Below are 55602 nucleotides of genomic sequence, written 5' to 3' on the forward strand. Positions count from 1 at the left end.
GACGGAAGGCCCTACTTCTGCCCTTTCCACAGTGCGGGCGACCTGCGGACTTCGCCTCCCGTATGAGCGCTCCCGTTCACTTCTGCGCCACCCCAACACGAGCCCACCCCCGCGAAGGGCGGCGTATGCCCAACGTCTACAGTGGTCTGGTTCGCGCAAGTCTTTACCGGGTCTTCATGCCCGGAGCTTGCTGGGATTTCTCTGTCAGGGGTGTGCGTGACGGCCGTCGAGTCCCGACCCGCAGGGGTCGCCTTGACTCCGAGCCCGGCGGGCCAGCGCCCGTTCGGCGCCCGCATCAAGGCATTTGTGGCTCTTACCAAGCCGCGCATCATCGAGCTGCTGCTGATCACCACCGTTCCGGTGATGTTCCTGGCCGCTCAGGGCGTGCCCGATCTTTGGCTCGTGGTCACCACCACCATCGGCGGATATCTCTCCGCGGGCGGTGCCAATGCGCTCAACATGTATATCGACCGTGACATCGACGCGCTGATGGACCGCACGTCGCAGCGGCCTCTCGTCACCGGCATGGTGAGCCCGCGTGAGTGCCTGGCCTTCGGAATCGCGCTCGGGGTGATTTCCACGGTCTGGTTCGGGCTGCTCGTCAACTGGCTCTCCGCGGCGCTCGCGCTGGGCGCACTTCTGTTCTACGTCGTCATCTACACGATGCTGCTGAAGCGCCGCACCTCGCAGAACATCGTCTGGGGCGGAATCGCCGGCTGTATGCCCGTACTCATCGGCTGGTCCGCCGTGACCAATTCGATGAGCTGGGCCGCGGTCATTCTTTTCGCCGTCATCTTCTTCTGGACGCCGCCGCACTACTGGCCTCTGTCGATGAAGGTCAAGGAGGACTACGCCCGGGTCGGCGTCCCGATGCTCCCGGTCGTGGCCTCCAATCGGGTGGTGGCCCGCCAGATCGTGATCTACAGCTGGGTGATGGTCGCGGTCTCGCTCCTGCTGACCCCGCTGGGCTACACCGGCTGGTTCTACACGCTGGTGGCGCTGCTGACCGGTGGCTTCTGGCTCTGGGAGGCGCACGGCCTCCAGAACCGGGCGAAGGCCGGGGTCACCGGCGCCAAGCTCAAGGAGATGCGGCTGTTCCACTGGTCGATCACCTACGTGTCGCTCCTCTTCGTCGCCGTCGCGGTGGACCCCTTCCTGAGGTAGTCCGCACGCACCGGAGCTCCGCCGACGGGCGGGGGACGTGGCCCACGCCACGTCCCCCGCCCGTCGCCCGTTGTTCTACCCGTCGGTAGCATCCTGTCCATGGCAGAGACGGCAGAGGCTCAGACCCAGCAGACGGACGACAGCAGGCACGCGGCCCGCGCGGAGCGCAGGGCGGCGAAGCTCGCCAAGCAGATCGGCGCCTTCGCCGCCGCGCACGGCGGTGCCGAGGGGCAGCTCGCCTACATCGGTCAGACGGGCACCCGCATCGTGCTGGTCGGCGAGGACGGCGGCTGGGGCGATCTGGTGGCGCCCTCCTACGCCGTCGCCGAGAGCGCCGTGCGGAAGGCCGGCATCACGATGCACGAGGACTTCGACGGGGAGTTCGCGGCCAAGGTCCGCACCGGCCCGTACGAGTGGTCCCGGATGGCCGGGATCCAGGTCGGCGGCCCCTCCAACGGCTGAGCCCGCGCACAGGCGCGCGACGGCCTCGGCCCCCCACCCGTCCGGGTGGGGGGCCGAGGCCGTCGCGCGTGCCGGATCAGACCGCCGGAGCGTGCTCCTGCTGCTGCCCGGAGGCCGGGGCGGGCACGGGGGCCCCGGCGGCCGGACGCTCGCGCAGCGACAGCAGCAGGCGCAGCACCGCGATCCACATCAGGGAGGAGCCGAGCATGTGCAGGCCCACCAGGATCTCCGGCACGTCGTTGAAGTACTGGACGTAGCCGATCCCGCCCTGCGCCACGAGCACGAACAGCAGGTCCCGGGCGCGCGCCCGGGTGTCGACGGGGGCGTCGACGACGCGCAGGGCGAACCACATCGCGAGGGCCAGGGCGCAGACGACCCAGGCGGCGACCGCGTGCACGTGCGCCGCGGCGCTCCAGTCCCACGGCATGCGCGGTACGTCGCTGCTGTCCCCGGCGTGCTTGCCGGAACCGGTCACGGTGGTGCCGAGGGCGATCAGGACGACCGTGGTGGCGACGAGGGCCCAGGCCAGCCGGCGTACGGGAAGAGGGGCGCGCGGGCGCGGAGCTCCGTCGCCCTCGCCGATCCGCACCCAGGTGAGGACGGCCACGGTGAGCAGGCCGTTGGCGAGCATGAAGTGCCCGGCGACCGACCACGGGTTGAGGCCCGCCCAGACCGTGATCCCGCCGATGACGGCGTTCCCCATCACGATCCAGAACTGGAGCCAGGCGATCCGCGTGAGGCCGCGCCGCCGGGGCTTCAGGGAACGCGCCGCGATGATCGCCCAGCCGACCGCGGCCGACAGCACATACGTCAGCATCCGGTTGCCGAACTCGATGGCCCCGTGCAGGCCCTGCTCGGGGGTGGCGAAGAGGCTGTCGTCGGTGCACTTGGGCCAGGTGTCGCAGCCCAGACCGGAACCGGTCAGCCGGACCGCGCCGCCGGTGACGATGATGAAAACGCTCATCACGACCGCGGAGAGCGCGGCTCGCTTGGCCGTCCTCATCGACGGTGTCCAGCGCTTGGCGATGTAGGAGAGGGGGGTTTCCACGCGCACCATCGTAGGCAACGGCTTGTGCATGTTTTCACGAGGGGTGGCCATTCCCGGATGAGCTGGGACATCGGCGATGCACCGCCGCGCCCGCTCGGCGGGGAGGGGGCGCCCTGTCCGCCCGCGCCCGCGCACGCCTGCTCAGCGGAGACGCGGCCGCCCGCGACCGCTCACTCCCAGCGGAAGAACTTCGCCGCGGCTCCCAGCCCCAGCACCGCCCAGACCGTGAGGATCGCCACGTCGCCCCAGGGCATCGCGGCGCCGTGCTGGAGGACGTCCCTGAGCCCGTCGGAGAGGGCCGCGATCGGAAGCAGGCCCAGGACGGACTGTGCCGCGTCCGGGAACTTGTCCAGCGGCACGACGACCCCTCCGCCGACCAGCAGCAGCAGGAAGACGAGGTTGGCCGCCGCCAGGGTGGCCTCGGCCTTCAGCGTGCCCGCCATCAGCAGCCCGAGCCCGGAGAAGGCCACGGTGCCCAGCACGAGGAGCAGCAGCACGGCGAACGGACTGCCCTCGGGCGACCAGCCCAGCGCGAAGGCGATCACCGTCAGCAGGACGATCTGCAGCACCTCGGTGACCAGGACCGAGAGTGTCTTCGCGGCCATCAGGCCCCAGCGGGGCAGCGGCGAGGCGCCCAGCCGCTTGAGCACCCCGTAGCGCCGCTCGAAGCCGGTGGCGATCGCCTGGCCCGTGAAAGCCGTGGACATCACGGCGAGCGCGAGGATGCCGGGCGTCAGGAAGTCGACCGGCTCACCCGCGCCCGTGTCCACGATGTCGACCGCGCTGAACAGCACGAGCAGCAGCGTCGGGATGACCACCGTCAGCAGCAGCTGTTCGCCGTTGCGCAGGAGCATCCGCGTCTCCAGCGCGGCCTGTGCGGCGATCATGCGGGGCAGCGGGGCGGCGCCCGGCCGGGGGGTGTACGTACCGGCGCTCATGCGCGCAGCTCCTTGCCGGTCAGCTCGAGGAAGACGTCCTCGAGGGTGTGGCGTTCCACCGAGATCCCGTCGGGCATCACGCCGTGCTGGGCGCACCAGGAGGTGACCGTCGCCAGCAGTTCCGGGTCGATCTGCCCCGTGATCCGGTACGCGCCGCTGGTGAGCTCTGCCGCCTCGCTGCCGTCGGGCAGCGCCTTCAGCAGCGAACCGAGGTCCAGGCCCGGGCGGCCGGTGAAGCGCAGGGTGTTCTCGGCGCCGCCCCGGCACAACTGCTCGGGGCTGCCCTGGGCGATGACCCGGCCGGCGTCGATGACGGCCACGTCGTCGGCGAGCTGCTCGGCCTCGTCCATGAAGTGGGTGGTGAGCACGACCGACACGCCGTCGGCCCGCAGCTCACGGACCAGGTCCCAGGTGGAGCGCCGGGCCTGCGGGTCGAGGCCCGCCGTCGGCTCGTCGAGGAAGACCAGCTCGGGGCGGCCGACGACGGCCATGGCCAGGGCCAGGCGCTGCTGCTGCCCGCCGGAGAGCCTGCGGTAGGTGGTCCGGCCGCAGCCGCCGAGCCCGAGGCGCTCGATGAGCGCCCCGACGTCCAGCGGCCGGGCGTGCAGCTTCGCCATGTGGCGCAGCATCTCCTCGGCGCGGGCGCCGGAGTACACACCGCCGGACTGGAGCATGACGCCGATGCGCGGGCGGAGCCGCGCGGCGTCGGTGACGGGGTCCAGGCCGAGGACCCGTACGGTGCCCTCGTCGGGACGGCGGTAGCCCTCGAAGGTCTCGATCGTGGTGGTCTTGCCGGCTCCGTTGGGGCCGAGGACCGCGGTCACCGCGCCCGCCGCGACCTTCAGATCGAGGCCGCTCACCGCCGTCTTGTTGCCGTACCGCTTGACAAGGCCCCTGGCCTGTACGACGGGCTCGCTGCTCATGGCGGGCAAGTCTAGGCGGGGGAGCGCGACCGCCCCGCAGGAGGGCACCCTCACGGAGCGCGGGACGGGGGCGCGCGGCGCCATGGCTCGAGGCGCGGCACGCGGGCGCGGGAGCGGGGATCCGGCCAATCCCGCCGTGCCCGCCTGGCGGACGGCACCCACGGGATCGAGCTGGGCTTCGCGGAGCGGAGGGCAGGACGCTCGTGAACGCGATCAGGGTCACCGGGCGACCCGGCCTCGCGGCCGACCGTGGCCCGCGGCGCGCCCACGGCCGGCCCCCGGTGGATGTCCTCCCGGGGCCGGCCCCGTCGCGCGCGGGGGCGGCGGCGCCCGCGCCCGCCGGGGGCCCTTGACCTGCGGGGGCACCGCGGTGATCGACATTTCCGCAGGTCAACTTAGGTTCACCTAAGTGATGCAGCGCACCGTGGCGGGACCGGAGGCGGGTTGTCACGCCCGAAGGAATTACGCAACAATGGCGTTGTGAAATACGTTGGCGAGGCTCCTCAGGAGGAACTCGCGACCGGTGAGCGCTCGACGCGCAACCGGGTCGCGCGCTCCATCCTGGACCACGGCCCCTCCACCGTCGCCGATCTGGCCAAGCGGGTCGGCCTGACCCAGGCGGCCGTCCGGCGGCACCTGGACGCCCTCGTCTCCGACGACGTGGTCGAGGCCCGTGAGCAGCGGGTCTACGGGGCACGGACCCGTGGCCGCCCGGCCAAGGTGTTCGCCCTCACCGACTGCGGCCGGGACGCCTTCGACCAGTCCTACGACAAGCTCGCCGCCGACGCGCTGCGCTGGATCGCCGAGACGGCGGGGGACGAGGCGCTCGTCGCCTTCGCCCGCGCCAGGATGGCCGCCCAGTCCGAGTCCTACCGCGCTGTGGTCGAGGCGGCGGCCCCCGAGGGGCGTACCGAGGCACTGGCCAAGGCCTTGTCCGCCGACGGGTACGCTGCTACGGCGCGCAGCGCGCCGGCCCCTCAGCAGGGCGAGCAGCTGTGTCAGCACCACTGCCCGGTGGCCCACGTCGCCGAGCAGTTCCCGCAGCTGTGCGAGGCGGAGACGGAATTCTTCTCCAGCCTGCTCGGGACCCATGTGCAGCGTCTCGCCACCCTCGCCCACGGTGACGGTGTGTGCACGACGTTCGTTCCGCGCAGCAGCCCCGCAGCGCCACAGGCTTCACAGACCACCCATTCAGCATCTGCAAGCACGGCCGGGAGGAACCCCGCATGACGCTCCCCACGGAGACTGCCCACCCTGAGCTCGAGGGTCTGGGTACGTACGAATTCGGCTGGGCCGACTCCGACGCGGCAGGCGCGGCGGCGAAGCGCGGCCTGTCCGAAGCTGTCGTCCGCGACATCTCGGAGAAGAAGAACGAACCGGAGTGGATGCTGAAGCTCCGGCTCAAGGGCCTGAAGCTGTTCGACAAGAAGCCCATGCCGAACTGGGGCTCCGACCTGTCGGGCATCGACTTCGACAACATCAAGTACTTCGTGCGGTCCACGGAGAAGCAGGCGGAGTCCTGGGAGGACCTGCCCGAGGACATCAAGAACACGTACGACAAGCTCGGCATCCCGGAGGCGGAGAAGCAGCGCCTGGTCGCCGGTGTCGCCGCGCAGTACGAGTCCGAGGTGGTCTACCACCAGATCAACGAGGAGCTCGAGGCGCAGGGTGTCATCTTCATGGACACCGACACCGCGCTGAAGGAGCACCCCGAGCTCTTCAAGGAGTACTTCGGCACCGTCATCCCCGTCGGTGACAACAAGTTCGCCTCGCTGAACTCCGCCGTGTGGTCCGGTGGCTCCTTCATCTACGTGCCGAAGGGTGTGCACGTCGAGATCCCGCTCCAGGCCTACTTCCGTATCAACACGGAGAACATGGGCCAGTTCGAGCGGACGCTGATCATCGTCGACGAGGACGCCTACGTCCACTACGTCGAGGGCTGCACCGCGCCGATCTACTCGTCGGACTCGCTGCACTCCGCGGTCGTCGAGATCATCGTGAAGAAGGGCGGCCGCTGCCGCTACACGACCATCCAGAACTGGTCGAACAACGTCTACAACCTGGTCACCAAGCGCGCCGTGGCGTACGAGGGCGCGACCATGGAGTGGGTCGACGGCAACATCGGCTCCAAGGTCACCATGAAGTACCCGGCCGTCTACCTGATGGGCGAGCACGCCAAGGGCGAGACCCTGTCCATCGCCTTCGCGGGCGAGGGCCAGCACCAGGACGCCGGCGCCAAGATGGTCCACATGGCTCCGAACACCTCCTCCAACATCGTCTCCAAGTCGGTGGCGCGAGGCGGTGGCCGCACCTCCTACCGCGGTCTCATCGAGATCGGCGAGGGTGCGCCGGGTGCCAAGTCCAACGTGCTGTGCGACGCGCTGCTCGTGGACACCATCTCCCGCTCGGACACCTACCCGTACGTCGACGTCCGCGAGGACGACGTGTCGATGGGTCACGAGGCGACCGTCTCCAAGGTCTCCGAGGACCAGCTCTTCTACCTGATGAGCCGCGGCATGACCGAGTTCGAGGCCATGGCGATGATCGTGCGCGGCTTCGTCGAGCCGATCGCCAAGGAGCTGCCCATGGAGTACGCCCTGGAGCTCAACCGGCTGATCGAGCTGCAGATGGAGGGTTCGGTCGGCTAGTACGCCCGCCGACCGCGTCCCGAAGAGTTCTTGACTGAGAAAGCGAGCACTACGACAGCCATGGCTGAGGCTCAGAACATCCCGGCCGGTTCGACGACCGCCGGTTCCATCGCGGTGGCGGCCGAGTCCACCGTCGCCACGCGCATGAGCGCGCCCCCGTCCTTCGACGTCGCGGACTTCCCGGTCCCGCACGGCCGCGAGGAGGAGTGGCGGTTCACGCCGCTGGAGCGGCTGCGCGGCCTGCACGACGGCACCGCCGTCGCCACCGGTGACGGTGTCAAGGTCGTCGTAGAGGCGCCCGCGGGCGTCACGGTCGAGACCGTCGGCCGCGACGACGCGCGGCTCGGCAAGGCCGGGAAGCCGGTGGACCGGGTCGCCGCCCAGGCGTACTCGTCCTTCCAGCAGGCCTCGGTCGTCACGGTCGCCAAGGAGGCCGTGCTCAGCGAGCCGGTCCGGATCACCGTGCACGGCGAGGGCGGCGTGGCCTACGGCCACCAGGTCATCGAGCTGGGCGCCTTCGCCGAGGCAGTCGTCGTCATCGACCACACCGGTGACGCCGTGCTCGCGGCCAACGTCGAATACGTCCTGGGCGACGGTGCCAAGCTGACCGTCGTCTCCGTCCAGGACTGGGACGACACGGCGGTCCACGTCGGCCAGCACAACGCGCTGGTCGGCCGCGACGCCTCCTTCAAGTCCATCATCGTGACGTTCGGCGGGGACCTCGTCCGTCTCCACCCTCGCGTCGCGTACGCGGCCCCCGGCGGCGAGGCCGAGCTCTTCGGCCTGTACTTCACCGACAAGGGCCAGCACCAGGAGCACCGTCTCCTGGTCGACCACAACACGCCGCACTGCAAGTCCAACGCCGTGTACAAGGGCGCGCTCCAGGGCGACGACGCCCACGCCGTCTGGATCGGTGACGTGCTCATCCAGGCCGCGGCCGAGGGCACCGACACCTACGAGATGAACCGCAACCTGGTTCTCACCGACGGCGCCCGGGTCGACTCCGTACCGAACCTGGAGATCGAGACCGGCGAGATCGTCGGCGCCGGCCACGCCTCGGCGACCGGCCGCTTCGACGACGAGCAGCTGTTCTACCTGCAGTCCCGCGGTATCCCGGCCGAGGAGGCCCGCCGACTCGTCGTGCGCGGCTTCTTCGCCGAGCTGGTCCAGCAGATCGGTCTGCCCGACGTCGAAGCCCGTCTCCTCGACAAGATCGAGACCGAGCTGAAGGCGTCGGTTTGATGGCCTTCGTCAAAGCCTGTGCGCTGAGCGAGCTGGAGGACGACACCCCCAAGAGGGTGGAGCTCGACGGCACGCCGGTCTCCGTCGTCCGCACCGAGGGCGAGGTGTTCGCGATCAACGACATCTGCTCGCACGCGAACGTCTCGCTGTCGGAGGGCGAGGTGGAGGACTGCTCGATCGAGTGCTGGCTGCACGGATCGAGCTTCGACCTCCGCACCGGCAAGCCGTCCGGTCTTCCCGCGACGCGCCCCGTCCCCGTATACCCCGTCAAGATCGAAGGGGACGATGTGCTCGTCTCCGTCACCCAGGAGTCCTGAGTCACCCATGGCAACGCTTGAAATCCGCGACCTGCACGTCTCCGTCGAGGCCGACAACGCCACGAAGGAGATCCTCAAGGGCGTCGACCTGACCGTGAAGCAGGGCGAGACGCACGCCATCATGGGCCCCAACGGGTCCGGCAAGTCCACCCTCGCGTACTCGCTCGCGGGTCACCCCAAGTACACGATCACGAGTGGCACGGTGACCCTGGACGGCGAGGACGTCCTGGAGATGTCCGTCGACGAGCGCGCCCGCGCGGGCCTGTTCCTCGCCATGCAGTACCCGGTCGAGATCCCCGGCGTCTCGGTCTCCAACTTCCTGCGCACCTCCGCCACCGCCGTCCGCGGCGAGGCCCCCAAGCTGCGGACGTGGGTGAAGGAGGTCAAGGAGACGATGGCCGAGCTCCAGATGGACCCGTCCTTCGCCGAGCGCAACGTCAACGAGGGCTTCTCCGGCGGTGAGAAGAAGCGCCACGAGATCCTCCAGCTGGAGCTCCTCAAGCCGAAGGTCGCCATCCTCGACGAGACCGACTCCGGTCTCGACGTCGACGCCCTGCGCGTCGTATCCGAGGGCGTCAACCGGGTCCGTGAGAGCGGTGAGGTCGGCACCCTGCTGATCACGCACTACACGCGCATCCTCCGCTACATCAAGCCCGACTTCGTGCACGTCTTCGCCAACGGCCGCATCGCCGAGTCCGGCGGCGCCGAGCTCGCCGACAAGCTGGAGAACGAGGGCTACGAGGCATACGTGAAGGGTGGCCCCGTGAGCGGAGCGAACTCAGGAGGTACGGTCGCGTGACTGACGCCCGACAGGGGCTCTCCGGCCTCCTCGACACCGAGGCGATCCGCAAGGACTTCCCGATCCTGGACCGCACGGTCCACGACGGCAAGAAGATCGTGTACCTGGACAGCGCTGCGACCTCGCAGAAGCCGCGCCAGGTCCTCGACGCGCTCAACCAGTACTACGAGCGGCACAACGCCAACGTCCACCGCGGTGTCTACACGATCGCGGAGGAGGCGACCGCGCTGTACGAAGGCGCTCGCGACAAGGTCGCGGCCTTCATCAACGCACCCAGCCGCAACGAGGTGATCTTCACCAAGAACGCCTCGGAGTCGCTCAACCTCGTCGCGAACATGCTCGGCTGGGCGGACGAGCCCTACCGGGTCGACAGTGACACCGAGATCGTCACCACCGAGATGGAGCACCACTCCAACATCGTGCCGTGGCAGCTGCTCTCGCAGCGCACCGGCGCGAAGCTGAAGTGGTTCGGCATCACGGACGACGGCCGCCTGGACCTGTCCAACATCGACGAGATCATCACGGAGAAGACGAAGATCGTCTCCTTCACGCTGGTCTCCAACATCATGGGCACGATCAACCCGGTCGAGAAGATCATCCGCCGTGCCCAGCAGGTCGGCGCGCTGGTCTGCATCGACGCCTCGCAGGCGGCCCCGCACATGGTGCTCGACGTGCAGGCGCTGCAGGCCGACTTCGTGGCCTTCACCGGCCACAAGATGGTCGGCCCGACGGGCATCGGCGTGCTCTGGGGACGGCAGGAACTCCTCGAGGACCTGCCGCCGTTCCTCGGCGGCGGCGAGATGATCGAGACCGTGTCGATGCACTCGTCGACGTACGCGCCGGCCCCGCACAAGTTCGAGGCGGGTACGCCTCCGATCGCCCAGGCGGTCGGCCTCGGCGCCGCGGTGGACTACCTCACCTCGATCGGCATGGAGAACATCCACCGCCACGAGGAGGCCATCACCCGGTACGCGGTACAGCGGCTCCTGGAGGTCCCCGACCTGCGGATCATCGGTCCGTCCACGGCCGAGGACCGCGGGGCGACGATCTCCTTCACGCTCGGCGACATCCACCCCCACGACGTGGGCCAGGTACTCGACGAGCTGGGCATCGCCGTCCGGGTCGGACACCACTGCGCACGGCCGGTCTGCCTGCGCTACGGAATTCCCGCGACCACGCGAGCGTCGTTCTATCTGTACTCCACGCCCGCCGAGGTCGACGCCCTGGTGGACGGCCTGGAGCACGTGCGGAACTTTTTCGGTTAGATGGCAGAGCGGCTGAGGGTTGACTGGTGAAGCTTGAATCCATGTACCAGGAAGTGATCCTGGACCACTACAAGCACCCCCACGGGCGTGGCCTGCGGGACGGCGACGCCGAGGTGCACCACGTCAACCCGACGTGCGGCGACGAGATCACGCTCCGCGTGAAGTACGACGGCGAGACGATCGCCGACGTCAGTTACGAGGGCCAGGGCTGCTCCATCAGCCAGGCGAGCGCCTCGGTGCTCAACGAGCTGCTCGTCGGCAAGGAACTAGGGGACGCGCAGAAGATCCAGGAGACCTTCCTGGAGCTGATGCAGTCCAAGGGCCAGCTGGAGCCGGACGACGCGATGGAGGAGGTGCTGGAGGACGCCGTCGCGTTCGCCGGCGTCTCCAAGTACCCGGCCCGGGTCAAGTGCGCGCTGCTGAGCTGGATGGCGTGGAAGGACGCGACGGCGAAGGCGCTGTCCGAAGGGAAGACGGCATGAGCGACAACGAGACTCTGACCACCAAGCCGGCCTCCGAGGAGGAGGTCCGCGAGGCGCTGTACGACGTGGTCGACCCCGAGCTGGGGATCGACGTCGTCAACCTGGGCCTGATCTACGGCATCCACATCGACGACGCCAACATCGCCACCCTCGACATGACGCTGACGTCCGCGGCCTGCCCGCTGACCGACGTGATCGAGGACCAGGCGAAGTCCGCGACCGACGGCATCGTCAACGAGCTGCGGATCAACTGGGTCTGGATGCCGCCGTGGGGCCCGGACAAGATCACCGACGACGGCCGTGAGCAGCTTCGCGCCCTCGGTTTCAACGTCTGACCCCTGATGTCCAGGACGGCCCCCGGCACACGCCGGGGGCCGTCCTGCGTATCCGCCCCGTGTGCCGGACGTCGGCCCGGGGTGCCGGACCGTGTCCCTCGCATCGCTCCACCGCGCCCCGGCGGCCGACGGGTTCCCAGGGTCACGGCCCCGCCGCGAGTGACAACGGCGGCGCCCGCCGGGCAGACTGGCGGGCATGGCCGTTCGTATGTATCAACTCACCGTGGACACCCACGACCTGCCCTCGCTCGCCCGCTTCTGGTGTGCGGTGCTGGACTGGAAGGTGCTGTTCGAGGACGAGGAGGAAATCGTCATCGGGGCCGACGCGTCCGCGCTGCCCGGCATGTGCTTCGTCCCCGTGCCGGATGCGAAGACCGTCAAGACCCGGCTCCACATCGACCTGGCGCCCGACGACCAGGACGCCGAGGTGGAGCGGATCCTGGGGCTCGGGGCGCGGCGCGTCGACATCGGGCAGGGCGAGACCACCTGGGTCGTGCTGGCCGACCCCGAGGGGAACGAGTTCTGCGTGCTCAGCCCGAAGAACTCGCTGGTGGACTGAGCTCCTGACGCCCCGTGAGCCCCGGACCTCGCGCGGGACCCACGGGAGGACGGTCAGAGGTGGGCGCCGCCGGACGGCGGCGGGCTCTGCGGCGGCGGGCCGGCTGCCTCGGCCAGTACCGGCCCCAGGTTCTCCGTCCGTATCCGCCGGTCCACGTACAGCAGCCCCACCACCAGCTGCGGGAACGTCGTCGAGATGATCTGGCTCACGAGCTGCCCGAGCAGCGTCGCCACCAGGTAGCCGCTGACGGCGACCAGCACGGCGGCGGTGCTCGGGTCGTCGCCCATCGACGACGTCCCGATCACGCCGGGGAACATCCCGAGGATGGAGAACGGCATCTGGATGACGTAACCCGCCGCTGCCGCCATCGCACCGGCGAGCAGGGTGATGCCGAAGATCCGCCACCAGTCGCCCCGCACCAGCTGGGACGAACGCCGCAGCGCCGCCAGGGGCCCCTGCCCCTCGAAGACCACGACCGCCGGTGCCAGGCAGAACTTGATCCAGAGCCAGACCGCCAGCGGCCCGGTCAGCAGCGCGCCGAGCACGCCGAGCCCGATCGCGGTGGCGGCGCCGGCACCCCCGCTCTCCATGGTGAGGAGGCTGACCATCACCGCGATGAAGGCGACCATCAGCAGGATCACGGGGACGACCGCGATCAGCGCGGTGAGCAGCACGGTGCCGATCACCGGGGTGACCCGGGACCAGGCCCTGCGCCACACCGTGCCGAAGGAGACGGGCCTGCCCAGGACCGCCTCCTGGAGCACGGCCGGCACCGCCGCGTACATAAGCCCGGAGACGAGCGCCATGACGGCGATGCCGAGCAGCAGCAGGACGGCGCCCGAGACCACGAGCGGCACGATGTCGGAGGACGCCGCCTCCTCCTCGTAGTTGAGCGAGACAACCCGCTCCAGGTGGTCGGCGACGGCGGAGTAGGCGACCGCGACCGCCGCCACCATCAGCAGCGCGGCGCCGCCGTAGAGGACGGCGGCCATGCCGAACAGCTGTTTCCAGTACCGGCCCATCGTCGAGAAGGCCCCGCCCAGCAGGTCTCCCAGCTTCAGCGGGGCGAGCGGTATCACCCCTGGCTTCGGCGGCGGCACCCAGCCGCCCCATCCCGGCGGCACCCCGTAAGGACTGCCCCCGTACGGTGCGCCCCCGTAGGCGCCCCCGCCCCACCCTGCGTCCTGCGCCACTACCACTCCGTTGTTCGTATCGTCCGGTCATCGGTCCAGCCGGTCCGGACACCGTAGCGTCCCCGGACGGACCCGAACCCTGCCCCTGCTGGTCCGAGGGCGGGGCGGGCCTTGTGTACGGGTGTACGCAACGATGCGTACACCCGTACGCGTGCGATACGAACTGCCGGCCGGGGGCGCGGCCGGGTCCGGCAGCTGAACCGTCAGTCGGCGCCCCGGCGTACGGCTGCCAGGGCGGCCCCCACGCCCGCGTCGATGTCCGTGATCGGGTACAGCGCCTCGACGACGGTCCGGTCCCGGTCCACCACCAGTGTCAGCCGCTTCAGCCGGCTGACACCGGCCGCGCGGAACGTGGCCGGCCGGTCGCGATAGGTGCACGACTCGAGGGTGCAGCCGCTCGCACCCGGGATCGCGGCCCACCCCGGCGGATAGGAGTCCCGCCGCGCGTAGGCGCCGGGGAAGCAGTACTGGCGGCGCGGCCGGTGCGGAGACCCTCCCGGACGCTGAGACCGGTTCGCCCGCGCGGGGCCCGGGCGGTTAGGTTTTGGTCATGACCGACACGACTTCCCAGGGTTCCGCCCGCACCACCGGCGCCGTCGCCGCCGGCCTCGCCACCATCGCCGGTGACGGCACCGTCCTCGACACCTGGTTCCCCGCCCCCGAGCTCGCCGCCGAGCCCGGCCCGGCCGGGACCCAGCGCCTCAGCCCCGAGGAGGCGGTGAACCGTCTCGGCGAGGGCGCGGCCAGGGCCATCGGTGTGGACGCGCGCCGCGGGGTGGAGATCGTCGCCGTGTCCACGGTCATCTCCTCCCTCGACGACAAGCCGCTCGACGCGCACGACACCTACCTGCGCCTGCACCTGCTCTCGCACCGGCTCGTCCAGCCCCACGGCCAGAACCTCGACGGCATCTTCGGCTTCCTCGCCAACGTCGCCTGGACCTCGCTGGGGCCGGTGGCCGTCGACGACCTGGAGAAGGTCCGGCTCAACGCCCGTGCCGAGGGCCTGCACCTCCAGGTCACCTCCGTGGACAAGTTCCCCCGGATGACGGACTACGTCGCGCCCAAGGGTGTGCGCATCGCCGACGCCGACCGGGTCCGGCTCGGGGCGCACCTGGCCTCGGGCACGACCGTGATGCACGAGGGCTTCGTGAACTTCAACGCGGGCACCCTCGGTACCTCCATGGTCGAGGGCCGCATCTCCGCGGGTGTCGTCGTCGGCGACGGCTCCGACATCGGCGGCGGCGCGTCCACGATGGGCACGCTGTCCGGCGGAGGCAAGGAGCGCATCGTCATCGGTCAGCGCTGCCTGATCGGCGCCGAGGCCGGTATCGGGATCGCGCTGGGCGACGAGTGCGTGGTCGAGGCCGGGCTTTACGTCACGGCCGGCACCCGCGTCACGATGCCCGACGGGCAGGTGGTCAAGGCCCGCGAACTCTCCGGAGCCTCGAACATCCTCTTCCGCCGCAACTCGGTCACCGGTGCCGTCGAGGCCCGCCCGAACAACGCGGTCTGGGACGGGCTCAACGACATCCTGCACAGTCACAACTAAGCGGTGGCCGCGAGGAGTTCCTCGTAGATCCCGCGCAGCCCGCCGACCGTCTCCCGGTCGGCGGGCTGTAGCGGTTCGCGGACCGGGCCCGCGTCGAGCAGCGCCTTCGCGGTGACCGTGCCGGGCAGGCCCGATGACATCATCGCCTCGACCAGGGCCGCGGTGAGCCCGTTCAGGCGGGCGGCCTCCGTGGTGTCACCGGCGTCGAACGCGTCCAGGACGGCCCGCATGCGGCGCGGGACCACGTTGGCGACCGTACTGACGTAACCCGACCCGCCCAGCGCGTACAGCGGCAGGTTCAGCTCCTCGCAGCCCGAGTAGTAGGCCAGTGAGGTCCGCGCCATCACCTTCGTCGCCGCGAGCAGGTCGTACGAGCAGTCCTTGACCGCGACGACGCGCGGGTGCTCCGCGAGGCGCAGCAGGGTGTCCGGTTCGATCCGTGTGCCGGTGCGGCCGGGGATGTCGTAGAGCATCAGCGGGACGCCCGTGGCCTCCGCGATCCGCAGGAAGTGGGCCTCCACGGCTGCCTGCGGGGGGCGGCTGTAGTACGGCGTCACCACGAGGAGCCCGTCGGCGCCCGCCTCCTCGGCCTCCCGTGCCAGCCGCACCGTGTGGCGGGTGTCGGAACTGCCGACGCCGGCGAGGAGCGGGACCGAGCCGCCGACCGCCTCACGGACCGCCCGGAGCAGTGCGGTCTTCTCCTCGTCCGTCGTGGTCGGGGACTCACCCGTGGTGCCGCTGAGCACGAGGCCGTCGCAGCCGTCCGCGACGAGCCCGGAGGCGTGCAGGCGGGCGGCGTCCAGATCCAGCTCACCCGCGGCGGTGAACGGCGTGATCATGGCGCAGAGGGCGCGGCCGAAGGGCTTGGCCGTGTGGGATGTCATCTCCGCAGTCTCGGCGCCCGGTCCGTGCGGGTCCACTTAGATCTGCTCGGGGTGACGGCCAAGAGATGCTGAACTGTCGTACCGGACGGCCGCGTCTGACATGATCGAACTGATGGGCGACGGGCCGTTCCAGGGGTGGGGCACACGGTATGCGCGTACGGAAGACGATCCCGGCCGCCGTGCTCACGGTGACCGCACTGAGCCTCTCCGGCTGCGCCGGCTTCCTGGTGCCCGCGGGGGAGGGGGAACCGGGCCCCGCGAAGAGCCCCGCCGTCACTGCGCGGCCCACGCCCTCCGCCGTGGTCCCGGACGCCGGGGACACGGCTGACGCACCCGCCCAGGGCGCCCCGGACCCCGTGGAGCCGGTCGGTGACTGCCCCGCGGCGGGGGTGACCGTGGACATGGGTGAGGTCCAGACGGCGATGTTCCACCGCGCGGTCGTGCTCACCCTGACCAACTGCGGGAAGAAGCCGTACCGCGTCCACGGCTATCCCTCCGTCCGCGCGCTGGGCGAGAACGGCGAGCGTCTCGCCGTCCCGGTGAACGCGGGCGCGTCGATGTTCGGCGACGACGAGGGACCCGAGGGGATCATGCTGAAGCCGGGCGGGACGGTCCGGTCCACCCTGGCCTGGGTCTCCACCGAGGAGGGCGGAGACCTCATCGAGGGGGACGCCCTGGCGATCGCCGCGGCCCCGGACGCGGGCGCGCGCGTCTTCCCGCTGGAGGGCCACGACCTGCGCCTGATGGACGAGCTGAACACGACAGCCTGGCGCACGAGCACGACGGGATGACGGGCTGAGGGAGGAGGGGTTGATGGGCCGACGGGCCACGGAACCGGGCGCGGCTGAGCGCGTACGACGCGGCGCTCCTGTCCTCGGGCGGCACACCACCGCCGCCCGGCCGCGCGTGTCCGGCCGGTGCCGGCCTTCGAAGCTCGCGCCCGCGTGCCAGGGTGTGGACCGGACCCCGCGAGACGGCTCACCCGAACCTGTCCGCGCACGTCCGGAAAAAATTCCGGACGCGATGTCGAGAACCGGTGACCGGCTCCGTCCCCGCAACGAAAGCGACCACGAAGGGTCGCACCGGCGAGGAGAGACACCATGGCCAAGTACCTGATGCTCAAGCACTACCGCGGCGCCCCGGCCGCGGCCAACGACGTGCCGATGGAGCGGTGGACACCCGAGGAGATCTCGGCGCACATGCGGTACATGCACGACTTCGCGGCCCGGCTGGAGAAGAGCGGCGAGTTCGTCGACGGCCAGGCGCTCGCCCCCGAGGGGATGTGGGTCCGGTACGACGGTGAGGGGCGCCCGCCGGTCACCGACGGCCCGTTCGCCGAGACCAAGGACCTCATCGCCGGATGGATGGTGATCGACGTCGACAGCCAGGAGCGCGCCGTCGAACTGGCCGGGGAACTGTCGGCCGCCCCGGGGGCGGGCGGGAAGCCGATCCACGAGTGGCTCGAACTGCGGCCCTTCCTGTCGGCGCCGCCCACCGTCACGGAGTGACCTCACCGATGGACGAGGCCCTGCTCCGCAGCCTCATTCCGGGCGTCATCGCCGTCCTCGTCCGCCGCGGAGCCGACTTCGCGGCGGCCGAGGACGCCGTCCAGGACGCGCTGGTGGAGGCGCTCCGCGTCCGGTCGGCCGGGCCCTCCTCGGGCGAACTGCCCGGGGAGCCCGTCCGGGACCCCAAGGGCTGGCTGATCACCGTCGCCTGGCGCCGGTTCCTCGACGCCACCCGGGCGGATGCCGCCCGGCGCCGGCGTGAGGACCGCCTCGACGAGGAGCCGGCGCCCGGCCCCGCGGCGGCGGTGGACGACACGCTCCAGCTCTACTTCCTGTGCGCCCATCCGTCGCTCACGCCCTCGTCCGCGGTCGCGCTCACGCTGCGGGCCGTCGGCGGGCTGACCACCCGCCAGATCGCCCAGGCCTATCTGGTGCCCGAGGCGACCATGGCGCAGCGCATCAGCCGGGCCAAGCGCACCGTCTCCGGTGTGCGCCTCGGCCGGCCCGGCGACGTGGCCACCGTGCTGCGCGTCCTCTACCTGGTCTTCAACGAGGGATACTCCGGCGACGTCGACCTCGCCGCCGAGGCCATCCGGCTCACCCGGCAGCTCGCGGCCCGGGTCGACCACCCCGAGGCTGCGGGGCTGCTCGCCCTCATGCTGCTCCACCACGCCCGGCGTGCCGCACGGACCGCGCCGGACGGCAGCCTCGTACCGCTCGCCGAGCAGGACCGCGGCCGGTGGGACACAGGCGCGATCGCCGAGGGCGTCACGATCCTCCAGACGGCCCTCGCCCGCGACCGGCTGGGCGAGTTCCAGGCCCAGGCCGCCATCGCGGCCCTCCACGCCGACGCGCCCACCGCCGGGGAGACGGACTGGGTGCAGATCGTCGAGTGGTACGACGAACTCACGCGTCTGACCGGCAACCCCGTCGTCCGGCTCAACCGCGCGGTGGCCGTCGGCGAGGCAGACGGTCCGCGCGCCGGGCTTGCGGCCCTCGCGGAGCTGGACGCGTCACTGCCCCGCCACAGCGCGGTGGCGGCCTACCTCCACGAGCGCGACGGCGACCTGGCGAGGGCGGCACGGCTGTACGCCGAGGCGGCTCACAAGGCGCACGACCTCGCCGAGCGCGACCACCTGACCCGCCAGGCCGCCCGGCTCAACGCCCGTCTGTCCCGCTGACGTTGGGTACCAGGGCGCTTGCCTGCCGTTTCCGCCGACGGTGGGCGTGACCCGTGCGCGAGCGGCGGCGGAGTCCGGGGCCCGAGCCCTCGCGCGCGGCCCCGTGGCCGGCCTGTGCGAGAACGGGCGGCTCGGGACGAAATGCGGTCTAGGCTGGGGCCGCGGCCGAGGACCCCGTACGCGCCGGTCCGGCCCCGCACACAGCCCGCGCACGCCCCGAGGAGAACCCCCTGATGTCCGCAGAGCGCCCCTCCCTGCCGCCGGTGCGGCTGCACTCCGAGGCCGAGCTGGCACGGGACGCGCTGGCCGCTCCGCTGCTCGTCCGCGCCGTCCGCCTCGCCCGCTGGGCCGGGCCCGGGACACGTGTCGGCGCCGGCGGCGAACTCGTCGAGGCCCAACTTCCCGCGGCGGCCGAGCACCTCGGACTCGCCGACGACGAGGACGGTGCCGCGTACGCGAGCGAGGCGTGGCGCCTCGCCGTCGACACCGGGCTCGTCGACGTGGAGGACCCGCAGGACGAGGACGGTCTGGACGAGACCGCGGGCGACGACGCCGAGGGGACCGCCACCGCCGGGGAGAATCTCGCCCTGCTCACGTCAGGATCCCCGCAGGACGTCCTCGCGATCTGGCTCGACGGTCTGGACGCCGTGCACGCGGACGCCACCGCCCCGGCCTTCGACGACTTCGCCGACCTCATCGGCGAGGACGGCAGCGTCGACTTCGACGCCCTGGACTGGGACCCGGAGGCGGAGGCCGAATTCCTCGACGGGGTGCTCGCCAACCTCTACCTGCTGACCGTCTCGGAGGCGGGCCCCGCCGACGCGCCGGTACCGTTGCCCGCCCTCGCCGCGTCCGTGGTGGTGCCCGAGGACATGGGCGAGCCCACCGACGACGTCCTGGAACAGGTGTCGGAGGCCATGATGCGGCTGGACGACCAGTTCCGGGTGCTCGAACCCATCGGGATCGTCGAATACCAACCGGTGGACGAGTCGTTGCTCACCGAGGAGGGCGACGAGGCCACTCCGCCCGCCGACGACGAGGACGTCACCCGCTACGGCCTGGTGAAGCTGACTCCGCTCGGCCTCTACGGCATCCGGGAGCGGATGCTGGAGGCAGGGGTGGACGCGCCCGCCGTCGGCGACCTCGCCGACAAGGGAGCCGACGCGCTCCTCGACGGCATCGCCTACTACCCCGAGGAGGCCGCGCGCTCCGAGGTCGGGTTGTGGCTCGCCCGGCGCGGCGCCGCAGGCGCCGAGACCGCTGCCGCCGAACTCCTGGGCGCCGCACGCGGCGCGGACCGGCGCGCCCCGCTGCGCAGGCTCCACTGCCAGCAGGCCCTCGCCCTGGTCGGGCCGGAGGCGGAGCCCGCCGTGCGCGCCGTGCTCGGCGACCCCGAACTCGGCGGGCTGGCGCGCGTCTGGCTCGTGGAGCGCGGTGCGGGGGACGTGCCGGCGCCTCCCGAGTCGATGATCTTCTGGCTCGCCGTGGACACGATCGCCGCCCAACTGGACGCCGACGGCGATCTGGACGAGCTCCAGGAGCTGGTGGAGGGGCTCTCCGGCCAGCACAGCGGCTTCTTCGACGAGGCATGGCGGGTCGAGCACCCCGCGACGTCCGAGGTGCTGGAGGCGGTGGGCCGGCTGCACCGTGACCGGAAGATCGCGAAGGAGGCCCGTAAGGCCGCCTTCAAGGCCCGTTCGCGCGCCAAGGACTGAGGCGCGGAGGACCGGGAGACGGACGGGGAGGCTTTTCGGCCAGGCGCGGTACGCCGCGCCCGGCCGGAACCTCGCAGGGTGGCGGGGTTTGTCCCTGATCGCCGGAGGGCTTGATCAGAGAGCCCGCTCGGCGTCGTACGTCGTTCAACTGCTGTTGGTCCTGGGGAGGGAGCGTGATCACGCCAACCACCCGGCCACGTACCACCAGGAGTCCGCGATGTCAGTCACGCGCAGGGAATTCACCAGACAGTCAGCCCTCACCGGGGCCGGCATCGCCCTCACCGGCGCCGTCGGCGCACTGGCCACCGCCCCCGGCGCCCTTGCCGCGGAGGACGCCCGCCACGGTCACGGCAACGGTCACGGTCACGGCGAGGGGCACGGCAAGGAGCTGGGCTACGGCCCGCTGATCCCCGACCCCGACGGGATCCTCGCGCTGCCCGCCGGATTCTCGTACCGCGTCCTCACCCACAGCGGTGTCACCAAGCTGGAGACCGGCGAGCCGACCCCCTCCAACCATGACGGCACCGCCGCCTTCGAGGGGCCCCGCGGTGTCACCCTCCTCGTCAACAACCACGAGCTGAGCGGTACCCGCGCCGGCTGGCAGTACCCGGTCCCGCTCACGGAGGGACTCGTCTACGACCCGGTCGCGGCCGGCGGCTGCACCGTCGTGGAGACGCGCCGTGACGGCCGTACCGCCGAGTGGGTCGGCATCGCCGGTACGTCCACCAACTGCGCGGGCGGCAGCACCGAGTGGGGCACCTGGCTCACCTGCGAGGAGACCGAGGACAAGGCCGGCAAGAACGGCCTCCTCAAGGACCACGGCTACGTCTTCGAGGTCGACCCGTACGACAAGCGCGCCAACCGCGACCCGCGCCCCATCAAGGCCTTCGGCCGTTACGCCCACGAGGCCGTCGTCATCGACCCGAAGCAGGGTCACGCCTACCTGACCGAGGACGCGTCCGGCCCCAACGGCCTGCTCTACCGCTGGGTTCCCCCGAAGGGCTTCAAGCACGGCCGCGGCAAGCTGCGCACCCTCGCCGACGACGCCGGTGTCCTCCAGGCCACCAAGTGCTTCGACAAGAAGGGCGCGTTCGTCGACGACCTGTCCCGTGCCACCGAGATCGGCACCGTCTACGGCGTGGACTGGGTCGACGTGCCCGACCGCGACGCGAAGACCGTCTCCGTGCGCAAGCAGTTCACCGACGGCCAGGTCACCCGCGCCCGCAAGCTCGAAGGCATGTGGTGGGGAGACGGCGGCGCCTACTTCGTCTCCTCGTTCGCCCGGGACGAGAGCCCCGTGGCGCACGACGGCCAGGTCTGGTTCTACGACCCCAAGCGCCGCACGATCACCCTGAAGGTCCTCCTCGGCGTCAACCCGGACCCGTCCGTGGACGGCGCCCTCGACGGCCCGGACAACATCACCGTCTCGCCCTACGGCGGCATCGTCATCTCCGAGGACGGCAACGGCATCCAGCACCTCTTCGGGGCGACCGACAGCGGCCGCACCTACCCGATCGCTCGCAACGAACTGAACGACGGAACGGAGGAGGACCCCTCCTACAGCGAGTTGACCGGGGTGACCTTCTCGCCCGACGGAAAGACGCTGTTCGCCAACATCCAGACCCCGGGCATCATGCTCGCCATCACGGGTCCGTGGAAGCGACAGCCCAACAAGTGACGAAACCCGCGCGGTGCCGGGGGAGGAAAATCCCTCGCCCGCCGCGCGGTCTCTCTTCTATGGTCATGGCCATGCACCTCCCGGTGCGAAGGCAGCGGCTACTTCCTTTTCCGAAATCACGCCGCAGCCGTCCTGACCTCGGGAGGCACGAGCGCCGGGGTGCCCGGTGCGCAGGCGACGGTTACTTCCTGATGCGAGGGTTGCGGGTTCGAGTCCCGCCCGGCCCCGGCCGGTAGCTCAATCGGGTAGAGCATCGACAATACCGCCGCCGATTCCGATCTCGGGCACCCCATCACCGTGCCCTCCCCCATGAATTCGGGGGAATTCACATGGCTCGCTTCAACACCCGCTCCGCGCGTCCCCTTGTCACCTCGCCCGTGCGGACGACCGGCCGCACCACCCTCAACCACCAGGGCGGTACGGGACATCTCAGGGACTCCCGGTCCGAGCTCTTCCTGCTGGCCGTCGCGAACTTCGTGTCGCAGCAGACCTTCTGCGAGGACGGCGGGGAGCGCGACACCCGGTTCGCCGCACTCGTGCGGACCCTGGCTGTCGAGGACCCGGAGTGGACGGCGGGGCTGCTGAGCTGGCTGCGCCGCGAGGGACAGATGCGCACGGCGTCCGTCGTCGGCGCCGCCGAATACGTGAAGGCGCGGCTCGACGCCGGGGCGGTGGACGGCCCCTCCAACCGCCAGGTCGTGGACTCGGTGCTGCTGCGCCCGGACGAGCCCGGGGAGCTGCTCGGATACTGGACCTCGCGGTACGGCCGCGCCGTGCCCAAGCCGGTCAAGCGCGGCATCGCCGACGCCGTGCGCCGGCTCTACAGCGGCAAGGCGCTGCTGAAGTACGACACCGCGTCCAAGGGCTACCGCTTCGGTGACGTCCTGAATCTGGTGCACGCCGCGCCCGACCCCGCCAAGCCCTGGCAGGGCGAGCTGTTCCGCTACGCCCTGGACCGCAGGCACCACCCCGAGGACGCCGTCCCGCCCGCGTCGGACACCACCCTCACCGCCCACCGGGCTCTGATGGCGGTGCCGGTCGCCGAGCGCCGCGCGGTGGTCACCGGGCCCGGAGGCGCGGAGCGGCTGGCCGAGGCGGGCATGACCTGGGAGGCGCTCGCGGGATGGCTGCAGGGACCGATGGACGCCGCGGCCTGGGAAGCCGTGATCCCGTCCATGGGAGCCATGGCGCTCGTACGCAACCTGCGCAACTTCGACGAGGCGGGGGTCTCGGACGAGGTCGCTGCCGGGGTGGCGGCGCGGATCAGCGACCCGGAGGCCGTCGTGGCCTCGCGGCAGTTCCCCTTCCGCTACCTGGCGGCGTACCAGCACGCCCCGTCGTTGCGGTGGGCCTACCCGCTGGAGCAGGCGCTCGGGCACTCGCTGCGGAACGTCCCGGCGCTTCCCGGCCGCACGCTGGTCCTCGTCGACCGCTCGGGCTCGATGTGGTCCCCGCTGTCGGACCGCTCCCAGCTGAACCGGGCCGACGCGGCGGCCGTCTTCGGTGCGGCGCTCGCGCTGCGGGCCGATGACGCCGACCTGGTCGAGTTCGGTACGACCAGCGCACCGGTCGCGTACCGCGGGGGTGAATCCGTGCTGAAGGTCCTGGAGCGCTTCGGCGACCTCGGCGGGACCGACACCGTGCGGGCGGTGCGCAAGCACTACCGCGCACACGACCGGGTACTGATCGTCACCGACGAGCAGGCCTCCTTCACCCACTACGGCGACGCCACCGAGGGCATCCCGCCGACCGTACCCGTCTACACCTGGAACCTCGCCGGATACCGGCTCGGGCACGCGCCGTCCGGAAGCGACAACCGCCACACGTTCGGGGGTCTTTCCGACGCGGCGTTCCGCATGGTGCCCCTGCTGGAAGCGGGCAGGAGCGCGGTCTGGCCCTGGAAGCGCTGATTACGAATGCGGCACTACTGACCGCTCCGGAGCGGTCGGGCATGGCGTCGGCGGCTCCCAGGGCGCATACTCGACCGTAATGAAACAGTCAGCCGGTTCCCGGCGTCACCTGCCTTCCAGTCCCTTCAACCGCCCGGCCCAGGAGGCCCCCCCGGTCGAATGCTTCGATGTGGGCGACAGGGTGTCGCACGACCAGTTCGGTCTCGGGCGAGTTCTCGCCGTCGAGGGCGACAACGACGCGGTGCTCATCGACTTCTCGGGGCGCCAGGGGAGGATCCTGAGCCCGTACTCCAAGCTGACCAAGCTCTGAGAGAGCGAACGAGCACGCACAGCGTCCCACCGGAGACTCTCCGATCCGGGGCACCCTGGGGATGAGACCCCTCGGGTGCCCCGGAAGCCGTTCCGGGGCGGCCGACGGTGGTCCTACAGGGCCTTCGCGGCCGGCTTCACCATGCCCCGGACGGTCCGCGACTTCACGAACTCGCCCATGCCGGTCATCTCCCATTCGCCGGAGAACTGCTTGATCAGCTTGGCCATCATCACGCCGGTCTGCGGCTCCGCGCCGGTCAGGTCGAAGCGGACGAGCTCCTCGCCCGTGGCGGCGTCGATCAGCCGGCAGTAGGCCTTGGCGACCTCGGTGAACTTCTGGCCCGTGAAGGAGTTGACCGTGAACACCAGGCCCGTCGCGTCCGCGGGGATCCGGCCGAGGTCCACGACGATCACCTCGTCGTCGCCCGCGCCCTCACCCGTGAGGTTGTCGCCGGAGTGCTTGATCGCGCCGTTCAGGATGGAGAGCTTGCCGAAGTAGCAGCTGTCCAGGTGATTGCGGTTGGGGCCGAAGGCGATCACCGAGGCGTCGAGGTCGATGTCCTTGCCGCGGAACGCGGGCTCCCAGCCGAGGCCCATCTTGACCTGCGAGAGCAGCGGCCTGCCGCCCTTGACCAGGGAGACCGTCTGGTTCTTCTGGAGGCTGACCCGGCCCTTGTCGAGATTGATCTTGCCGGAGCCGGCGGGTGCGGGCGGCGCCGGGGGCGCCGGGGGAGCGATCCGCGGGTCCACGGGCGGGGTGGTCCGGGGTGCGACGGGCGGTGCGGCCGGGGGAGCGAGGGGCGCCGCCGGGGCGGGCGGGGCGGCCGCTGCGGGCTCCTCCACCGAGACGCCGAAGTCGGTGGCGATGCCCGCCAGGCCGTTCGCATAGCCCTGGCCGACGGCGCGGGCCTTCCAGGCGCCGTTGCGCAGGTAGATCTCGATGACCACCAGTGCCGTCTCGCCGCCCAGCTGCGGCGGGGTGAAGGTGGCGAGCACACCGCCGTCGTCCGCGTTGCGCACGGTGGCGGTGGGCTCGACGCCCTGGAAGGTCTGGCCTGCGGCGTCGGGGCTCGCGGTGACGACGATCTTCTCGATGCCCGGGGGGACCGCGGTGGTGTCCACCACGATCGCGTCGGGCGCGGACCCGCCGCCCGAGCGGTAGGTCACGCCGGGGCCCGAGGGCTGGTTGTAGAAGATGAAGTCGTCGTCGGAGCGCACCTTGCCGTCGGCGGTGAGCAGCAGGCCCGAGACGTCGAGCCGCACGGGGGCGGCGACGTCCACCGCCACGCGGGCGGCGGAGAGAGGGATGTTCGAGCCGGGGGTCATTGCGGTCATGCACGGGGTAACGAACGACCCGGCTTTGCCGTTCCCTTACCTTCGGCGGCTTGATCCGTACGGCTCAGCGCCGGCCGCCCGCCCGGTTGCGGGGGTGGTCCCGGGCGGTCCGCTCGTTGCCGTGCCGGTACGCGCCCGTCCAGCGCGCCATGACGAGCTGGGCGTCACCCGATGCCACTTCGGCCAGGAACTTCTCCGCCCGGCCGCCGCGCAGGGTGCCCGCGGGGCGGCCGTGGTGGGTGAGGGTGACGCTCGCGTCGCCGTGCTGCTCGTACCGGAATCCGGAAGGTCGGGGCATGGCCGTATGGTGCACCCGCTGGCGCGCCGGGGCACGGCATTTTTCCCCGGCCGGCCGAGGTTCTCAGTAGGGCCAGATCGGCGGGTCCGTGACGAAGTGGCCGCCGATGTGGGCGTGGTCGGGATTCTCCGGGTCGAGCTCGCCGTGCTCGGCGACGAGCTTGTCCGCGTACTGCTCGGAGTCGTCCTGGGGGTCGTACCCGAGGGCGCGGGCGCTCGTCAGGTCCCACCACAGGCGGGTGTTGTCGGAGGAGCCGTAGACCACCGTGTGCCGCACGTCCTCGGCGGTCAGGGCGGCGTGGAAGAGGCGCGCCCCGTCGCCGGGGCTCATCCAGACGGACAGCATCCGCACCGACGTCGGCTCCATGAAGCAGGATCCGATGCGCACCGAGACGGTCTCCAGGCCGTGCTTGTCCCAGTAGAACTGGGCGAGGTCCTCACCGAAGGACTTCGACAGGCCGTAGAAGGTGTCGGGGCGCCGGGGGGTCTCGACCGGGATCAGCGGGTCGCCGGGCAGGGGACGCGGGGTGTAGCCGATGGCGTGGTTGGAGGAGGCGAACACGATCCGCCCGACACCCTCCTCGCGCGCCGCCTCGTAGAGGTTGTAGGTGCCCTCGATGTTGGAGTGCAGGATCTTGTCGAACGAGGATTCCAGGGAGATGCCCGCGAGGTGGATGATCGCGTCGACGCCCCGCACGGCTTCCCGGAGCGCGTCCTTGTCACCCAGGTCCGCGGTGACGGCGCCGGGCTCACCCTCGATGGGGGTGAGATCGAGGAGCCGGAGGTCGTAGCCGTAGGCGGGGAGCAGTCCCCGCATGAGGGTGCCGAGGCCGCCGGCGGCGCCGGTGAGCAGGACGGTGCGGGGAGCGGGCATACGGGGATCTCCTCGGTGCGGGCGCAGGACGCGGGCGCGGCGTGCGCGGACAGGTGCGGCAAGGTGCTGCGCGGAGCTGGACGTACGGACAGCAAGGTACGCGCGGCGCGCGGACATGGCGCAACCCGCCCGGAGCGTCAAATCCATGGATCGCATTCACATGCGTGGACACGCTAGGAACTCCTGGCGGACCGCGTCAAGTGCGGTGCCCACGCGAACGATCCGGGCTCGAGTCGGGTGTTCGCGTCTTGACCTGCGCCGTACGGCTGCCTTAGCGTGGCTGCGTTCATAAATATGGACATCGATCATAATTGTGCACGCCTGAATCTGCTCAGGGAGCGCCCGTGACCTCAGCCCCCCTTGCCGCCCGACTCACCGACGTCGCCGGGCCGCTCTTCTTCCCCGTCACCGCCTACGGGCCGGACGGCGCCGTCGATCTCGACGCCTTCCGCGCACACGTGCGCAAGGGTGTCGACGCCGGCGCGGCGGCCGTCTTCGCCTGCTGCGGCACCGGCGAGTTCCACGCGCTGGCCCCCGACGAGTTCCGCCTCGTCGTGGCCGCCGCCGTCGAGGAGACGGCGGGGCGGGTGCCCGTCGTCGCGGGCGCCGGTTACGGCACGGCGCTCGCGATCCAGTACGCGAAGCTCGCCGAGGAGGCGGGCGCGGACGGCCTGCTCGCCATGCCGCCCTACCTCGTCGTCGCCGGCCAGGAGGGGCTGCTGGCCCACTACACCGCCCTCGCCGCCGCGACTCCGCTGGAGACGATCGTCTACCAGCGGGACAACGCGGTCTTCACCCCGGAGACCGTCCTCGCCCTGGCCGCCACCCCCGGGATCATCGGGCTGAAGGACGGCGTCGGCGACCTCGACCTGATGCAGCGCATCGTCAGCGCCGTACGCACCGGACTGCCGGGCGAGGACTTCCTGTACTTCAACGGGCTGCCCACCGCCGAACTCACCGGGCTCGCCTACCGCGGCATCGGTGTCACGCTCTACTCCTCCGCCGTCTTCGCCTTCGCCCCCGACATCGCCCTGGCCTTCTACCGGGCGCTGGAATCCGGCGACGACGACCAGGTCAACGCGCTGCTCGACCACTTCTACCGGCCGCTCGTCGAACTCCGGGCCAGGGGCCGGGGCTACGCCGTCTCGCTGGTCAAGGCGGCCGTCCGGCTGGAGGGCCTTGACGTCGGACCGGTGCGCACCCCGCTCACCGAGCCCCCGGCGGCGCACATCGAGGAACTGGCCGCGATCATCGCCAACGGCCGCGCCCTGCTGGAGAAGTACGGCGCTGAGGGGGCGAAGTGAGGGCCTCCGCCTTCCTGTACCCCTGGGACGTCGTGGGGGATCCCGAGGCGCCCGGACGGCTCGCCGGACTCGGCGTCGAGCAGGTGACGCTCGCCTCCGCGTACCACTCGACCCGGGCCCTGACCCCGCGCCACCCAGGCCACCGGATCGTCACCGCCGAACACGCGGCGGTGCTCTACCCGCCGGACGCCACCCGCTGGAAGGGGCGCGAGCTGAGCCCCTACGCACAGTCCTGGGTGCCGGGGGAGGACCCGTACGCCGAGGCCGCCGACGCGCTGGCGGGCGCCGGTCTCCAGGTGCACTCCTGGGTGGTCCTGGCGCACAACTCCCGGCTCGGGGCGGAACATCCGGACACCTCCGTGGTCAACGCCTACGGTGACCGCTACCCCTGGGCGCCGTGCATCGCGCAGCCCGCCGTCCACGCCTACCTGGTGGACCTGGCGGCCGAGGCCGCCGTAAGGCCAGGGGCGTCGGGCACCGAGCTGGAGTCGTGCGGCTGGTACGGCTTCGGGCATCTGCACGCCCACGACAAGACCGCGGGGGTGGGCCTCGGGGACGCCGCGCAGTATCTGATGTCCCTCTGCTTCTGCCCCGACTGCCGGGCCGGGTACGCCTCGGTGGGGCTGGACCCCGACGGGCTGGGCGCGGCGGTCCGCCGCGCGCTGGAACCCGTCTGGGCCGGTCAGGGGTCCGCGGAGTCCGGCTGGTCCGGCGTGGGGGCGCTGCTCGGCGAGGACCTCGCCGACGCCACCCTGCGGTGGCGTACACAGGTCGCCAGGGGCCTCCAGGAGGCGGCTGTCGCGGCGGTGCGGGCCGCCGCGCCGGGTCCGGACTTCCAGGTCCTGCTGCACGCCGACCCGGCGCCGTACCGCACCGGTGCCAACGTCGGGACGGACCCCGCGCACATCCTGTCCACGGCGGACGGGGTCGTGCTGCCGTGCACCGGTCCGGACCCGGCCCGCGAGGCGGTGCTCGGCCCGTACGGGGGCCTCTCCGGGGTGCTCGCCGCGAACTTCAACGTGGTCTCGGGGATGGGTGGCAGCCCCGGCACGCTCGCACGGGACGCCGCGCACGCGGCCTCGCTCGGCGCGGGCGAACTGCGCCTGTACCACGCGGGTCTGGCCTCCGGCCCGGACCTGAGTGCCGTCACGGACGCCCTGTCCGCCCTGCGCGGCGGCTGACCCGGCCGGCACCCACTCCCGCGCGCAGGTCCCCGGCACACGCCGGGGACCTGCGGCTTTTCCGGCTTCCCGCGACGAAACCAAATTTCTTCTGTCAGAAGCGTTGACGAAACATTCACACCGCTCTAGCTTCATCGCGTCATACTTCGTACGTCATATATGAGACGCGATACGCGAGATGTGAGAGCACCTTTCCATGACCTTTGCGCCTGCCCCGATCCCTTCCAGGACCCAGTACGTGCTGGAGGCGATCAAGCACGCGATCCTCACCGCGCAGCTGAGACCGGGACAGGCCCTCGTGGAGACCGAACTCGCCGCCCAGTTCGGGGTGTCGAAGACCCCCGTCCGTGAGGCGCTGAAGACGCTCGCCGGTACCGGACTGGTCGTCATGAGCCAGTACAAGGGCGCCACGGTCCGCCTCGTGGACGCCGCCATGGCCCGGGAGGTCTACGACGTGCGCCTGCTCCTGGAGCCGGAGGCGCTGCGCCGCACCATCACCCGGCAGGCATCGCTGGAAGCGGCCCAGGAGGCCCTGGAGCGGTCCGACTCGGCGATCGACAAGGCGGACAGGTCGCTCGCCAACCGCGACTTCCACCGGGCGCTCTACCTGCCCTGCGGCAACCCGCTGCTCGGCCGGATGCTCGACGAGGTCCGAGACCAGGCCGCACTCGTGTCGACCGTGGCCTGGTCGGCGATCCCCTCCTGGGAGCGCGAGGCGGCCGAGCACCGCGAGATCCTCAGGCTCGCGCTGGCCGCCGACGCGGAAGCCGCCGCGGGAGCCCTGCACGACCACATCGCATCGTTCGTACGCCGTGCGTTCCCCGACGACGAAGACGGGGGTGACACGGCGTGAACCACCCGCTGGATCCGACTCACCAGCACTCCGACGAAAGGCCAGTCCGCATGGACATCTCCCCGCTGAAGGCGGCCCTCGCAGACGTAGTGGCGATCCCGGTGACCCCGTTCGCCGAGGACGGGAGCATCGACGTCCCGGCGCACCGCGTCCTGCTGAGGCGCCTGCTCGACGGCGGCGTCCGCATCGTCACCCCGAACGGCAACACCGGTGAGTTCTACGCGCTCACCCCCGACGAGCGGCGCTCCGTCACCGAGCTGACCGTCGAGGAGGCCGGCGGGCGCGCCACCGTCCTGGTGGGAGTCGGCCATGACGTGCCCACCGCCGTCGCCGCCGCCGAGCACGCCAGGGACACCGGGGCCGAGATGGTGATGGTGCACCAGCCCGTGCACCCCTACGTCTCGCAGGACGGCTGGATCGACTACCACCGGGCCATCGCCGAAGCCGTCCCGGACCTCGGCGTCGTCCCCTACATCCGCAACCCGCTGCTGGCCGGTGAGGCGCTCGCGGAGCTCGCCGACAACTGCCCCAACGTCATCGGCGTGAAGTACGCCGTCCCGGACGCCGCGCGCTTCGGCGCCTTCGCCCGCGACGCCGGCCTGGAGCGGTTCGTGTGGGTCGCCGGGCTCGCCGAGCTCTACGCCCCCTCCTACTTCGCCACCGGCGCCACCGGCTTCACCTCCGGCCTCGTCAACGTCGCGCCCGGCGTCTCGCTGGGCATGCTGGAGGCGCTGCGGGCCGGTGACTACACCGCGGCCATGAAGGTCTGGGAGGAGATCCGCCGCTTCGAGGAGCTGCGCGCCGACCGGCAGTCCGCCAACAACGTGACGGTCGTCAAGGAGGCACTGGCCTCGCTCGGGCTCTGCCGCCGAGACGTGCGCGCGCCGAGCCGGGTCCTGCCCGAGGCGCAGCGCGCGGAGGTCGCCGACCAGGTCGCCGGGTGGTCCATATGACGGACAACGGCACGACGGAACGCCGCATCTCCCCCGAGGAGCTGCGCAGCCACCAGTGGTACGGCACGGACGGCCTGCGCTCGTTCAGCCACCGCGCCCGCACCCGGCAGCTCGGCTACCTCCCCGAGGAGCACCTGGGCAAGCCGGTCATCGCGATCCTCAACACCTGGTCCGACATCAACCCCTGCCACGTCCACCTGCGCGACCGCGCCCAGGCGGTCAAGCGGGGCGTCTGGCAGGCGGGCGGCTTCCCGCTGGAGTTCCCGGTCTCCACGCTCTCGGAGACCTTCCAGAAGCCGACCCCGATGCTCTACCGCAACATGCTGGCGATGGAGACGGAGGAGCTGCTGCGCTCCTACCCCGTCGACGGAGCGGTGCTGCTGGGCGGCTGCGACAAGTCCACGCCGGCGCTGCTGATGGGCGCCGCGTCCGTCGACCTGCCGACGGTCTTCGTGCCCGCCGGACCGATGCTGCCGGGCCACTGGCGCAACGAGGTCCTCGGCTCCGGTACGGACATGTGGAAGTACTGGGACGACAAGCGGGCCGGGCTCATCGGGGACTGCGAGATGGCCGAGCTGGAGAACGGGCTCGCCCGCTCGCCGGGCCACTGCATGACGATGGGTACGGCCTCCACGCTGACCGCCGCCGCCGAGGCGCTGGGGGTCACCGTGCCGGGCGCCTCGTCCATCCCGGCCGTCGACTCCGGTCACGACCGGATGGCCGCGCAGTCCGGCCTCCGCATCGTCGAACTGGTGTGGCAGCAGCTGACGTTGTCGAAGATCCTCACTGCCGACGCCTACGAGGACGCCGTCGCCACCGTCCTCGCCCTCGGCGGCTCCACCAACGCCGTCATCCACCTGATCGCCATGGCCGGCCGCTCCGGGGTGAAACTCACCCTGGACGACTTCGACCGCATCGCCCGCACCGTCCCGGTGCTCGCCAACCTCCGCCCCGGCGGCAAGTACCTCATGGAGGACTTCCACTTCGCCGGAGGGCTGCCGGGCTTCCTGGCACGGCTCACCGACGTACTCCACCTGGACCGGCCCACCGTCACGCACGGCACGATGCGCGAGCAGCTCGACGGGGCGCTCGTCCACAACGCCGACGTCATCCGGGAGCGCGACAACCCCCTGGCGGAGGAGGGCGGCGTGGCGGTGCTGCGCGGCAACCTGTGCCCCGACGGCGCGGTCATCAAGCACATCGCCGCCGAGCCCCACCTGCTGCGTCACACCGGACCCGCGGTCGTCTTCGACGACTACAAGGAGATGCAGCGCACCATCAACGACCCGGCCCTGGCCCTCACCCCGGACCATGTGCTGGTGCTGCGGAACGCCGGCCCCAAGGGCGGACCGGGCATGCCCGAGTACGGCATGCTGCCGATCCCGGACTACCTGCTGAAGCAGGGCGTACGCGACATGGTGCGGCTGTCCGACGCCCGGATGAGCGGCACCAGTTACGGGGCCTGCGTCCTGCACATCGCCCCCGAGTCCTTCGTCGGCGGACCGCTCGCCCTGGTCCGCACCGGGGACCTGATCACGCTGGACGTCGAGGCGCGGCTGCTCCATCTCGACGTCTCCGACGAGGAGATGGAGCTCCGCAGGTCCGAGTGGACCGAGCCGCCCGCCCGTTACGGGCGCGGATACGGCGCGCTCTACCAGGACCAGATCACCCAGGCCGACACCGGATGCGACTTCGCGTTCCTGGCGAGGCAGGGAGAAGTTCCCGACCCGTACGCGGGCTGACCCGGGCGAACGGAATTCAGCGCACCACCTGTCCGGGATACCGAACGGCATGCGGTAAGCGCTTGCACCATGCACCGAATGCACGGCACATCCAGCACTTCCCAGAGATCGGAGACGCGTCATGGCCCACACAGCCGTGGCCACACCGCCGCCCAAGGCGAAGGCGACCAAGCGCCGCTCGGCAAGTCCCCGCCGCCTGCCGTACCTGCTGATCGCGCCCGCGGGCCTGCTGATGGTGGGCTTCATCGCCTATCCGGTCATCAGCGTCTTCTACTACAGCCTGCAGAACTACAACGTCACCAAGCCGTGGCGCAACGGCTTCGCCGGCTTCGACAACTTCACCCGGATCTTCACCGAGGACGACCAGTTCTGGTCGACGCTCGGCTTCAGCGCCCAGTGGGTCTTCACCCAGGTCACCCTGCAGCTCGCACTCGGCCTCGCGCTCGCGCTGATCGTCAACCAGACCTTCATCGGCCGCGGCATATCCCGCGCCATGGTCTTCTCTCCCTGGGCCGTCTCCGGCGTGCTGACCAGCACCATCTGGATCCTGCTCTACAACTCCTCGACCGGCTTCAGCCGCTACCTCGCGGACGCCGGGATCGGCGAGTACGGCACCTCGGTGCTCTCCGACACCGGGACCGTCTTCTGGGCGGCGACCATCTCCGAACTCTGGCGCGGAGTCCCCTTCTTCGCCATCCTCATCCTCGCCGACCTGCAGTCCGTCTCCAAGGAACTGTACGAGGCGGCGTCGGTGGACGGAGCGGGGCGGATGCGCCAGTTCTTCCACATCACCCTCCCGCACCTGCGCGACGCGATCATCCTCGCCACCCTGCTGCGCGGGGTCTGGGAGTTCAACAACGTCGACCTGCTCTACACCCTCACCGGTGGCGGGCCCGCGGGTGAGACCACCACCCTCCCGCTCTACGTCGCCAATACCGGCATCGAGGGCCACGACTTCGGATACGCCTCGGCGCTCACCACCGTCGCCTTCGTGATCCTCCTCTTCTGCTCGATCGTCTATCTGCGCCTGAGCAAGTTCGGAGGCGACCACAAGTGACTGCCGCACTCGCAGAGAAGAACAGCGCCCGCACGCCGGGACCGTCCACGGGGAACGACGTCCCGCCGCCCCCCGCCCACCGCCGCACCAAGCGTGAGCGCGCCTTCGACGACGTACCGCGCTGGCAGATCTACGTGCCGCTCGGCATCTACCTGCTCTTCACGCTCATCCCCTTCTACTGGATGTTCCTCTTCGCCGTACGGCCCGCGGGCTCCACCTCGCTCGTGCCGTGGCCGATGACGGGGGAGCACTTCTCCAAGGTCTGGAACGAGCGCAGCTTCGCGGTCTTCTTCCAGAACAGCATGCTCGTCGGCGTCGCGACGCTGATCGCCACGACCCTGGTCGCCCTGGCCGGCGGTTACGCCCTGGCCCGGTTCGACTTCAAGATCAAGGGCGCCTTCATGCTGGCGCTGCTCTGCTCGCAGTTCATCCCGGGCGCGCTGATGCTCGTACCGCTCTTCGAGATCTTCAAGAACCTCCAGATGATCAACTCCCTCGGGAGCGTCGTCATCGCGGAGACCGTCTTCCAGCTCCCCCTGTCGATCATCCTGATCAGCGGCTTCATCAAGAACGTGCCGGTCTCTCTCGAAGAGGCCGCCTGGGTGGACGGCTGCTCGCGCTTCAAGGCCTTCTGCGCGGTCGTGCTGCCGCTGCTGCGCCCCGGCCTGATCGCCGTCGGCTCCTTCGCCTTCGTCCACAGCTGGAACCACTTCCTGTTCGCCCTGATGTTCCTCAGTGAGCAGGACAAGCAGACGATCCCGGTCGGCCTCAACACCCTGATCGGCGCCGACAGCGTCGACCTGGGGGCACTGGCCGCGGGCGGCGTCATCGCCGCGGTGCCCGTGGTGATCGTCTTCGCCTTCATCCAGAAGTGGCTCATCACCGGCTTCAGCGCCGGCGCGGTGAAGGGATGACGGACATGATCCCGAAGCCCCGTCCCCGGACCGCCCGCCGCGCCGCCGCGGCGCTCGCCCTGCTGCTGGGCAGCCTGGCCCTTCAGCCGGGGGCCCAGGCCGCGACCGCGGCGCCGGAGGCCCGGCCCGCCGCCCCGGAGCGCGACCTCGGCCGCGAGGTCCTCCCCGAGGGCGACGGCTGGGCGGCCGAGGGCGCCGGAACCACCGGCGGCTCGGCAGCGGACGACTCCCACGTGTTCACCGTGCGCAACCGCGCCCAGCTCGTCGCCGCGCTCGACGGCGGCAGCCCCACGCCCAAGATCATCAAGATCGCGGGGACCGTGGACGCCAACACCGACGACCGCGGCCGCCGGCTGGACTGCGCCGACTACGCCACCGACGGCTACGACCTGGACGCCTATCTCGCCGCCTACGACCCGCGCACCTGGGGCGGCGCCAAGCCCGCCGGAGCGCAGGAGGACGCCCGCAAGGCGTCCGCCGCCCGCCAGGCCGAACGCGTCGAACTGCTGGTCGGCTCCAACACCACGATCGTCGGCCTCGGCACGAGCGCCGTCCTCAGGGGCGCGAGCCTGCGGGTCGACGGTGCCGACAACGTCATCGTCCGCAACCTCGAACTGCGCGACGCCTACGACTGCTTCCCGGCCTGGCAGCCCAACACCGGCGGGCTCGGCGACTGGAAGACGGCGTACGACACCCTGTGGCTGCGCGGCGCCACCCACGTCTGGGTCGACCACGTCACCGCCAGCGACAAGGGCCACCCCGACGACCGGGAGCCCACCTACTTCGGGCGCAACTTCCTGCGCCACGACGGGCTCCTCGACATCACCAACGGCTCCGACCTGGTCACCGTCTCCTGGAGCCGGTTCGCCGACCACGACAAGGCGATGCTGATCGGCAACGGCGACGGTGTCACCACCGACCGGGGCAAGCTCCGCGTCACCCTGCACCACAACGAGTTCCACTCCGTCGTCCAGCGCGCGCCCCGCGTCCGCTTCGGCCAGGTCCACCTCTACAACAACCGCTACGTCATCCCCGAGGACGGCGGCGACTTCCGCTACTCCCTCGGCGTCTCCACCGAGTCCCGGATCGTCGCGGAGAACAACGCGTTCGAAGCCCCGGGCCACGTGGAGGTCGCCGACCTGGTCAAGAGCTGGAACGGCAGCGCCCTCACCGAGCGCGGCACCGTCTTCAACGGCTTCCCCGTCGACCTCGTCTCCATCCACAACGCCTACAACTCCGGCAGCGAGAGGGACCTCACCACCGACACCGGCTGGACCCCGGTCCTGCACGGCCCGGTCGACGACGCCGGGAGCGCGGCGGCCGAGGTGGCCCGCGGGGCCGGAGCGGGGAGGGCGGGCCGATGAGCGTCACCACCCCCCTGCCCGTCGTCCTGGCCGGTGCCCGGGGCCACGGCCGCTGGCACCTCGCCAACATCCGCAGGCTCCAGCACCAGGGCCTGGTCAGACTCGCCGGGATCTGCGAGCTGAACCCGCTGACCGAGGACGAACTCGAGGCCTTCGCAGGCGAACTCCCCGAGCAGTCGGCCGACTTCGGAGCCCTCCTGGACTCCACCGGCGCACGCGCCGCCGTCATCTGCACACCGATCCCGACGCACACCGAGCTCGCCCTGACCGCGGCCTCCCGCGGCGTCCACCTCCTCCTGGAGAAGCCGCCCGCCGCCACCTGGGCGGACTACGCCCGCATGACCGAGGGCGTGCGGGAGGCGGGCGTCGCCTGCCAGATCGGCTTCCAGTCCTTCGGGTCCCACGCGGTGCCCGCCATCAAGGAACTCGTACGCTCCGGAGCCATCGGGAACGTACGCGGCATCGGCGCCGCCGGTGCCTGGGTCCGCGACGACACCTACTTCCGCCGCGCTCCCTGGGCGGGCCGCCGCCGGCTCGGCGGCACGGACGTGGTCGACGGGGTGCTCACCAACCCGCTGGCGCACGCCGTCGCCACCGCTCTCGAACTGGCGGACCGCGGCACGGCCGAGGACGTCACCTCCATCGAGACGGAGCTCTTCCGGGCCCACGACATCGAGTCCGACGACACCAGCTGCTGCCGTGTCACCACCACCGGCGGACTGCCGGTCACCGTCGCGGTCACCCTCTGCGCCGAGGAGGCCGGCGAACCGTACGTGATCGTGCACGGCGACCGGGGCCGCGTCACCTTCTGGTACAAGCAGGACCGCGTCCTCGTCCAGCGCGCCGGACACGGCCCCGAGGAGGCCGTGCACGGGCGGACCGACCTCCTGGAGAACCTCGTCGACCACCTGGAGCACGGCACCGAGCTCCTCGTACCGCCGGAGCGCACGGGCGCCTTCATGCGGGTCGTCGAAGCCGTGCGCACCGCACCCGACCCCACCGCGCTGCCCGCCACGGCCTGGCACACCCGGCCCGACGGGCCCGGCGGAGGGAACCGGCGCGTCGTGCGAGGCGTCGACGGCACCGTCGCCGCCGCTGCCGACACCCTCACCCTCTTCTCCGAACTGGGCGCCTCCTGGGCGCGCCCGAGCGAGGTGAGCACACCGTGACCACCGCACTCCTCAGCTGCGCCGGACGCCCCGTCGGCCGCTACACCTACCGGCCCGGGACGGACAGCCGGCCCTACCTCCACCCCGTCACCACCCTCGCCGGAACCCCCGTCACCGAGGAGCGCCCGGCCGACCACATCCACCACCTCGGAGCCTCCGTCGCCGTGCCCGACGTGGCCGGACACAACTTCTGGGGCGGACGCACCTTCGTCCGCGGCCAGGGACCCACCGAGCTCGACAACCACGGCACGCAGCGCCACATCGGCTGGAAGCTCCGCGACCCGGACGGTTTCGTGGAGGAGCTCAGCTGGGAGGCCGCCGGCACCGAACTGCTGCGCGAGCACCGCACGGTCGCCGTCGCCGGACTCTCCACGACGGCCTGGGCCCTGGACTTGTCGTTCTCCCTGACCAACCGGGGCACCGCTGACCTCTCCATCGGCAGCCCCGCCACCAACGGCCGTCCCGGCGCCGGATACGGGGGCTTCTTCTGGCGGGCCCCGAAGGAGGCCCGGCCGCCGGCCGTATTCAGCGGCACGCTCGACGGCGAGGAGGCCGTGCACGGCAAGGCGGCCGACTGGCTGGCCCTCGCCGGGGACGGCTGGACCCTCGTGTTCGCCGGTGCGACCGAGGAGACCCGGCGCGACCCGTGGTTCGTACGGACCACCGAGTACCCGGGCGTCGGCTCGTCCCTCGCCGCGGAGCGGCGGCTGCCCGTCGCCGCCGGAGCCACCGTCGTACGCCGGATCGTGACCGTCGTCGCCGACGGACGCCTCGACCGCGACGCCGCCGCCGCCCACGTCCGGAAGGCGGTCGCCGCATGACACCCGTCTGGAGAGCCGACCTCGGGGACGGCACCTACCGCAACCCGGTCCTCAACTCGGACTGGTCCGACCCGGACGTCGTGCGCGTCGGCGACGACTACTACCTCACCGCGTCCAGCTTCGGCCGCGTCCCTGGGCTGCCCCTGCTGCACTCCCGCGACCTGGTCAACTGGACGCTCATCGGCCACGCCCTGGAGCGGCTCGGACCGGACGCGGACTTCTCCGTACCCCGCCACGACTGCGGCGTGTGGGCACCCTCGCTGCGCCATCACGCCGGACGTTTCTGGATCTTCTGGGGCGACCCCGACCACGGCATCCAGCAGATCAACGCCGAGGACATCCGCGGACCCTGGAGCGCCCCGCACCTCGTCAAGGCGGGCAAGGGCCTGATCGACGCCTGCCCCCTGTGGGACGACGAGACCGGCGAGGCCTATCTGGTGCACGCCTGGGCGAAGTCCCGCTCCGGCATCAAGAACCGGCTCACGGGCCACCGGATGAGCCCCGACGGACGCGAAGTCCTCGACGAGGGCACCACCCTGATCGACGCCGACACGATCCCGGGCTGGTTCACCCTCGAAGGCCCCAAGCTCTACCGGCACGACGGGTACTTCTGGATCTTCGCCCCGGCCGGGGGAGTGGAGACCGGCTGGCAGGGTGCCTTCCGCTCGCGGACCTTCGACGGCCCCTACGAGGAGCGCGTCGTCCTGGAGCAGGGCAGCACCGAGGTCAACGGCCCGCACCAGGGCGGCTGGGTCCGTACCGCTGCCGGCGAGGACTGGTTCCTGCACTTCCAGACCCGCGGAGCCTACGGCCGGGTCGTGCACCTCCAGCCGATGCGCTGGGAGGCGGGCTGGCCGGTCATCGGCGACGAGGGCGAACCCGTCCTCGTCCACCGCCGGCCCCGGGCGCCGGAGCAGGCCGCCGGGGCACCGGCGTCCAGCGACGACTTCCCCGGCGGGCGCCACGGCCGCCAGTGGCAGTGGACGGCCAACCCCCGGCCCGGCTGGACCGTCGGGCACGCGGGCGACGGCCTGCGGCTGAGCTGCGTACGCACCGCGTACGCCCACGATCTGCGGGCCCTGCCCAACGTCCTGGTGCAGCGGCTCCCCGCCGAGGAGTTCACCGTCGAGGTGGGCATCACCCTGGACACCGGTGAGCCGGGCGCCAAAGCAGGGCTCGCCGTCCTCGGTGACGCCTTCTCGTGGATCGGCCTGGAGGCCGGGCCGGACGGCTCGGCACAGCTGGTGCACCGGTACGCCGAGGCCGTGGCCGAGCACGAGCGGGACGCCGAACACCCGCGCCCCGCACCCGGGGCAGCGGTCCGGGTCCGGATCGAGGTCACCCGGGGCGCCCGCTGCCGCTTCTACGCCGACACCGGCGACGGGGCCGGGTTCCGCCGTTCCGGCCAGGTCTTCGCCGCCACCCCCTGGCGCTGGGTCGGAGCCCTGCTCGGCCTCTTCGCCACGGCACCGGCCGGCACGGGGCCTTCGGGCACCGCAGGTTTCACCGCGTTCCGCACCAGCGAAAGACCACGCACCTCCTGATTCCGCACCGCTGTATGGGAGCCGCAATGACGCACCTCCGTACCGAGCGCACCAGAACGAGGACGCTGTTCACAGCGTTCGCCCTCGCCGCCGCCTTCCTCCTGCCCACCGTCCCGGGCGAGGCGACAGCCGTCCAGCCGGGCGCCGGCCGGCCGTCGGTCCCGCACGGATTCGCCTCGCTGGCCGGGGGCACCACCGGGGGCCTGGGCGGCAGGGTGGTGACCGTCACCGACCAGGCGGGCCTGGAGAGGTACGCCGGTGCCGAGGAGCCCTACGTCATCAGGGTGGCGGGATCCATCGCGGTGGAACCGTTCGGCGCGGACATCGACGTCGCGTCGCACAAGACCATCGTCGGAGCGGGAGACACCGGCGAGATCGTCCACGGCGAGCTGCACCTCGGCCCGGGCACCAGCAACGTCATCATCCGTAACCTCACCATCCGCGACTCCTACGTCGAGGGCGACTGGGACGGGAAGACCACCGACTTCGACGCGATCCAGATGGACTCGGCCGACCACGTCTGGATCGACCACAACCGGCTGACGCACATGGGCGACGGGCTGCTCGACATCCGCAAGGACAGCGAGTACATCACCGTGTCGTACAACCACTTCGACAACCACAACAAGGCGCTCGGCATCGGCTGGACCGAGAACGTCCGGACGCAGATCACGATCGACCACAACTGGTTCAGCGGCACCAAGCAGCGCAACCCGTCCGCCGACAACTGCGCCTACGCCCACCTCTACAACAACTACCTCTCCGCGCAGGTCGCGGACGGGGACCCCACGTGGACGTACGGCAACTGGGCGCGCGGCGCGACCAGGATGGTCATCGAGAACAGCTACTACGAGGACGTCCAGCACCCCTACCAGGCCGACGCCACGGCCGAGCTCGTCCAGCGCGGATCGATCCTGAAGAACACCACCGGGCGCACCGACGCCTGGGGCGCGGCGTTCGAGCCGCGCGACTTCTACCCGTACAGCCTGGACCGCGCCGCCGACGTGCCGAAGCTCGTGACCAGGAACGCGGGCCCGCAGAGGCACCTCGGCAACGTGCCGCACGGCACACACCACTGATTTCCCCCCACGTACGCGTACAGACCCGAGAGAGAAGAGCCGACATGAACATCTCGAAGACGCTCCGGGGGCGTGCCGCGACCGCGGTGTCCCTCACGGCGGTCCTGGCCCTCGCGGCCACCGGCTGCGGTGACGACGGCAGCAGCTCCGGCACGGAAGGCAGCGGCAAGGGCGAGATCACCTTCTGGGACAACAACGGTGGTCCGCGCACCGCGATCTGGACCGAGATCATCAAGGATTTCGAGAAGGCCAACCCGGACATCAAGGTCAAGTACGTCCCGATCCCGATCGCCGACGTCCAGTCCAAGTACGACACGGCCATCGCGGGCGGCGGTCTGCCCGACGTCGGCGGTGTCGGCACGGCCTACCTGGCCAACATCGTGTCCCAGGAAGCCCTGGAGCCCGTCAACGACCGGCTGGAGAAGTCCTCCCTCAAGGGCAAGCTCGTCGAGGGCATGGTCGAGAGCGTCAGGGACGCCGGCGGCCGGGGCGACGACATGTACTCCGTGCCGACCTCCGCGAACAACGGCGCGCTCTGGTACCGCACCGACCTCTTCGAGCAGGCCGGCCTGGAGGCCCCCACCACCTGGGACGCGTTCTACGAGGCGGCCGAGAAGCTCACCGACGCGAAGAAGAACAAGTTCGGCTACACCATCCGCGGCGGCGCCGGCTCCATCGCGCAGGCCCTGGACGCGATCTACGGCCAGACCGGCATCACGGAATTCTGGGACGGCGAGAAGACCACCCTCAACGACCCGAAGAACGTCGCGGCGCTGGAGAAGTACGCCGCCCTCTACAAGAAGACGACGCCCGCCGCCGACGTCAACAACGACTTCACCAAGATGGTCGCGCAGTGGGACACCGGCACCATCGGGATGCTCAGCCACAACCTCGGTTCCTACCAGGACCACCTGAAGGCCCTGGGCGAGGACAAGTTCGCCGGCATACCCGCGCCCACCGGTGACACCGGCAAGCGCGTCCAGGTCTCCAACCCGGTCGACGGCCTCGGCCTCTTCCGTTCGAGCAAGAACAAGAACGCGGCCTGGAAGTTCATCGAGTTCGCGGCCTCGCACGAGTCCAACAGCAAGTGGAACAAGTCCGCCGGCGCCATCCCGGCGAACACCGAGGCCGCCGGGGACCCGTGGATCAACGAGACGGAGCCGACCGCGCTCGCCGCCAAGGCGCTCACCGACGGCTCCACGACCATCGTCAACCTGCCGTACTACCTGCCCGACTGGAACAACATCAGCAAGGCCGACAACGAGCCTGAGTTCCAGAAGCTGCTCCTCGGCAAGACCACGGCCAAGGCCTTCCTGGACAAGATGGCCGAAGAGCTGAACGCCGCCCAGAAGGAGTGGAAGGAACTGGGCAACGGCTGAGCTGCCGCCCCGCCACACCTCGGCACCCCGGTGACCGGGGGACCGGCGGCGGTCCGGGTCGCGTCCCGCCGCCGGTCCCCCCTCCACGCACCACCTCACGTTTGTCATCCGAGAGAGGCAGTCATCCTGTGTCACTCACCCGCAGACGGACGGCCGCCGCGCTCCTCGCGCTGCCCCTCGCCCTCGGCGCCACCCCCGCACTCGCGGCTGCCGGCCGAGGGGGGCCCCGACGCCGGACGCTGCACATCGCGGGCGACTCCACGGCGGCCCGGAAGTACGCCGACGCCGCGCCGGAGACCGGATGGGGCATGGCCCTCCCCTTCTTCCTCGGCCGCCACCTCACCGTCGCCAACCACGCGATGAACGGCCGGAGTTCCAAGAGCTTCATCGACGAGGGCCGGCTCGCCGCCCTCCTGGAGGGCGTCCGCCCGGGCGATCTCGTCCTCGTCCAGTTCGGTCACAACGACGAGAAGACCGAGGACCCCACCCGGGGCACCGACCCTTACACCACGTACCAGGACTGTCTGCGCAGGTACGTCGACGGCGCCCGCGCGCGTCGCGCGACACCCGTGCTGCTCACGCCCGTCGAGCGCCGCCGGTTCGCCGAGGACGGCACCGCCAAGGCCACCCACGGCGAGTACCCCGCCGCGATGCGCGCCCTGGCGGCGGAGGAGAAAGTGGCCCTCCTCGACACACAGGCGCTCTCCCTGGCCCGCTGGCAGGAACTCGGCCCGGACGGGACCCTGGCGTACTTCAACTGGCTCGAGCCCGGCGAGTCGCCCAACTACCCGGACGGCAGGCAGGACAACACCCACTTCGCGCCGAAGGGCGCAGTCGAGGTGGCCCGCATCACCGCCCGCGCGCTGCGGGACGGGCGCGTGCTCGCCCCGCGCGATCTGCGCCGCCTGGAGGAGCCGGTCCCCGAGACGTGGATCACCTGGCCGCAGGCCTGATTCCCGCTCCCTCCCGGCTCCTCCCGCACACCTCTCCTTTCCCGCGTACGACAGTTAAGGATTCGCCATGCCCGCACGCATGAGACATGTCCGCGCCATTGCCGTGGTGATGGGCTGTGCCTCGCTGGCCCTCGCCGTGAGCGTCCCCGCCCAGGCGGCCTCCCACGGCAAGGGGATCGAACGCGCCGTCCTTCCCTCGGGCGACGGCTGGGCCTCCGCCGAAGGCTCCACCACCGGCGGTGCGCAGGCCACCCCGGAGCACGTCTACACCGTCTCGAACCGGGCGGAGCTCATCGCCGCCTTCGAGGAGGCCGGGGACGCGCCGAAGATCGTCAGGATCGCCGGCACCGTGCACGGCAATTCCGATGCCGACGGCACCCCCATCGGCTGCGAGGCCTACCAGCGGGACGGCTACACCCTGGAGAAGTACCTGGCGGCCTACGACCCCGCCGTCTGGGGCAGCGACACGGTCCCCTCCGGCCCGCTGGAGGACGCCCGCGCGGCGTCCGCCAAGCTGCAGGCCGCCGCCGTCAACGTGAACGTCCCGTCCAACACCACGCTCGTCGGTGTCGGCAAGGACGCCACGATCATCGGCGCCAGCCTCCAGGTCAAGAACGTCTCCAACGTGATCGTCCGCAACATCTCGTTCGAGGACACCTACGACTGCTTCCCCCAGTGGGACCCGACCGACGGTGACCAGGGCGCCTGGAACTCCGAGTACGACAACCTGGTCGTCTACGGCTCCCGCCACGTCTGGGTCGACCACAACACCTTCAGCGACGGTGACCGCCCCGACGCCGACCAGCCCCACTACTTCGGGCAGGTCTACCAGCAGCACGACGGTCTCTTCGACATCGTGCGCGGGGCCGACCTCGTGACCGTGTCGTGGAACGTCCTCAAGGACCACGACAAGACCATGCTCATCGGCAACAGCGACGGCGCCGGCGCGAGCGACCGGGGCAAGCTCCGCGTGACCCTGCACCACAACCTCTTCAAGGACGTGAAGGAGCGCGCGCCCCGCGTCCGCTTCGGCCAGGTCGACTCGTACAACAACCACTTCGTGGCCACCGCCGGCAGCGCCTACGGCTACACGTACGGCATCGGCGCCGAGTCCAAGCTCGTCGCCGAGCACAACGCGTTCACCGTCCCCAAGGGCTTCGACAAGGCGACCATCCTCAAGAAGTGGTCCGAGTCCTCGCTCACCGCGGAGAACAACTACGTCAACGGGCGCAAGACCGATCTGGTCGCCGTGCACAACGCGGGCGTTCCCACCGAGCAGCTCACCGAGGGCGCCGGCTGGACCCCGACGCTGCGCACGAAGGTCAGCCACCCGCTGCTCGTCCCCGTGCTGGTGGGCCTCAAGGCGGGAGCCGGCAAGGTCTCCGGCCGCTGATCCCCCTCCCCATGAACCGGCCGGAGCGGCACCGCACCCTTCCACCACCCCGGAAGGCGCCGCTCCGGCCTGCCACCTGCGCAAGGAGTTCCGCAATGCCCAGCAGACGCAGTGCCCTGTCCCTGCTCGCCGGCGCGGGGGCGGCCCTCGCCGTCGGCGCCCCCGCCGCCCATGCCCGGCCCGCACCGCACGGCCCCTTCGGACGCTACGGCTCACCCGCCCGGCGCCTCGACGCCCTGACCCTGTACGTCGACCCGCACGGCAGGGGCGACCACACCGACGTGCAGTCCGCCGTCGACGCCGCCACCGGCACCGGTCACACCCTGGTACTGGCTCCCGGCACCTACCGTGGCAGGGTCACCGTCGGCGCCGCCCGGACCGGACTCACCCTCATCGGCGCGAGCGGCGACCCGCGCGACACCGTCGTCGTCCACGACACCGCAGCGGGCACCCCCAAGCCCGACGGCTCCGGCACCTACGGCACCAGCGGATCCGCCAGCGTCACCGTCCAGGCCGCCGGCTTCACCGCCCGCGACGTGACCTTCGCCAACGACTGGCTGCGCTCCGACAACCCGGAGTACACCGGCACCCAGGCCGTCGCGATCAAGGTCCAGGGCGACCGCTCGGCGTTCTACCGCTGCCGCTTCCTCGGCCACCAGGACACCCTGTACGCCGACTCCCTCGCCCTGACCGCCTTCGCCCGGCAGTACTACCGCGACTGCTACATGGAGGGCGACGTCGACTTCGTCTTCGGCCGCGCCACAGCCGCCTACGACCGCTGCCACTTCCGCACCCTGACGCGCACCGACCTCACCTCGGCCCCGTACGGCTTCGTGTTCGCGCCCAGCACCGCCGGAGCCAACCCGCGCGGATACCTCGTCCTGCGCTCGCGGATCACCAGCACCGCGCCCGACGCGTACTACAAGCTGGCCCGCCCCTGGGTGCCCTCGTCCGACCTCACCGCGCACCCGATGCTGACCGTCCGCGACAGCCACCTAGGCGCGGGCATCGACGCCGTCGCGCCGTACGGCACCATGTCCGCCGGCTTCCCCTGGCAGGAACAGCGCTTCGCCGAGTTCCGCAACACCGGCCCCGGCGCGCGCGTCACCGTCCCGGACAACCGCCCGCAGCTGACCGCCTCCGAGGCCCGGGCGCACACCCTGGCCGCACACCTCGGCGACTGGCGCCCCTACGCGTGAGCCTGGGCCTCACCCAGGGGGTGCTCCCCGCCTTCCACGAGCGGCTCAGGGACGAACTCACCTTCCCGCTCTCCTGGGAGAGGGCCACGGCCCGTGACTTCCCGGCCTGGCGCGCACGGGCCCGCGCCGTGGCCGGGGAGTCGCTGCTGCAGCCGGCCGGCCCGGGCCCCGAGCCCTTCGACCCGGTGACGGTCGAGGAGCACCGCTCGCGGGCGTACACCGGGCGCACCGTCGAGTTCGCCCTCAGCCGCTACGGACGCGCGCGCGGCTCCCTGCTGGTGCCGCACGGCGCGGGGCCCTTCCCGGCCGTGCTGCTCCTGCACGACCACGGCGCCGAGTTCACGATCGGCCGCGAGAAGCTGGTGCGGCCCCGGTCGGACCCCGCCCGGCTCGCCCTGGCCACGCAATGGGCGGACCGGCATTACGACGGACGGTTCATCGGCGACGACCTGGCCGCCCGGGGCTACGTCGTGCTCGCCGTGGACACCCTCGGCTGGGGCGACAGAGGTCCGCTCGCCTACGAGGACCAGCAGGCCCTCGCCGCGAACCTCATGCAGCTGGGCACCTCCGCGGCCGGTCTCGCCGCGCACGAGGACATCCGCGCGGCGGCCTTCCTCGGCTCACTCCCGGAGGTCGACGGACGCCGGGTCGGGGCGCTGGGCTTCTCCATGGGCGCCTTCCGTGCCTGGCAGCTGTCCGCCCTGACCGACGGCGTCCGTGCCGCGGCGGCCGTCTGCTGGATGACGGGGCTCAAGGAGCTGATGCTTCCGGGCGGCAACGCCCTGCGGGGCCAGTCCGCGTACTTCATGCTCCACCCCGGCCTGCACCGCCATCTCGACCTCCCGGACGTGGCGTCCCTCGCCGCCCCCAAGCCCGCGCTGTTCCTCTCCGGTGCCCGCGACCACCTCTTCACGCCGGCCGGGGTGCGGACGGCGTACGCGAAGCTGCGCGCGGTCTGGGAGGCGGCGGGAGCGGGCGACCGGCTCACCACGACGGTGTGGCCGGGGGTGGGTCACGCCTTCACGGCGGCCATGCAGGACGAGGTCCACGCCTGGCTGGACACCTGGCTCGGCGCCCCCGCCGGATCCGGACCCGGACCCGGCGGGGGCACCCCACTGCCGCCTCCTAGTCGTAGCTGAGGTCCGACGCGGTGTAGCGGCAGTACGTGCCGTCCGGGCCGCTGCCCGTCTCCTTCGGCTCGGCACCGGTGTTGTTGCCGGTGTAGCGGACGCACGGCTTGATCTTCTTGCTGCTGTCGCCGTGGATCCGCACCGAACGCAGTGCGGCGGTGTCCCCGTAGTTGGTGTTGATACCGACCAGGGACGTGCCCGGCGCCGTTATGTCGACGTCGTTCACGATGATGGAACGCTGGTACTGCGTGGAGCAGTTGCCGCAGGAACGGACGAGCTTGCCGAAGTCCGCGACCTGGAACTTCGTGATGACCAGCTTGCCCGCGCCGTTGAACTGGAAGACCTTGTCGGAGGCCTTCCTGGCGCCGCCGCCGTACACCGTGTAGACGGAGCCGGTGGACTTGCCCTTGAAGGACGCGGCGTCCTCGCCGACGTCCTCCCACCAGACGTTCTGGATCGTGCAGCTGCCGGAGCAGTGGACGCCGTCCGCGGCGGGGGAGCCCAGGATGACGTTCTTGAGCGTCGCCCCGTCGGCCAGCTTGAAGATCGGGTCCTGGCCCTCGTCCTGACCGCCGTCGCCGAGGTCGCCGCTCCCGTAGAAGCGCTTCAGCGACCCGTCGTACGTCCCGGAGACCTCGATCGTCTTCGTGACGGCCTGGCTGCCGGTGGCGCTGGGCCAGGCGGGCACGGCGGCGGTGGCCGCGCCTGCGGGCTGGAGCATCACGTTGGTGGCCAGCGCGGCGCCGGTGAGAGCCAGGGCCGCGGTCAGCGCGGCGGCCATGCGGCGCCTGCCGGGACGGCGGCGGTGGGTGTGCGCTCGTTCGCTCATGTCGGTCGGTCCGTTCCTCGGGGGTGGGGGTGTGTGCAGCGCTGATGGGTCGCCACCGCCCGCGAAAGGGTTGCCGTGTCATGGACGCGTATTCTCCGCACGGAGACGGCGCGCCCTCAGCGGGTGTCGCCGAAGTCCCCGCCCACCGAGGCCGGACCACCCGTCGTGTGTGCCCGCGCCGTGTAGTCGTCCCGCCCTGTGTCGCGCGTGCCCTCGTCGTGGTTGTACTGCCCCGCGAAGGTGTGCGTACCCACCGGCACGCTCCGGCCCGGCTTCAGCGCCCAGCGGTAGACGAGGTACCCCTCCTCCTCGCGCACCGAGACCTCGAAGTCCCCTTCCGGCAGGGAACGCCAGGAACCGGTGGTGTTCACACCGCCGTTCAGCGCGATCCGGAGCTCGACGGTCAGCCCGGACAGCTTCTCCGTCGTCTTGACGACCACCTCGCTCTGCGCCCAGTAGCTGTTGCTGTTGGGGTCCAGCGACCCGTCCGACCACAACGGTCCCTGGCCGGCCGGCAGCGCGGCGCCCCGGGGGGCGGACGGCGACGAGGGCGCCGGCGGGACGGGTTCGGCTGCGACCCGCTGCCCGCCCGTGGGCCCTTCCCGGCCCGCAGAGGTGACCGCGAGCGCCCCGGCCGTCAGCACGCCGCACACCGCCACCGTCGCGCCCGCGACACGCAGCCACGGCATGGGTGTGCGGGGGGCGCGGGCGGGGCGGGCCGGCGGCTCCTCGGCCATCCCGCGCTCGATCCGGGCCAGCATCCGGGCCCGGTCGGGCCGGTGCGAAGCGGCGGCCGTGCGCAGCCGCTCCCGCAGCTCCTCGTCCATCAGTGCCTTCCTCCGGCGCGCTGACCCGCAGCCGCCACCTGTACCTGTGCCGCCGGGGTCTCGGATCCGAGCAGCCGCTGGAGTTCCGCCACACCACGCGAGGTCTGGCTCTTCACCGTACCGACCGAGACCCCGAGGACGAGAGCGGTGTCGCGTTCGGACAGGTCGAAGGCGTGCCGCAGCACCACGCACGCGCGCTTGCGGAACGGCAGCCGCCGCAGTGCCTCCTGGACGTCCACCACCGCCGACACGTCGGGCCCGTCGGCCGTGTAGGCGTCCCCGGCCCCGCGTGGCATCCAGAACAGGGCGATCCTCCGGCGCTCGCGCACCGCGCTGCGGATGCGCGTACGGGCCAGGTTGGCGACCACCCCCCGCGCGTACGCCCCCGGATGATCGGCGTCCCTGACCCGGTCCCAGCGGTGCCAGAGGGCCAGCAGTGCTTCGGCTGCCAGGTCGTCCGCCGCATCGGCCTCGCCCGTCAGCAGATGGGCGAGCCGGGCGAGTTCGGTGTAGTGCGCCTCGAAGAACGCATGGAACTCGGCGGCGGCGGCATCATCGACGACCGTGCCCACGGATTACCTCTTCTCTGCACCGGGTGCCTGCGCGCTCGGACCAACTGTGTACGTTCCCAACTCCGTTCGCGGGGCGAGAGCGTACCAACGCGCACCCCGGAAGCGCTTCGACGCGGGTGCGCCTCCCAGTAAGGCGTAACACGGCGAAAACCTGAACCCCCCTGCGGCAGGTGAACGATCCGGTTACGCCGGACCGGGCCCCGCACCGAGGCTGCGGCGGGCCGAAGCGGTCCGTGTGTGTGCCGGCCCGGGGGTCAGTCCTTCAGGGCCGCCTTCATCATCTTCTGCGCGATCGGAGCCGCCAGGCCGTTCCCGCTGACCTCCGAGCGGGCCGCCCCCGAGTCCTCGACGACCACCGCGACGGCGACCTGCTTGCCGGACGAGTCGTCCTTCGCGTACGAGGTGAACCAGGCGTACGGGGTGTTGCTGTTGTCCACTCCGTTCTGCGCGGTTCCCGTCTTGCCGCCCACCTCGGCGCCGTCGATCCTCGCGTTGCCGCCTGTCCCCTCCTCCACGACGGTGACCATGGCGCTGCGCAGCTGCTCCGCCGTCGACTCCTTCACGACCCGCTCACGGTCCCCGTCCGCGTATTCCTGGAGCGTGGAGCCGTCGGAGTCCGTCACCTTGGAGACCATGTGCGGCGAAGCCAGCTCGCCACCGTCGGCGAGCGCCGCGGAGACCATCGCCATCTGGAGCGGGGTCGCGGTCACCTCGAACTGGCCGATGCCGGTCAGCGCGGTCTGGGCATCGTCCATACCGCTCGGGTACACGCTCTCGGCCGCCCGCACCGGCACGTCGAGCATCGAAGTGTCGAAGCCGAAGGCGTCCGCCATCGCCTTCAGCTCGTCCTGGCCGAGGTCGGCCGCCGCCTTCGCGAAGACGTTGTTGCAGGAGTACTGGAGCGCGGTGCGCAGCGTGGCGTTCTCGCAGGGGGCCGTGGCGTTCTCGTTCTTCAGGACCGTGGACGTTCCGGGCAGGGTGTAGGGGCTGGGGCTGTCCGTCGGTTCGTCCACCGAGCCGTAGAGGCCGTTCTCCAGCGCCGCCGAGGCCACCACGAGCTTGAACGTCGATCCGGGCGGAAGCGGCTGCCGCAGGGCCCGGTTGACCAGCGGCTTGCCCGGGTCGTCGAGCAGCTTCTGCCAGGCCGCTCCGTCCGACGTGCCGCTGATGTCCGAGGGGTCGTACGAGGGCGAGGAGACCATGCCGAGGATCCGCCCGGTCTCCGGGTCGATCGCGACGGCCGCGCCCCGGTCGTCCCCGAGCGCTTCGAAGGCCGCCTTCTGGACGCCGGGGTCGATGGTCGTCACCACGTCGCCGGGTGACGCCCGCTCGCCGGTCAGCAGATCGGCGGGACTCTTCAGCCGGTCGTCGGTGCCGTCGAGCACATCGCTGTAGATGCCTTCGAGCTGGGTGGCGCCGTAGGCCTGCGAGCTGTAGCCGGTGACCGCCGCGTACAGCTCCCCCTGGGTGTAGCCGCGTTCGTAGCGGAGGTCGCCGTCCTGGGTCTCCTTCGAGCCGGTGACCGGGGAGCCGGCCACGATGATGTCGCCGAGCGGCTGCGCGTACTGCGCGATCACGTTCCGCCGGTTGTGTTCGTCGTCTGCGAGCGCCTCGGCCTCGTACGCCTGCACCCAGGTCGCCCGCACCAACAGGGCGAGAACCATCAGCAGACAGAAGACCGAAGCGCGCCTGATCATCTTGTTCATCCCGCTGGAGGGACGAACGGGGGCGCGGGGGGCGTTCCCGTTCGTGTTCCTTCTCACCGGTTTCTCAGGCGCACCGCCCCGGGCGCGGCGGTGCGCCCGGTGCTCAGAGCCTCCGGGTCGCGAGGGTCAGCCGGTCGCGGGCGTCGAAGAGGGCGTCCTTCACCATCTGCTCGTGCGCGGGCGTGAGGCGGGCGACCGGCACCGAGCAGCTGATCGCGTCGCGCGCCGGGGTGCGGTAGGGGATGGCCACGCCGAAGCAGCGCAGCCCCAGCGTGTTCTCCTCGCGGTCCACCGCGTATCCCTGCTCGCGGATCAGGTGCAGTTCCTCGATCAGCTTCTCGCGGTCGGTGAGGGTGTGCTCCGTCAGTGCCGGCAGCGTCTCGGGCAGCATCTTGCGGACCTGCTCGTCGCTGTGGGTGGCCAGCAGGGCCTTGCCGAGCGAGGTGGAGTGCGCGGGCAGGCGGCGGCCGACGCGCGTGAAGGGGCGCAGGTAGTGCTGGGACTGACGGGTGGCGAGGTAGACCACGTTGGTCCCGTCGAGCCGGGCCAGGTGGATGGTCTCCGTGGTGTCGTCGGAGAGCCGGTCGAGGGTGGGGCGGGCCGCCGCGACGACCTCGTCGCCGTCGATGTACGAGGTGCCGACGAGCAGGGCGCGCACGCCGATGCCGTACCGCGTGCCGGTGGCGTCCGTCTCCACCCAGCCGAGCTCGACCAGCGTGCGCAGCAGCATGTAGAGGCTGGACTTGGGGTAGCCCACGGCCTCCTGCACCGCGGCCAGCGAGTGCATACCGGGGCGTCCCGCGAAGTATTCGAGGAGTTCTACCGTCCGTACAGCGGACTTGACCTGCGCCCCACCAGACTCGGCTACCGACATGCTTTGTGCCCCTTCCAGCCTTCTTGTACGACCCTGCTACTTCTTGCAACCGCGAGCGCCCGGAAATAGAGTTCCCATGTATTCACGTTCAGGAACGCTGTTCAGAATACCGAACAACTTCTCCTGTGTGGCAGTGGACCGGAAGGAAATACGGTGGCAGCAGCACCAGTCTGGAGCGTCGACCCCCGGACGGGGAACCCGCGCGAGCAGGTTGCGGTGGAGGCTACAGCGGAGGAGGTCGACCGCGCGGTCCGGGCGGCGCACGCCGTGCGCGGCACGCTGGCCGACCGCACCGTACGCGCGGCGTTCCTGCGAACGGCGGCCGATCTGCTCACCGAGGCCCAGGAACAGATCGTCGAGACCGCCGACGCGGAGACCGCGCTCGGCCCCGTCCGGCTGACCGGCGAACTCGCCCGCACGGCCGCGCAGTTGCGGGCCTTCGCGGAGGTCGTGGACGAGGGTGCCTACCTCGACATCCACATCGACCACGAGGACGGCAGCAGGACCCCGCCCTGGCCGGACCTGCGCCGCTACAAGATCCCGCTGGGCGTCGTCGCCGTCTACGCGGCCAGCAACTTCCCGCTCGCCTTCTCCGTCCCCGGCGGCGACACCGCGAGCGCGCTCGCCGCGGGCTGCCCGGTCGTCGTCAAGGCGCACCCCGACCACCCCGCGACGTCCGAACTCTGCGCCTCGATCCTGCGTACGGCCGCGGCACGCAACGGCCTGCCCGAGGACGTCGTGAGCGTGCTGCACGGCTTCGACGCGGGTGTCGAGCTGGTCAAGCACCCACTGATCTCCGCCGCGGGCTTCACCGGATCGATCCGCGGCGGCCGTGCCCTGTTCGACGCGGCGGCGGCCCGCCCCACCCCGATCCCCTTCCACGGCGAGCTCGGCTCTCTCAACCCCGTCGTGGTCACCGAGGCGGCCGCCTCGGAGCGCGGCGACCAGATCGGTGCCGGACTCGGCGGCTCGATGACCATGGGTGCCGGACAGTTCTGCACCAAGCCCGGTTTCGTGTTCGCCCCGTCCGGTGAGGCCGGTGACCGGCTGCTGAAGTCCCTCACCGAGACGGTCGGCGGCACGGGCGCCGGCACCATGCTCGACCACCGGATGCGGGACGCCTTCGTCAAGGGCGTGGCCGAGCGGGCCGCGCTCCCGGACGTCGAGGCCCCGGTCGCCCCGGGCGCCGGGGACGACCACACGGTCTCCCCGGGCTTCTTCACCGTGCCCGCCCGGCACCTGGCCGAGGAGGGCCCCCACGACGCGCTGCTCGAGGAGTGCTTCGGCCCGGTCACCGTCGTCGCGCGCTACGACTCCGCGGACGAGATCACCGCCGTGCTCTCCCGGCTCCCCGGAAACCTCACCGCCACCCTCCAGATCGCCACCGAGGAGGCCGACGGCAGCGCCGCCGGGCTCCTCGGCGAGCTCACCCCGGTGGCAGGGCGTGTGCTGGTCAACGGCTGGCCCACCGGCGTCGCCGTCGCGCCCGCCCAGCACCACGGTGGCCCCTACCCGGCCACCACCTCCACCTCCACCTCGGTCGGTGCCACCGCGATCGAGCGCTGGCTGCGCCCCGTCAGCTACCAGTCGACGCCCGATGCGCTGCTCCCTCCGGAGCTGCGCGAGGACAACCCGCAGGGCCTGCCCCGCCGGGTCGACGGGCGCCGCGCATGACCGCGATGCAGCTCCCCGAGCTCCCCTTCCCCCTGGAACCGGCCGGGCCCGAGGGCGGATGGACGTACGAGGGCGGGGTACTGACCGGCCTGGCGGGCCCGGAGCAGGACCGTTTCGTCCCGCCGGGCGGTGACGCCCTGGAGCCCGCCACCGACGCGCCGCGGCTGCTCGGCGCGGCACCGGAGGGTGACTTCCAGCTGATAGCCCGGGTGCGGGTGGGCTTCGCCGCCGCCTTCGACGCGGGGGTCCTCTACCTCCACGTGGGGGAGCGGGAGTGGGCGAAGCTCTGCCTGGAGCTCTCCCCGGAGCGCCCGACGATCTGCACCGTGGTCACCCGCGGGCAGTCCGACGACGTCAACTCCGCCGAGGTGGAGGGCGACACCTACTGGCTGCGGCTCAGCCGCACCGGCGGCGCGTTCGCCTTCCACGCCTCCGCCGACGGCGAGCGCTGGACCTTCGTCCGGGTCTTCACCCTCGGTACGGAGCAGGAGCGCGCGGCCGCCCGCATCGGCTTCCTCGTCCAGTCGCCCACGGGCAAGGGCTGCGAGGTGTCGTTCGACCACATCGCCTTCCGGCCCGCCGCCCCCGGCGATCTGCGGGACGGCAGCTGACCCGGCGGACGCACACGGACGGAGGGCCTGGATCCGAGAGGATACAGGCCCTCCGGTCCGTCCGGGGCCCGCTCCTCGGTCCGGCCGTCGCGTCGCCTCCACGATCGCCGAGGCCGCGGACGCACACCGAGGCCGCCTGATCGCCGAGGCCCACGGAGGCCGTCCGAAGCTCGGCACCGGCCCGGGTGACCCGCGCGCCCGCGCCGGGAGACGGTTCAGCGCACGACGTCGAAGACGTTCTTCTGGAGTCCGTTGGCGTACGCCTCGTGCTCGACGAGCTTCAGCTTCTGGGTGTCCTTGTCCGTCGCGCTGAACAGACGCTTGCCCGCGCCGAGCAGGAGCGGGAAGACGAGCAGGTGGTAACGGTCGATCAGCCCCGCGTCCGAGAGTCCCTGGTTCAGGGTGGCGCTGCCGTGGACGATGATCGGCCCTCCCTCGGTCTCCTTCAGTGCGGCGACGTCGTCGAGCGAGCGCAGGATGGCGGTCTCGCCCCACCCCGGTACGAGGTCGCCCTCGGCGAGGGTCGTGGAGACGACGTACTTCGGCATCATCTTGTAGTCCGCGAAGTCCTCCATGTCCGGCCACACGGGGCTGAAGGCTTCGTAGCTGACCCGGCCCATCAGCATCGCGGAGGCCTCCTTCTGCTCCCGGCCCTTGATCTCGAAGGCCTCGGGGAGGAACTCCACCTCCTTGAAGGTCCATCCGGAGTTCCGGTAGCCGGGCTCGCCGCCCGGGGCCTCCACGACGCCGTCGAGCGAGACGAAAGCGGTGCTGATCAGAGTGCGCATCTGAAGTTCCTCGGTTCTCGTGTCAGGTCCGGAGGCTCGTCCGGTGAGCGCCGCGGCCTCGTCGTGGCCGCCGCGCGCTCCTCATGGTCTTCGACTGCGGCTCGCCGGGAAACTCATCGGTCCAGGACCCGCCGCCCGGTCACCTCAGTGCCGCCGATCACCGCCCGGTCACCTCAGTGCCCCCGCTCACCGCCCGGTCACCTCAGCGCCGTGCTGTTCGCGCCGTCGATCGCCTCCCGGACGATGTCCGCGTGCCCGGTGTGCTGGGCCGTCTCCTGGAGGAGGTGCAGCAGGATCCGCCGCACCGTCCAGTGGCGTACGACCCCGGGCTCCCACGGTGTCTCCGGAAGGCGGGCCTCCGCGTCCGGGCGCGCCGTCGCGGCGGCCTCGTCGGTGGCGCGGGCGGCCTCCTCGTACGCGGCGCGCAGGCCGGTGACGGTGGCGCCCTCGGGGCACTGGTACTGGCCCATGTCCCACATGCCGTCCGGGGTCCGGCCGGTGGTGTCGGTGAGGACGTGCGTCCAGACGCGCTCGCCCCGGGTGAGGTGGTTCAGGATGCCGCTGAGCGTCAGCTCGCTCACCGTGGACCGTTCTGCCAGCTGTGCGTCCGTCGCGTCCCGCGTGGTGATGAGGAGGAGCCGGCGCGCTTCGCGCAGGGAGGTCAGGAGTCCTTCGGTCTCAGGTGTCATGCGGACACCGTAGAAGGCGAACAGGTCAGAACCTGTCCTCATCCGGACCGGGGACCGCCCAGGGACGCCCGGAGCCGGGGCGTGTGTCCCGGCCCCGGGAATCAGCTGCCCGGTCCGCACGTTGAACCGGCGGCGGAGGCTCCCTCCGCACCCGTACGGCAGAGGTGGAGAGCAGAAGAGTCATGCGCGTCGAGATATGGAGCGACATCGCTTGCCCGTGGTGTTACGTCGGCAAGGCACGCTTCGAGAAGGGCCTGGCCGGGTTCGCCCACCGTGACGAGGTCGAGGTGGTCCACCGCTCCTTCGAGCTCGACCCGGGGCGGGCCAAGGGCGACATCGAGCAGGTCGTCGACATGCTGGCGCAGAAGTACGGGCGCACCCC

Annotated in this window: 54 protein-coding genes and 1 pseudogene (1 of these 55 cut by a window edge); 39 read left to right on the forward strand and 16 right to left on the reverse strand. The window is 71.2% G+C overall.

Going from position 1 to position 55602, the window contains the following annotated elements:
• The first annotated feature begins 216 nt into the window (after positions 1-216).
• Positions 217-1164: a heme o synthase gene (locus ABZY45_RS05260; protein ID WP_356736257.1), complete on the forward strand. Its 948-nt coding sequence runs from the start codon at positions 217-219 to the stop codon at positions 1162-1164.
• A gap of 99 nt (positions 1165-1263) precedes the next feature.
• A complete protein-coding gene (locus tag ABZY45_RS05265; protein ID WP_356736259.1) occupies positions 1264-1626 on the forward strand; it encodes a hypothetical protein in 363 nt (120 codons plus the stop codon).
• 76 nt (positions 1627-1702) lie between these two features.
• On the opposite strand, the gene ABZY45_RS05270 is transcribed toward ABZY45_RS05265, so the two are convergent.
• The 3 genes from ABZY45_RS05270 to ABZY45_RS05280 all read right to left on the reverse strand — a co-directional run bounded on the left by ABZY45_RS05270 (position 1703) and on the right by ABZY45_RS05280 (position 4535).
• A complete protein-coding gene (locus tag ABZY45_RS05270) occupies positions 1703-2683 on the reverse strand; it encodes a COX15/CtaA family protein (RefSeq protein WP_356736261.1) in 981 nt (326 codons plus the stop codon).
• A 161-nt stretch (positions 2684-2844) separates the two neighbouring features.
• Positions 2845-3612 carry an ABC transporter permease gene (locus ABZY45_RS05275; protein WP_356736263.1) on the reverse strand — a complete coding sequence of 256 codons (768 nt, stop codon included), beginning with the start codon at positions 3610-3612 and terminating at the stop codon, positions 2845-2847.
• Entirely contained in the window at positions 3609-4535 is a 927-nt protein-coding gene (locus tag ABZY45_RS05280) for an ABC transporter ATP-binding protein (RefSeq protein ID WP_356736265.1), read from the reverse strand. Before ABZY45_RS05280 ends, ABZY45_RS05275 begins: the two co-directional genes overlap by 4 nt.
• Positions 4536-5015: 480 nt before the next feature.
• Between ABZY45_RS05280 and ABZY45_RS05285 the strand changes: the two genes are divergently transcribed.
• The 9 genes from ABZY45_RS05285 (at position 5016) to ABZY45_RS05325 (ending at position 12182) form a co-directional block, all read left to right on the forward strand.
• On the forward strand, positions 5016-5765 hold the full coding sequence (locus ABZY45_RS05285) for a metalloregulator ArsR/SmtB family transcription factor (RefSeq protein ID WP_356736267.1): 750 nt from the start codon (positions 5016-5018) through the stop codon (positions 5763-5765).
• Positions 5762-7183 (forward strand): Fe-S cluster assembly protein SufB, encoded by a 1422-nt coding sequence (gene sufB, locus ABZY45_RS05290; protein ID WP_356736269.1) that lies wholly within the window; start codon positions 5762-5764, stop codon positions 7181-7183. Before ABZY45_RS05285 ends, sufB begins: the two co-directional genes overlap by 4 nt.
• A 60-nt stretch (positions 7184-7243) precedes the next feature.
• Positions 7244-8425, forward strand: coding sequence for a Fe-S cluster assembly protein SufD (gene sufD / locus ABZY45_RS05295; protein ID WP_356736271.1), 1182 nt, complete (start codon positions 7244-7246; stop codon positions 8423-8425).
• Positions 8425-8742 (forward strand): bifunctional 3-phenylpropionate/cinnamic acid dioxygenase ferredoxin subunit, encoded by a 318-nt coding sequence (locus ABZY45_RS05300; RefSeq protein WP_018555702.1) that lies wholly within the window; start codon positions 8425-8427, stop codon positions 8740-8742. Before sufD ends, ABZY45_RS05300 begins: the two co-directional genes overlap by 1 nt.
• Positions 8743-8749: 7 nt before the next feature.
• The gene (sufC, locus tag ABZY45_RS05305; protein ID WP_356736273.1) at positions 8750-9541 is read left to right on the forward strand and encodes a Fe-S cluster assembly ATPase SufC; all 792 of its coding nucleotides are present in this window, start codon (positions 8750-8752) and stop codon (positions 9539-9541) included.
• Positions 9538-10806, forward strand: a complete 1269-nt coding sequence (locus tag ABZY45_RS05310; RefSeq protein ID WP_356736275.1) for a cysteine desulfurase — start codon at positions 9538-9540, stop codon at positions 10804-10806. Before sufC ends, ABZY45_RS05310 begins: the two co-directional genes overlap by 4 nt.
• A 26-nt stretch (positions 10807-10832) precedes the next feature.
• Positions 10833-11288, forward strand: a complete 456-nt coding sequence (gene sufU, locus ABZY45_RS05315; RefSeq protein WP_356736277.1) for a Fe-S cluster assembly sulfur transfer protein SufU — start codon at positions 10833-10835, stop codon at positions 11286-11288.
• Entirely contained in the window at positions 11285-11623 is a 339-nt protein-coding gene (locus ABZY45_RS05320; protein WP_093539690.1) for a metal-sulfur cluster assembly factor, read from the forward strand. Before sufU ends, ABZY45_RS05320 begins: the two co-directional genes overlap by 4 nt.
• 196 nt (positions 11624-11819) lie before the next feature.
• The gene (locus ABZY45_RS05325; RefSeq protein WP_356736279.1) at positions 11820-12182 is read left to right on the forward strand and encodes a VOC family protein; all 363 of its coding nucleotides are present in this window, start codon (positions 11820-11822) and stop codon (positions 12180-12182) included.
• Positions 12183-12235: 53 nt separating this feature from the next.
• Here ABZY45_RS05325 and ABZY45_RS05330 read toward each other — a convergent pair whose 3' ends face one another.
• Positions 12236-13375, reverse strand: coding sequence for a hypothetical protein (locus tag ABZY45_RS05330; protein WP_356736281.1), 1140 nt, complete (start codon positions 13373-13375; stop codon positions 12236-12238).
• A 203-nt stretch (positions 13376-13578) separates the two neighbouring features.
• Positions 13579-13842: pseudogene (locus ABZY45_RS05335) on the reverse strand (HxlR family transcriptional regulator); the annotation flags it as partial.
• An 83-nt stretch (positions 13843-13925) separates the two neighbouring features.
• On the opposite strand from ABZY45_RS05335, the gene dapD reads away from it, so the two are divergent.
• The gene (gene dapD, locus ABZY45_RS05340; protein WP_356736283.1) at positions 13926-14924 is read left to right on the forward strand and encodes a 2,3,4,5-tetrahydropyridine-2,6-dicarboxylate N-succinyltransferase; all 999 of its coding nucleotides are present in this window, start codon (positions 13926-13928) and stop codon (positions 14922-14924) included.
• On the opposite strand, the gene dapA is transcribed toward dapD, so the two are convergent.
• Positions 14921-15808 carry a 4-hydroxy-tetrahydrodipicolinate synthase gene (gene dapA, locus ABZY45_RS05345; protein WP_356736285.1) on the reverse strand — a complete coding sequence of 296 codons (888 nt, stop codon included), beginning with the start codon at positions 15806-15808 and terminating at the stop codon, positions 14921-14923. The genes dapD and dapA overlap by 4 nt on opposite strands.
• Positions 15809-15957: 149 nt before the next feature.
• Between dapA and ABZY45_RS05350 the strand changes: the two genes are divergently transcribed.
• The 7 genes from ABZY45_RS05350 to ABZY45_RS05380 all read left to right on the forward strand — a co-directional run bounded on the left by ABZY45_RS05350 (position 15958) and on the right by ABZY45_RS05380 (position 24110).
• The gene (locus tag ABZY45_RS05350; RefSeq protein ID WP_356736287.1) at positions 15958-16599 is read left to right on the forward strand and encodes a DUF4232 domain-containing protein; all 642 of its coding nucleotides are present in this window, start codon (positions 15958-15960) and stop codon (positions 16597-16599) included.
• A gap of 309 nt (positions 16600-16908) precedes the next feature.
• Positions 16909-17316 carry a YciI family protein gene (locus tag ABZY45_RS05355; RefSeq protein ID WP_356736289.1) on the forward strand — a complete coding sequence of 136 codons (408 nt, stop codon included), beginning with the start codon at positions 16909-16911 and terminating at the stop codon, positions 17314-17316.
• 8 nt (positions 17317-17324) lie between these two features.
• Positions 17325-18497 (forward strand): DUF6596 domain-containing protein, encoded by a 1173-nt coding sequence (locus ABZY45_RS05360; RefSeq protein ID WP_356736608.1) that lies wholly within the window; start codon positions 17325-17327, stop codon positions 18495-18497.
• A 233-nt stretch (positions 18498-18730) separates the two neighbouring features.
• A complete protein-coding gene (locus ABZY45_RS05365; protein WP_356736291.1) occupies positions 18731-20212 on the forward strand; it encodes a hypothetical protein in 1482 nt (493 codons plus the stop codon).
• A gap of 217 nt (positions 20213-20429) precedes the next feature.
• Positions 20430-21890: an alkaline phosphatase PhoX gene (locus ABZY45_RS05370; protein WP_356736293.1), complete on the forward strand. Its 1461-nt coding sequence runs from the start codon at positions 20430-20432 to the stop codon at positions 21888-21890.
• Positions 21891-22219: 329 nt separating this feature from the next.
• Positions 22220-23800, forward strand: coding sequence for a TROVE domain-containing protein (locus ABZY45_RS05375; protein WP_356736295.1), 1581 nt, complete (start codon positions 22220-22222; stop codon positions 23798-23800).
• Between the two features lie 79 nt (positions 23801-23879).
• The gene (locus ABZY45_RS05380; RefSeq protein WP_356736297.1) at positions 23880-24110 is read left to right on the forward strand and encodes a hypothetical protein; all 231 of its coding nucleotides are present in this window, start codon (positions 23880-23882) and stop codon (positions 24108-24110) included.
• Positions 24111-24223: 113 nt separating this feature from the next.
• Here ABZY45_RS05380 and ABZY45_RS05385 read toward each other — a convergent pair whose 3' ends face one another.
• The 3 genes from ABZY45_RS05385 to ABZY45_RS05395 all read right to left on the reverse strand — a co-directional run bounded on the left by ABZY45_RS05385 (position 24224) and on the right by ABZY45_RS05395 (position 26615).
• Positions 24224-25444, reverse strand: a complete 1221-nt coding sequence (locus ABZY45_RS05385; RefSeq protein WP_356736299.1) for a TerD family protein — start codon at positions 25442-25444, stop codon at positions 24224-24226.
• Between the two features lie 64 nt (positions 25445-25508).
• Entirely contained in the window at positions 25509-25742 is a 234-nt protein-coding gene (locus ABZY45_RS05390) for a hypothetical protein (RefSeq protein WP_356736301.1), read from the reverse strand.
• A 63-nt stretch (positions 25743-25805) separates the two neighbouring features.
• Positions 25806-26615, reverse strand: coding sequence for an NAD(P)-dependent oxidoreductase (locus ABZY45_RS05395; protein ID WP_356736303.1), 810 nt, complete (start codon positions 26613-26615; stop codon positions 25806-25808).
• A 344-nt stretch (positions 26616-26959) separates the two neighbouring features.
• Between ABZY45_RS05395 and ABZY45_RS05400 the strand changes: the two genes are divergently transcribed.
• The 17 genes from ABZY45_RS05400 to ABZY45_RS05480 all read left to right on the forward strand — a co-directional run bounded on the left by ABZY45_RS05400 (position 26960) and on the right by ABZY45_RS05480 (position 46659).
• The gene (locus ABZY45_RS05400) at positions 26960-27919 is read left to right on the forward strand and encodes a 5-dehydro-4-deoxyglucarate dehydratase (protein WP_356736305.1); all 960 of its coding nucleotides are present in this window, start codon (positions 26960-26962) and stop codon (positions 27917-27919) included.
• A complete protein-coding gene (locus tag ABZY45_RS05405) occupies positions 27916-29100 on the forward strand; it encodes a hypothetical protein (protein ID WP_356736307.1) in 1185 nt (394 codons plus the stop codon). Before ABZY45_RS05400 ends, ABZY45_RS05405 begins: the two co-directional genes overlap by 4 nt.
• A gap of 196 nt (positions 29101-29296) precedes the next feature.
• Positions 29297-29953, forward strand: coding sequence for a GntR family transcriptional regulator (locus tag ABZY45_RS05410; protein WP_356736309.1), 657 nt, complete (start codon positions 29297-29299; stop codon positions 29951-29953).
• A gap of 50 nt (positions 29954-30003) precedes the next feature.
• Positions 30004-30906 carry a dihydrodipicolinate synthase family protein gene (locus tag ABZY45_RS05415; protein ID WP_356736311.1) on the forward strand — a complete coding sequence of 301 codons (903 nt, stop codon included), beginning with the start codon at positions 30004-30006 and terminating at the stop codon, positions 30904-30906.
• A complete protein-coding gene (gene araD, locus ABZY45_RS05420) occupies positions 30903-32648 on the forward strand; it encodes an L-arabinonate dehydratase (RefSeq protein WP_356736313.1) in 1746 nt (581 codons plus the stop codon). The genes ABZY45_RS05415 and araD overlap by 4 nt, the downstream gene beginning before the upstream one ends.
• Before the next feature lie 121 nt (positions 32649-32769).
• Complete coding sequence (locus tag ABZY45_RS05425; RefSeq protein ID WP_356736315.1) at positions 32770-33705, forward strand: sugar ABC transporter permease; 936 nt, start codon at positions 32770-32772, stop codon at positions 33703-33705.
• On the forward strand, positions 33702-34619 hold the full coding sequence (locus ABZY45_RS05430) for a carbohydrate ABC transporter permease (RefSeq protein ID WP_356736317.1): 918 nt from the start codon (positions 33702-33704) through the stop codon (positions 34617-34619). The genes ABZY45_RS05425 and ABZY45_RS05430 overlap by 4 nt, the downstream gene beginning before the upstream one ends.
• Before the next feature lie 5 nt (positions 34620-34624).
• Entirely contained in the window at positions 34625-35983 is a 1359-nt protein-coding gene (locus tag ABZY45_RS05435) for a polysaccharide lyase family 1 protein (protein WP_356736319.1), read from the forward strand.
• Positions 35980-37152: a Gfo/Idh/MocA family oxidoreductase gene (locus tag ABZY45_RS05440; protein ID WP_356736321.1), complete on the forward strand. Its 1173-nt coding sequence runs from the start codon at positions 35980-35982 to the stop codon at positions 37150-37152. Before ABZY45_RS05435 ends, ABZY45_RS05440 begins: the two co-directional genes overlap by 4 nt.
• The gene (locus ABZY45_RS05445) at positions 37149-37973 is read left to right on the forward strand and encodes a PmoA family protein (protein ID WP_356736323.1); all 825 of its coding nucleotides are present in this window, start codon (positions 37149-37151) and stop codon (positions 37971-37973) included. Before ABZY45_RS05440 ends, ABZY45_RS05445 begins: the two co-directional genes overlap by 4 nt.
• On the forward strand, positions 37970-39517 hold the full coding sequence (locus ABZY45_RS05450; protein ID WP_356736325.1) for a family 43 glycosylhydrolase: 1548 nt from the start codon (positions 37970-37972) through the stop codon (positions 39515-39517). The genes ABZY45_RS05445 and ABZY45_RS05450 overlap by 4 nt, the downstream gene beginning before the upstream one ends.
• Before the next feature lie 26 nt (positions 39518-39543).
• Entirely contained in the window at positions 39544-40596 is a 1053-nt protein-coding gene (locus tag ABZY45_RS05455; protein WP_356736327.1) for a pectin esterase, read from the forward strand.
• 44 nt (positions 40597-40640) lie between these two features.
• On the forward strand, positions 40641-41975 hold the full coding sequence (locus tag ABZY45_RS05460; RefSeq protein ID WP_356736329.1) for a sugar ABC transporter substrate-binding protein: 1335 nt from the start codon (positions 40641-40643) through the stop codon (positions 41973-41975).
• 128 nt (positions 41976-42103) lie between these two features.
• Entirely contained in the window at positions 42104-42928 is an 825-nt protein-coding gene (locus ABZY45_RS05465; RefSeq protein ID WP_356736331.1) for a rhamnogalacturonan acetylesterase, read from the forward strand.
• Between the two features lie 67 nt (positions 42929-42995).
• Positions 42996-44321, forward strand: coding sequence for a polysaccharide lyase family 1 protein (locus ABZY45_RS05470; protein WP_356736333.1), 1326 nt, complete (start codon positions 42996-42998; stop codon positions 44319-44321).
• 95 nt (positions 44322-44416) lie between these two features.
• A complete protein-coding gene (locus tag ABZY45_RS05475; RefSeq protein WP_356736335.1) occupies positions 44417-45520 on the forward strand; it encodes a pectinesterase family protein in 1104 nt (367 codons plus the stop codon).
• Positions 45517-46659, forward strand: a complete 1143-nt coding sequence (locus ABZY45_RS05480; RefSeq protein WP_356736337.1) for a dienelactone hydrolase family protein — start codon at positions 45517-45519, stop codon at positions 46657-46659. Before ABZY45_RS05475 ends, ABZY45_RS05480 begins: the two co-directional genes overlap by 4 nt.
• Here ABZY45_RS05480 and ABZY45_RS05485 read toward each other — a convergent pair.
• The 5 genes from ABZY45_RS05485 to ABZY45_RS05505 all read right to left on the reverse strand — a co-directional run bounded on the left by ABZY45_RS05485 (position 46646) and on the right by ABZY45_RS05505 (position 51458).
• Positions 46646-47479: a pectate lyase gene (locus ABZY45_RS05485; RefSeq protein ID WP_356736339.1), complete on the reverse strand. Its 834-nt coding sequence runs from the start codon at positions 47477-47479 to the stop codon at positions 46646-46648. The two genes, ABZY45_RS05480 and ABZY45_RS05485, sit on opposite strands and share 14 nt — an antisense overlap.
• A gap of 116 nt (positions 47480-47595) precedes the next feature.
• Positions 47596-48306, reverse strand: coding sequence for a hypothetical protein (locus ABZY45_RS05490; protein ID WP_356736341.1), 711 nt, complete (start codon positions 48304-48306; stop codon positions 47596-47598).
• Positions 48306-48878, reverse strand: coding sequence for a SigE family RNA polymerase sigma factor (locus tag ABZY45_RS05495; RefSeq protein ID WP_356736343.1), 573 nt, complete (start codon positions 48876-48878; stop codon positions 48306-48308). The genes ABZY45_RS05490 and ABZY45_RS05495 overlap by 1 nt, the downstream gene beginning before the upstream one ends.
• A gap of 254 nt (positions 48879-49132) precedes the next feature.
• On the reverse strand, positions 49133-50584 hold the full coding sequence (locus ABZY45_RS05500; RefSeq protein WP_356736345.1) for a penicillin-binding transpeptidase domain-containing protein: 1452 nt from the start codon (positions 50582-50584) through the stop codon (positions 49133-49135).
• A 103-nt stretch (positions 50585-50687) separates the two neighbouring features.
• On the reverse strand, positions 50688-51458 hold the full coding sequence (locus tag ABZY45_RS05505; RefSeq protein WP_037691667.1) for an IclR family transcriptional regulator: 771 nt from the start codon (positions 51456-51458) through the stop codon (positions 50688-50690).
• Between the two features lie 153 nt (positions 51459-51611).
• On the opposite strand from ABZY45_RS05505, the gene ABZY45_RS05510 reads away from it, so the two are divergent.
• Together ABZY45_RS05510 and ABZY45_RS05515 are read left to right on the forward strand one after the other, a co-directional pair.
• Positions 51612-53132 carry an aldehyde dehydrogenase (NADP(+)) gene (locus tag ABZY45_RS05510; RefSeq protein ID WP_356736347.1) on the forward strand — a complete coding sequence of 507 codons (1521 nt, stop codon included), beginning with the start codon at positions 51612-51614 and terminating at the stop codon, positions 53130-53132.
• Between the two features lie 5 nt (positions 53133-53137).
• The gene (locus ABZY45_RS05515; protein ID WP_356736610.1) at positions 53138-53743 is read left to right on the forward strand and encodes a DUF1349 domain-containing protein; all 606 of its coding nucleotides are present in this window, start codon (positions 53138-53140) and stop codon (positions 53741-53743) included.
• 215 nt (positions 53744-53958) lie between these two features.
• Here ABZY45_RS05515 and ABZY45_RS05520 read toward each other — a convergent pair whose 3' ends face one another.
• Both ABZY45_RS05520 and ABZY45_RS05525 read right to left on the reverse strand, forming a co-directional pair.
• Positions 53959-54531 (reverse strand): dihydrofolate reductase family protein, encoded by a 573-nt coding sequence (locus ABZY45_RS05520; protein WP_356736349.1) that lies wholly within the window; start codon positions 54529-54531, stop codon positions 53959-53961.
• 197 nt (positions 54532-54728) lie between these two features.
• Positions 54729-55220 (reverse strand): DUF664 domain-containing protein, encoded by a 492-nt coding sequence (locus ABZY45_RS05525; RefSeq protein WP_356736351.1) that lies wholly within the window; start codon positions 55218-55220, stop codon positions 54729-54731.
• Between the two features lie 182 nt (positions 55221-55402).
• Here ABZY45_RS05525 and ABZY45_RS05530 point away from each other — a divergent pair, with 182 nt between their 5' ends.
• Positions 55403-55602, forward strand: the 5' portion of a protein-coding gene (locus tag ABZY45_RS05530) for a DsbA family oxidoreductase (protein WP_356736353.1). The gene runs 538 nt beyond the window's last position; 200 of the gene's 738 nt are visible here — the first part of the coding sequence; the start codon lies at positions 55403-55405; its stop codon lies beyond the right edge, outside the window.

The organism is Streptomyces sp. NPDC006516 (assembly GCF_040611875.1).
Classification (GTDB): Bacteria; Actinomycetota; Actinomycetes; order Streptomycetales; family Streptomycetaceae; genus Streptomyces.

What these genes read in the sequence shown, in the direction of transcription:
- ABZY45_RS05265 (WP_356736259.1), top strand. Translation starts at nt 1,264, where the DNA reads ATGGCAGAGACGGCAGAGGCTCAGACCCAGCAGACGGACGACAGCAGG.
- ABZY45_RS05270 (WP_356736261.1), bottom strand. Translation starts at nt 2,683, where the DNA reads ATGGTGCGCGTGGAAACCCCCCTCTCCTACATCGCCAAGCGCTGGACA.
- ABZY45_RS05275 (WP_356736263.1), bottom strand. Translation starts at nt 3,612, where the DNA reads ATGAGCGCCGGTACGTACACCCCCCGGCCGGGCGCCGCCCCGCTGCCC.
- ABZY45_RS05280 (WP_356736265.1), bottom strand. Translation starts at nt 4,535, where the DNA reads ATGAGCAGCGAGCCCGTCGTACAGGCCAGGGGCCTTGTCAAGCGGTAC.
- sufB (WP_356736269.1), top strand. Translation starts at nt 5,762, where the DNA reads ATGACGCTCCCCACGGAGACTGCCCACCCTGAGCTCGAGGGTCTGGGT.
- sufD (WP_356736271.1), top strand. Translation starts at nt 7,244, where the DNA reads ATGGCTGAGGCTCAGAACATCCCGGCCGGTTCGACGACCGCCGGTTCC.
- ABZY45_RS05300 (WP_018555702.1), top strand. Translation starts at nt 8,425, where the DNA reads ATGGCCTTCGTCAAAGCCTGTGCGCTGAGCGAGCTGGAGGACGACACC.
- sufC (WP_356736273.1), top strand. Translation starts at nt 8,750, where the DNA reads ATGGCAACGCTTGAAATCCGCGACCTGCACGTCTCCGTCGAGGCCGAC.
- ABZY45_RS05320 (WP_093539690.1), top strand. Translation starts at nt 11,285, where the DNA reads ATGAGCGACAACGAGACTCTGACCACCAAGCCGGCCTCCGAGGAGGAG.
- ABZY45_RS05325 (WP_356736279.1), top strand. Translation starts at nt 11,820, where the DNA reads ATGGCCGTTCGTATGTATCAACTCACCGTGGACACCCACGACCTGCCC.
- dapD (WP_356736283.1), top strand. Translation starts at nt 13,926, where the DNA reads ATGACCGACACGACTTCCCAGGGTTCCGCCCGCACCACCGGCGCCGTC.
- dapA (WP_356736285.1), bottom strand. Translation starts at nt 15,808, where the DNA reads ATGACATCCCACACGGCCAAGCCCTTCGGCCGCGCCCTCTGCGCCATG.
- ABZY45_RS05350 (WP_356736287.1), top strand. Translation starts at nt 15,958, where the DNA reads ATGCGCGTACGGAAGACGATCCCGGCCGCCGTGCTCACGGTGACCGCA.
- ABZY45_RS05355 (WP_356736289.1), top strand. Translation starts at nt 16,909, where the DNA reads ATGGCCAAGTACCTGATGCTCAAGCACTACCGCGGCGCCCCGGCCGCG.
- ABZY45_RS05360 (WP_356736608.1), top strand. Translation starts at nt 17,325, where the DNA reads ATGGACGAGGCCCTGCTCCGCAGCCTCATTCCGGGCGTCATCGCCGTC.
- ABZY45_RS05365 (WP_356736291.1), top strand. Translation starts at nt 18,731, where the DNA reads ATGTCCGCAGAGCGCCCCTCCCTGCCGCCGGTGCGGCTGCACTCCGAG.
- ABZY45_RS05370 (WP_356736293.1), top strand. Translation starts at nt 20,430, where the DNA reads ATGTCAGTCACGCGCAGGGAATTCACCAGACAGTCAGCCCTCACCGGG.
- ABZY45_RS05375 (WP_356736295.1), top strand. Translation starts at nt 22,220, where the DNA reads ATGGCTCGCTTCAACACCCGCTCCGCGCGTCCCCTTGTCACCTCGCCC.
- ABZY45_RS05380 (WP_356736297.1), top strand. Translation starts at nt 23,880, where the DNA reads ATGAAACAGTCAGCCGGTTCCCGGCGTCACCTGCCTTCCAGTCCCTTC.
- ABZY45_RS05385 (WP_356736299.1), bottom strand. Translation starts at nt 25,444, where the DNA reads ATGACCGCAATGACCCCCGGCTCGAACATCCCTCTCTCCGCCGCCCGC.
- ABZY45_RS05390 (WP_356736301.1), bottom strand. Translation starts at nt 25,742, where the DNA reads ATGCCCCGACCTTCCGGATTCCGGTACGAGCAGCACGGCGACGCGAGC.
- ABZY45_RS05395 (WP_356736303.1), bottom strand. Translation starts at nt 26,615, where the DNA reads ATGCCCGCTCCCCGCACCGTCCTGCTCACCGGCGCCGCCGGCGGCCTC.
- ABZY45_RS05410 (WP_356736309.1), top strand. Translation starts at nt 29,297, where the DNA reads ATGACCTTTGCGCCTGCCCCGATCCCTTCCAGGACCCAGTACGTGCTG.
- ABZY45_RS05415 (WP_356736311.1), top strand. Translation starts at nt 30,004, where the DNA reads ATGGACATCTCCCCGCTGAAGGCGGCCCTCGCAGACGTAGTGGCGATC.
- araD (WP_356736313.1), top strand. Translation starts at nt 30,903, where the DNA reads ATGACGGACAACGGCACGACGGAACGCCGCATCTCCCCCGAGGAGCTG.
- ABZY45_RS05425 (WP_356736315.1), top strand. Translation starts at nt 32,770, where the DNA reads ATGGCCCACACAGCCGTGGCCACACCGCCGCCCAAGGCGAAGGCGACC.
- ABZY45_RS05435 (WP_356736319.1), top strand. Translation starts at nt 34,625, where the DNA reads ATGATCCCGAAGCCCCGTCCCCGGACCGCCCGCCGCGCCGCCGCGGCG.
- ABZY45_RS05440 (WP_356736321.1), top strand. Translation starts at nt 35,980, where the DNA reads ATGAGCGTCACCACCCCCCTGCCCGTCGTCCTGGCCGGTGCCCGGGGC.
- ABZY45_RS05450 (WP_356736325.1), top strand. Translation starts at nt 37,970, where the DNA reads ATGACACCCGTCTGGAGAGCCGACCTCGGGGACGGCACCTACCGCAAC.
- ABZY45_RS05455 (WP_356736327.1), top strand. Translation starts at nt 39,544, where the DNA reads ATGACGCACCTCCGTACCGAGCGCACCAGAACGAGGACGCTGTTCACA.
- ABZY45_RS05460 (WP_356736329.1), top strand. Translation starts at nt 40,641, where the DNA reads ATGAACATCTCGAAGACGCTCCGGGGGCGTGCCGCGACCGCGGTGTCC.
- ABZY45_RS05470 (WP_356736333.1), top strand. Translation starts at nt 42,996, where the DNA reads ATGCCCGCACGCATGAGACATGTCCGCGCCATTGCCGTGGTGATGGGC.
- ABZY45_RS05475 (WP_356736335.1), top strand. Translation starts at nt 44,417, where the DNA reads ATGCCCAGCAGACGCAGTGCCCTGTCCCTGCTCGCCGGCGCGGGGGCG.
- ABZY45_RS05485 (WP_356736339.1), bottom strand. Translation starts at nt 47,479, where the DNA reads ATGAGCGAACGAGCGCACACCCACCGCCGCCGTCCCGGCAGGCGCCGC.
- ABZY45_RS05490 (WP_356736341.1), bottom strand. Translation starts at nt 48,306, where the DNA reads ATGGACGAGGAGCTGCGGGAGCGGCTGCGCACGGCCGCCGCTTCGCAC.
- ABZY45_RS05500 (WP_356736345.1), bottom strand. Translation starts at nt 50,584, where the DNA reads ATGAACAAGATGATCAGGCGCGCTTCGGTCTTCTGTCTGCTGATGGTT.
- ABZY45_RS05505 (WP_037691667.1), bottom strand. Translation starts at nt 51,458, where the DNA reads ATGTCGGTAGCCGAGTCTGGTGGGGCGCAGGTCAAGTCCGCTGTACGG.
- ABZY45_RS05515 (WP_356736610.1), top strand. Translation starts at nt 53,138, where the DNA reads ATGCAGCTCCCCGAGCTCCCCTTCCCCCTGGAACCGGCCGGGCCCGAG.
- ABZY45_RS05520 (WP_356736349.1), bottom strand. Translation starts at nt 54,531, where the DNA reads ATGCGCACTCTGATCAGCACCGCTTTCGTCTCGCTCGACGGCGTCGTG.
- ABZY45_RS05525 (WP_356736351.1), bottom strand. Translation starts at nt 55,220, where the DNA reads ATGACACCTGAGACCGAAGGACTCCTGACCTCCCTGCGCGAAGCGCGC.